Below are 53674 nucleotides of genomic sequence, written 5' to 3'. Positions count from 1 at the left end.
TCGCGACCCAGCGGCCGTCGGTGGACGTGATCACGGGTCTGATCAAGGCCAACATCCCGACGCGGATGGCGTTCCAGGTATCGAGCAAGATCGACTCCCGAACCATCATCGACCAGGGCGGCGCCGAACAATTGCTTGGTCACGGTGACATGCTCTACATGCCGCCGGGCACCAGTCTGCCGATCCGGGTTCATGGCGCATTCGTGTCCGACGATGAAGTTCACCGGGTGGTAGAAGCCTGGAAACTGCGCGGCGCACCGGAATACAACGACGACATCCTCAACGGTGTCGAGGAGGCGGGCAGTGGTTTCGAAGGCAGCAGCGGCGGCGGAGACGGCGACGATCCGGAAGCCGACGCGCTGTACGACGAAGCCGTGCAGTTCGTACTGGAAAGTCGCCGCGCCTCCATCTCCGCTGTGCAGCGCAAGCTGAAGATCGGTTACAACCGTGCCGCGCGCATGATCGAAGCCATGGAAATGGCCGGGGTCGTGACGTCCATGAACACCAACGGTTCCCGCGAAGTTCTGGCCCCTGGCCCGGTACGCGACTGATTCGATACCCTGATCCAAATGCAATGGACGGTGCATGAAGCGCCGTCCACTTTCCCACGAGTATTCAAGAGGACTCCCATGCGTCTTATCCGCATGTTGCTGCCGGTACTGGCTCTGACCACCCTCACGGCTCACGCCGATGACAAGGATGTGGCTCGCCTGACCCAATTGCTCGAAACATCCAAGACTCTGACTGCCAACTTTTCCCAACTGACCCTCGACGGCAGTGGCACCCAGTTGCAGGAAACCACCGGCGACATGACCCTGCAGCGTCCGGGCCTGTTCTACTGGCACACCAATGCGCCAGCCGAGCAGACCATGGTGTCCGACGGCAAGAAAGTCACCCTGTGGGACCCGGATCTGGAACAGGCCACCATCAAGAAGCTCGATGAGCGCCTGACTCAGACTCCAGCCCTGTTGCTGTCCGGCGACGTATCGAAGATCAGCCAGAGCTTCGACATCACCGCCAAAGAGGCCGGTGGCGTGATCGACTTCACCCTGAAGCCGAAAACCAAGGACACCCTGTTCGACAGCCTGCGCCTGTCGTTCCGCAACGGTCTGGTCAATGACATGCAACTGATCGACAGCGTCGGCCAGCGCACCAACATCCTGTTTACCGGTGTGAAGGCCAACGAAGCGGTCCCGGCATCGAAGTTCAAGTTCGACATCCCGAAGGGTGCCGATGTGATCCAGGAATAAACACAGAGGTTTCAACGGTTCGTGATGGATCTGTTTCGCAGTGCACCGATTGCCCAGCCACTGGCCGCCCGTTTGCGGGCGACCAATCTGGATGAGTACGTCGGTCAGGAACACGTGCTCGCTCGCGGCAAGCCTTTGCGCGAAGCACTGGAGCAGGGTGCCCTGCATTCGATGATCTTCTGGGGCCCGCCAGGCGTGGGCAAAACCACGCTGGCGCGGTTGCTGGCGGAAGTCTCGGATGCGCACTTCGAAACGGTCTCGGCAGTTCTGGCCGGGGTCAAGGAGATCCGTCAGGCGGTGGAAATTGCCAAGCAGCAGGCCGGCCAGTACGGCAAGCGCACGATTCTGTTTGTCGATGAAGTGCACCGCTTCAACAAGTCTCAACAGGACGCCTTCCTGCCGTACGTTGAAGACGGCACGCTGATCTTCATTGGCGCCACCACCGAAAACCCTTCTTTCGAACTGAACAATGCATTGCTGTCGCGGGCGCGGGTCTACGTGCTCAAGAGCCTCGACGAAGCGGCGTTGCGCAAACTGGTGCATCGCGCGCTGACCGAAGAGCGTGGTCTGGGCAAGCGTCATCTGACCCTCAGCGATGAAGGCTTCCAGATGTTGCTGTCCGCCGCCGATGGCGATGGCCGGCGCCTGCTGAACCTGCTGGAAAATGCCTCGGACCTGGCCGAAGACCACAGCGAAATGGGTACCGAGTTGCTGCAGAGCCTGCTCGGCGACACTCGCCGGCGTTTCGACAAGGGCGGCGAAGCGTTCTACGACCAGATTTCCGCGCTGCACAAGTCAGTGCGCGGTTCCAATCCTGACGGCGCGTTGTACTGGTTTGCGCGAATGATCGATGGCGGCTGCGATCCGCTTTACCTGGCCCGGCGCGTAGTGCGCATGGCCAGTGAAGATATCGGCAACGCCGATCCTCGCGCCCTGAGCCTGTGCCTGGCCGCGTGGGAAGTGCAGGAACGTCTTGGCAGCCCGGAAGGTGAGTTGGCCGTGGCCCAGGCCATCACCTATCTGGCGTGTGCGCCGAAAAGCAACGCGGTGTACATGGGCTTCAAGACCGCGCTGCGCGCCGCCGCCGAGCATGGTTCACTGGAAGTGCCGCTGCACCTGCGCAATGCGCCGACCAAATTGATGAAGCAATTGGGCTACGGCGACGAATATCGTTACGCCCACGACGAACCGGATGCTTACGCGGCCGGCGAAGACTATTTCCCGGAAGAACTCGACCCGATTCCGTTCTACCAACCGGTGCCCCGTGGCCTGGAGTTGAAGATCGGCGAAAAGCTCAATCATCTCGCCCAACTTGATCGTTTAAGCCCCCGGCAGCGGAGAAAATAGTGGTTCCATTGATCGTTGCAGTCTCCGTCGGCGGGATGGCCGGCACCTTGTTGCGCTTCGCCACCGGCAATTGGGTCAACGCCAATTGGCCGCGGCACTTCTATACCGCGACGCTGGCCGTTAATATCGTGGGCTGCCTGCTGATTGGCGTGTTGTACGGCCTGTTTTTGATACGCCCGGAAGTGCCGATCGAGGTACGTGCCGGGTTGCTGGTCGGCTTCCTCGGGGGGCTGACGACTTTTTCATCCTTTTCACTGGATACGGTGCGCCTGCTGGAAAGCGGGCAGGTGCCGCTGGCCCTGGGCTATGCGGCCATCAGCGTATTCGGCGGGCTGCTCGCGACCTGGGCCGGCCTGTCCCTGACCAAACTTTGATAACGAGAAACCGACATGCTCGATCCCAAACTGTTACGTAGCAACCTTCAGGACGTAGCGGACCGCCTGGCTTCCCGTGGCTTTGCCCTGGATGTCGCGCGCATCGAAGCGCTGGAAGAACAGCGCAAGACTGTCCAGACCCGCACCGAAGCACTGCAGGCTGAGCGTAACGCGCGTTCCAAATCCATCGGTCAGGCCAAGCAGCGCGGCGAAGACATTGCGCCGCTGATGGCGGACGTCGAGCGCATGGCGGGCGAACTGAGCGCCGGCAAAGTCGAACTGGACGCGATCCAGACCGAACTGGATTCGATCCTGCTGGGCATCCCGAACCTGCCGCACGAATCGGTACCGGTCGGCGAGGACGAAGACGGCAACGTCGAAGTCCGTCGCTGGGGCACTCCGACCGCTTTCGATTTCCCGGTTCAGGACCACGTGGCCCTGGGCGAGAAGTTCGGCTGGCTCGACTTCGAAACCGCCGCCAAGCTGTCTGGCGCCCGTTTCGCCCTGCTGCGCGGCCCGATTGCCCGTCTGCATCGCGCGCTGGCGCAGTTCATGATCAACCTGCACGTCACCGAGCACGGCTATGAAGAGGCCTACACGCCTTATCTGGTTCAGGCCCCGGCGCTGCAAGGTACCGGTCAACTGCCGAAGTTCGAAGAGGACCTGTTCAAGATCGGTCGTGAAGGCGAAGCCGATCTGTATCTGATCCCGACCGCCGAAGTGTCTCTGACCAACATCGTCGCCGGTGAAATCGTCGATTCGAAACAGCTGCCGATCAAATTCGTCGCCCACACTCCGTGCTTCCGCAGCGAAGCCGGCGCGTCGGGTCGTGACACCCGCGGCATGATCCGTCAGCACCAGTTCGACAAGGTCGAGATGGTCCAGATCGTCGAGCCGTCGAAGTCGATGGAAGCGCTGGAAGGCCTGACCGCCAACGCCGAGAAGGTCTTGCAACTGCTGGGTCTGCCATACCGTACCCTGGCGCTGTGCACCGGCGACATGGGCTTCAGCGCGGTCAAGACTTACGACCTGGAAGTGTGGATTCCGAGCCAGGACAAATACCGCGAAATCTCGTCGTGCTCCAACTGCGGCGACTTCCAGGCCCGCCGCATGCAGGCGCGTTTCCGCAACCCGGAAACCGGCAAGCCTGAGCTGGTGCACACCCTGAACGGTTCCGGCCTGGCGGTCGGTCGTACTCTGGTGGCCGTGCTGGAAAACTACCAGCAGGCCGACGGTTCGATCCGTGTGCCGGACGTGCTGAAGCCGTACATGGGTGGCCTTGAGGTCATCGGCTAAATGAAATATCTGCCGCTGTTTCACAACCTGCGCGGCAGTCGTGTGTTGGTTGTCGGTGGGGGGGAGATTGCCTTGCGCAAGTCCCGCCTGCTGGCCGATGCCGGTGCGCTGCTGCGGGTGGTTGCACCTGAAATCGAAGCGCAACTGCGCGAACTGGTTGCCGCCAGCGGTGGCGAATGCCTGCTGCGTGGCTACGCCGAAACGGATCTGGACGGTTGCGGGCTGATCATTGCCTCCACCGATGACGAAGCGTTGAACGCGCAGGTCTCCGCCGATGCTCATCGGCGTTGCGTACCGGTCAATGTGGTGGATGCGCCAGCGTTGTGCAGCGTGATCTTCCCGGCAATTGTCGATCGTTCGCCGCTGATCATCGCGGTCTCCAGTGGCGGCGATGCGCCGGTGCTGGCCCGGTTGATCCGCGCCAAGATCGAAACCTGGATTCCTTCGACCTACGGCCATCTGGCCGGTCTGGCCGCACGGTTTCGCGATCAGGTCAAAGGCCTGTTTCCCGATGTGCAGCAACGTCGCGGTTTTTGGGAGGACGTGTTCCAGGGGCCGATTGCCGATCGCCAGCTGGCTGGGCAGGGCGCCGAGGCCGAGCGTCTGTTGCAGGCGAAAATCGACGGCGAAGCGAGCGTAACCACCGGCGAGGTTTATCTGGTGGGCGCAGGGCCGGGCGATCCGGATCTGCTGACCTTCCGCGCCTTGCGTCTGATGCAGCAAGCCGATGTGGTGCTGTACGACCGCTTGGTGGCTCCGGCGATTCTTGAGCTTTGCCGCCGCGATGCCGAGCGGGTCTACGTCGGCAAGCGACGCGCCGATCACGCCGTGCCGCAGGATCAGATCAACCAGCAACTGGTGAATCTGGCCAAGGCCGGCAAGCGCGTGGTGCGGTTGAAGGGCGGGGATCCGTTCATCTTCGGCCGTGGCGGCGAAGAGATCGAGGAACTGGCGGCCCATGGCATCCCGTTCCAGGTGGTGCCGGGCATCACGGCGGCCAGCGGTTGCGCGGCGTATGCCGGGATTCCTCTGACTCATCGCGATTACGCGCAGTCGGTGCGTTTCGTCACCGGCCACCTGAAGGACGGTTCCAGCGATCTGCCATGGGCCGACCTCGTCGCGCCGGCGCAGACGCTGGTGTTCTACATGGGCCTGGTGGGGTTGCCGATCATTTGCGAGCAGTTGATCAAGCATGGTCGTGCAGCCGAAACGCCGGCCGCGCTGATCCAGCAGGGCACCACGGTCAATCAGCGGGTCTTCACCGGCACGTTGGCCGACCTGCCGCGTCTGGTGGCGGAGCATGAAGTGCATGCGCCGACGCTGGTGATCGTCGGCGAAGTGGTGCAACTGCGCGAGAAACTGGCCTGGTTCGAGGGCGCTCAGGGTCAAATCTGACGACTCTGAAGGGATTGTTCCCACGCTGTGGGAACAATCCTGCTTTCAACCTCTGCGCCAGATCCCTTTCCCGCTCAACCGGTTCCGGTCATGGGCAACAGTGAAATCCTGCTTCGGCCCCTTCGGCACAACTCCGGTCGGGTTGATGGTCTTGTGGCTGCCGTAGTAGTGATTCTTGATGTGCTGGAAATCCACGGTCTCGGCAATGCCCGGCCACTGGTACATCTCCCGCAGCCAGTTCGACAGGTTCGGATAATCGCTGATCCGCCGCAGATTGCATTTGAAGTGCCCGTGGTACACCGCGTCGAAACGAATCACCGTGGTGAACAGACGCACGTCCGCCTCAGTCAGGTATTCGCCCGTCAGATAACGGTTGGCGCCCAGAACCTGCTCCAGATGATCCAGTTCGGCAAACACATCGTCGAACGCCTCTTCATAGGCTTTTTGCGAGGTGGCGAACCCGGCGCGATACACGCCGTTGTTCACGGCAGGGTAGATCCGCTCGTTCAGCGCATCGATCTCGCCGCGCAATGGCGCCGGATAGAAGTCCAGATCGTTGCCGGTCAAGTCATCGAAGGCACTGTTGAACATGCGGATGATCTCCGCCGATTCGTTGCTGACGATACGTTTCAGTTTCTTGTCCCATAGCACCGGTACGGTGACGCGGCCGGTGTAGTCGGCGGTGTCGGCGGTGTAGCGCTGATGCATGAAATCGAAGTGGTCGAGTTTGTCGCCGGTCGAACCGAGGTTCTGGTCGAAGGTCCAGCCGTTTTCCAGCATCAGCCAGCTGACGACTGACACGTCGATCAGGCTTTCCAGGCCCTTGAGCTTGCGCAGGATCAGCGTGCGATGAGCCCATGGACACGCCAGGGAGACGTAAAGGTGATAACGCCCGGCTTCGGCGGCAAAACCGCCTTCACCGCTCGGGCCCGGCTCGCCGTTGCGAGTGACCCAATTGCGGCGTTGCGCCTGTTCACGCTGGAACGCGCCGTCCTTGCTGCTTTCGTACCACTTGTCCTGCCAGCGGCCGTCGACGAGTAAACCCATGATCAAGACTCCATAAACCAATATTCGTTGGAGCCGAGTCTATTCCGATGAGTTCGAACAAAAAGCGCAAAGATCGGGCGTTAATGATCGGTTAAATCGATTTGTCCCGCGCAGCCCAGTATTTCTCGGCGGTTTCGAAAGCCTGTTCACGGGAGTGGCCAAGGCCACGAAGTGCCAGCGCCATGGTCGAAATCAGCGCCATTTGCGGGTAGCTGTCGACCACATCGCCGCGCCAGACCGCCTTCAGATGCTCGACATCCAGCGACGCCGGTTTGACATGACGCTGCGTCGACAGTTGCGGCCATTCCTCGTCCCAGCTCTCGCCGCCGGTGGTGCCGTACAAGTGACTGTCGGCATCCGGGTTGATCTCGATTTCGCCGCCGTCACCCTTGATCACGATCGCCGTGTCACCGAGCAGGCCGCAGGCATCGCGATGCACCGCTTGGTAGCCGGGGTGGAAAATACTCTGCAGGCCGCAACGCGCGCCCAGTGGATTGAGGATTCGCGCCAGCGAATGGATCGGCGAGCGCAGACCCAGGGTATTGCGCAGGTCGATCATCCTTTGCAGCTGCGGCGCCCAGTCCACCAGTGGCATGAACGCCAGGCCACCGTTATCCAGCGCCGCACCGACTTGCTGCCAGTTGCGGCACAGCGGAATGTTCAGCTCACCGAGCAACTGTTCGGAATACAAACGCCCGGCGGTGTGGGCGCCACCCCCGTGCATGAAGATGCGCACGCCGTTCTGCGCCAGGCACTTGGCAGCCAGCAGATACCACGGCAGGTGACGCTTCTTGCCTGCGTAGGTCGGCCAGTCCAGATCGACGTCCAGTGCCGGTGCCTGCAAGCGTTCACGCAGAGCTTCGGTGAAGCCGGCCATTTCCTCGGCGCTTTCTTCCTTGTGCCGCAGCAACATCAGGAACGCGCCGAGCTGGGTTTCCTCGACCGCTTCATCGAGCACCATGCCCATGGCTTGCCGGGCTTCCTCGCGGGTCAGGTCTCGGGCGCCGCGCTTGCCCTTGCCGAGGATACGCACGAACTGGGCGAACGGATGCTCGGCGGGCGTTTCGAGGGTCAGCGCTGGATAGTCGGTCATAGGCAATTCGTCGGTTTGGGCAGGCCCGCCAGTTTCGCGGCGAGTTTGGCAGGGGTGCCTTTGAACAGTCGGTTCAGGTGCAGGCTGTTGCCTTTCTCCGCGCCGAGTTTGAGCGCGGTGTACTTGATCAGCGGCCGGGTGGCCGGGGAGAGCTGGAATTCGGCATAGAAGCTGCGCAGCAGCTCGAGGACTTCCCAGTGTTCCGGGCTCAGTTCGATGTCTTCGGCAGCGGCGAGGGCGCTGGCGACTTCGGCCGACCAGTCGTTGAGGTCGACCAGAAAGCCGTCCTTGTCCAGTTCAATGGCGCGAGCGCCGACGGTCAGCGCACTCATAGCCAGCTGTTGACCTTGGCGTGGTGGATCGACAGCTCGACGAAGGCCGGGTAATCGATGGCTTCGGCCCAGTCCGGAACCTGCACGGCGCGGGCTTGCGCATCTTCGGCCAGCACGAACAATTTCACCTTGCGGAATTCCAGCGCACTGAACGGCGCAGTGCCGGGTTGTAGCGCATAAGCGGCATCGCCACACAGCAACAACGCATCGCTGGCACCCAGCAGACGCAGGCAACTGGTCAGGCGTTCGTCGCCGAACGGGGAATGGGACAACACATGCAGAGTCGACATCAGAGGGTGATCACCTGGTCGTAACGGTCAATGAGGGCGGTGATTTGCTCGGCGGCCAAAGGCTGCGCCTCGTCCAGCGAACGATTGACGAGGCCGCGAGCACTGGCGCTGTCGGCGCAGTAGAACAGCTCTTCGACACCGAACATCGGCAATGCTTGCAGGTTGGCGCTCAGGTCTTTCTGTTGCAGGGCCTTGGCATTCTGCCCGGCGGCGAGTTGCAACACACCGTCGTCGAGAAACAGCAGGCCGATCGGCAGATCGAACGCGCCACCGGCCAGCACGATGTCCAGCGCTTCGCGGGCGCCGGGGCCGGACCACGGCGATTGACGGCTGATAATCAGAAGGGACTTGGCCATGTCATGCGCCTCCGAAACAGATCAGGCGGTCGGCATCCTGCACCGCGTCATGCAACTGACCGAGGCCGGACAATTCCCACGGTGCGCTGACTGCCACGGCATCACGCTGATAACGTCCGGCTTCCTCGGCATTCAACACGCCACGGCGCAGGGCCGCGGCGATGCACACCACGCCGTCGAGGTTTTGTTCGGTGATGAAGGTTCGCCACTGCTTGGGCAGGTCCAGTTCGTCCTGCGGCGTGACTACGGCGTCGGACGCGTTGTGGACCCCGTCCTGATAGAAAAACAGCCGGACAATCTCATGCCCGCCGGCCAGCGCAGCCTGGGCGAACAGCAGGGCGCGGCGCGAGGACGGCGCATGGGCGGCGGAAAACAGCGCAATGGCGAACTTCATGACGGACTCGATCAGCAAAACTGCGGCCATGATAAAGCTTTCTCGGCGGGGCGGCGAAGTCGATGTTTCCCGCGCCCGTCTCGATGCGAACAGGAGGTTGTCAGCGCGGCATGTAGCCCAACTGCCAGCGCCGCGGAATTTTCAGGGTCAGCAGCCCCAGAACGCCAGCAAACAGTGCGCTGACCAACATCGCCTTGAGCCCCAGATGATGTTCCAGCACCGCCCCCAGAATGGCCCCGACCAGCATCCCGCTCCACGGCACCAGTTGCACCCGCCAGCCACTTCGCCGTTCGCCTAGCACCCACCGCCCCAATCCCCGGCCGAATCGTGACAGTGCGCCGGTGACATACGTCAGCCCGACCGGCAGACCGTTCACTTCTTCCACCGCCGCGTTGAGCATGCCCATCGCAATAATCGCCGCCAGCAGGGCCGGCAGTTGCGTGTCAAAGGGCCAGGCTGCCAAACAGAGCAGAGCGGCGATGGACAGCAGCAATGGCAGCGCCCGTCGTCCACCCAGTCGGCTGACCACGACACCCAGGGCATTGCCGACAATGAACGTCGCCACCAGCAGGATCAGCCTCAATGTCAGTCCGCTGTCACCCTCGCTGATCGCCACTGCCAGTCGCGTTGTGTTGCCGCTCATGAAGGAAACGAAATCGCCGCTGGCCATGAAGCCGATGGCGTCGGTCATGCCGGCCAATACCGACAGACAGGCAACCAGCGCCAGGCCAACACGGCCGCGCCATTTCTGTATGTGAAGGTGTCCGGGGCTGGCGCGGTGGGTCGAGGTGGAAGGCAGCATCGAGGCAGCATCCTTGTGCAGGGGTTACGGTTCTATGCCATACAGATCGCAATATTCCAGCCAGTCCATCCCGGCCATTTCCGCCACTTCGCGATGCACTTCCAGGCGTTGCGCCTGATACTCCTCGGGCGTCGCGGCGGTGAGCTGCAACGTCAGTTCCCAGGCAAACAACCCTTGGCTTTCGGCCTCGGCTTCGAAAGCTTCGTGCAGCCGTTCTTCGCGGTACTGCGCCTGGGTTTCGCCCTTGGCCTGGGCCAGTAGCGGGTTGAGGTGGTCGAGGGTTTCGCGCAGTTCCGCATGCGCATCGAGAAACAGTTTCAGGGCCTGTTCGTGTCGCTGTTCAGTAGGCGCCATGGGCTTTCCTTGTAAGGCTGATGACCGTTAATGTGCCGCAGCGGCCGGCATGTGTCGCGCTCTAAATGCAGTAAAGCAGAACGTTTTTTGGCGTTGCGGTGATACAGTCCGCTTTTTTCCGAATGAGCGAATGCAATGCGAATGCTGATGGTGGCGCTGGCGGCAACCCTGCTGGCCGGTTGCGCGGGTTCGGCGATGGAAGACGCCCGCACGCAAACCCCTTACAAGACCCTGAATTCGGACAAGCCCGAAAAAGACGTGGCGCGGTGCGTTCAGTTCGCCTGGCAGGACGAAGCGGTGTTCGGCGTGGACGCGGCGGCGTATCTGCAACCGGGCAAGAAGGGCGGTTCGACGGTCTATACGCGCTCGGCGGAGTCGTTTGTCGACTTGACCACGGAGGCGTCCGGCACCGTGCTGAATTACTACGCGCAGAAGGATGATTTTGTGGCCAAGCGCCGCTTGGCGGCACTGGCAACCTGTCTGTAACGAGGCAGCTGGATGCGTTGACGCTACGCGCCCCGCGCCAGCCTGCGGGCGAGGGGCGCTGAATTCAATCAATCAAGCGCTTCTGGAAGAAATGCCGCTTGTGCCCCAGCGGGTAATCCGCAATCTCGCCACACTCGATATACCCCAGTTTTTTGTAGAACCCGGGCGCCTGAAAATCAAAGGTATCGAGCCAGATCCCTACGCAGTCTTTTTCCCGGGCGAATTCCTCGACCATCTGCATCAGCTTCGAGCCGATCCCCTGTCCCCGACCCTCTTCCGGCACCGCCAGCAACTCGATAAACAGCCACCGATAGAACGTGTGCCCATAAAGGCCACCGAGGATCGCGTCATTATCATCGCGCACCAGCAGAGCAACCGGTTCGTACAGCGAAGGCCCGGCCTTGGCGATGTTATGGGAACGCAGGGGCGCCAGGATGGCTGCGCGCTGTTCTTCGGTGGGGTCTTGTGACAGCTCGATCCGCAACGTCATGTTGTCTTCCTTGTAGTAATGAATCGGCAGCCTATCGCGCCGCAGCCGATTCAGGCAAACGCTTGGAACCGTCGCTGTTGTGCCGGGGTCTAGCCCTTTAGGGCGTCCATCCGGAACGCGTTTGCCTGGGAGATTCCATGAACATTTTCGAAGCCCTTCGTGAAAGCCACGACCGTCAGCGGACCTACGCGAAATCGTTGATCGAGACCAGCGGTGACACCCCGGAAAGGGTCGAGGCCTACAAGCGGTTGAAGGCTGAGTTGCAGGCCCACGAAACGGCCGAAGAGCGCCACTTCTATATCCCGCTGATGGAGTTCGACAACGGTGTCGACCTCAGCCGCCATGCCATTGCCGAACACCATGAAATGGACGAGATGATGGAAGAACTCGACGAGATCGAGATGTCCAGTCCGGCCTGGCTGGCCACGGCGAAAAAGCTTTCGGAGAAAGTCCATCACCACCTGCAGGAAGAAGAGCAGAAGTTCTTCCAGATGGCCGGCAAGCTGCTCGACGACAAGCAAAAGGAACAGCTCGCCGGGCAATATGAAAAGGAGTTCAAGGCACAGCTTTCCTGAACCGCTGAATGCAGGTTTTTGCAATAACGCGGTGTAGTCCTTTTGCCATGCGTTGAGTGAGCCTCATCGCAATGCACTGTGTTTATATACAGTGTTTTCGGCGTTTTTCGAATTTCGTCGAGGCAGACTGCGACAAAACCGCCGATGGACAAAAAATCCTCCTCCGTTAGCTTGAAGGCCTCTCCTTGGACAGGAGAGTTCTTAAATCAACGGAGTGAAAAACATGAATCAACCACAAGCTCAAACTCAACTGCGACACGGTCGCGTCATTTCCCCTGCAAGCCGCGGTGCGGTGGCCATCGAGCAAGGATTGCTCGGCGGCTGGCAGGTCAATGAAATGGAAGGCGGCAAGAACTTCCCGGCACTCGCGGCCGGCCCGTTTCCCGCGCCATTCGAAAGCGACAATCCGAGCGTCGTGCCGCCCGCTGACGGCTATATTCTCAGTGGCGGCAAAAACGACGCACGTGATTGCGTGAACTTCACCGCAGAAGAAATGAGCAAGAAACTCGGACGTCCGTTCTCCTGGCCGCTGCTCAATGTCACCCCCGGCCAGACCCTTGAGGTCAAGTGGGAGTACACCGCGCCGCACACCACCCGCGGTTACCGCTGGCTGATCACCAAGGATGGCTGGGACCCGAAACAACGCATCACGCGAGCGCAACTGGAGGCGCAGCCGTTCGCCGAGGATTTCTATCCGCAAGTGCCTTATTACAGTCACTCGGCGGAATTGAAAGCCAAGGTCAACCACGCCGTGAAACTTCCCGGCAACAAGCAGGGGCATCACGTCATTGTCCTGATGTGGATCGTCGCCAACACCGGCAACGCCTTCTATCAGGCCTTCGATGTGGACTTCAAATAAGCCCGCAACATCAAACCCGCAGGTTCTGAAGGATTAGAACATGTCAAACATCGACTTCACCCTATTGAAAAACCAGGCCAGCGACGCGGCGTCGCTGATGCCGACACTTGCCGGCAAGAAGATCCTCATGGGCTTCTGGCACAACTGGCCAGCCGGACCGAGCGATGGTTACCAGCGCGGCCAGTTCGCCAACATCGCTCTGGAAAACGTGCCGAAGGAATACAACGTGGTCGCGGTGGCCTTCATGAAGGGCAGCGGGATTCCGACCTTCAAGCCGTTCAACGTCTCCGATGCCGAGTTCCGCCGTCAGGTTGGCGTGCTCAACAGTCAGGGGCGGGCCGTGCTGATTTCCCTGGGCGGTGCCGATGCGCACATCGACTTGCGCGCCGGCCAGGAGCAACCGCTGGCCAATGAAATCATCCGTCTGGTGGAAACCTACGGCTTCGACGGCCTGGACATCGATCTTGAACAGAGCGCGATTGATTTCGCTGCCAACAAGGCCGTCCTGCCCGCCGCACTGAAACTGGTCAAGGATCACTACGCCGGCCAAGGCAAGCATTTCATCATCAGCATGGCGCCGGAGTTTCCGTACCTGACCACCTCCGGCAAATACGTCGGTTACTTGCAGGCGCTGGAAGGTTATTACGACTTCATCGCTCCGCAGTTCTATAACCAGGGTGGCGACGGGGTCTGGGTGCCGGAAGCCAATAACGGCAATGGAGCGTGGATCGCCCAGAACAACGATGCGATGAAAGAGGACTTCCTCTATTACCTGACCGAAAGCCTGGTGACCGGCACTCGCGGTTTCACGAAGATCCCGGCGGACAAATTCGTCATCGGCCTGCCGGCCAACGTCGATGCCGCTGCCACCGGTTACGTGATCGACAAGACCGTGGTTGGTAACGCGATGAAACGCCTGGCGGTCAAAGGGCATCCGATCAAGGGGCTGATGGCCTGGTCGGTGAACTGGGATAACGGCACCAGCAAGGATCGCGTGTCGTACAACTGGGAGTTCAGTCGGCGTTATGGACCGCTGATTCACGGGGCGCCGTCTGCGGCGCAGGGCACTGATGCAGCAACCATGAACGTGGCTCATCAGTAGTCAATGAAGTAAAAGCCCGGTAGCGCTGCCGGGCTTTTTTTCGTCGGCGGTTCGCATCATTTCACCTACCATGGCCATCTTCCGAATGACAAAAAGGATCAGGCGTCATGTCCAACACAACCGAGCGGGTCAACATCGTCGATACCCAGGTGTTGTCCCACGACTGGTATCTGCTGAAGAAAATCACCTTCGACTATCGCCGCAACAACGGTGACTGGCAGCGTCAGACGCGCGAGGTCTACGACCGTGGCAATGGCGCGGCGATTCTGCTGTTCAACCGCGAGCAACGCACCGTGGTGCTGACCCGACAATTCCGCCTGCCGGTGTTCGTCAACGGTCACGACGGTTTGCTGATTGAAGTGGCGGCCGGGTTGCTTGAAGGTGCGGCGCCTGAGCAGCGCATCCGTGACGAAGCCGAGGAAGAAACCGGCTACCGCGTGCATGACGTGAAGAAGGTGTTCGAGGCCTACATGAGTCCCGGCTCGGTGACCGAGAAGTTGCACTTTTTCATCGCCGAGTACGATGCCTCGTCAAAGGTCAGTGAAGGGGGCGGTCTGGAAGAGGAGACCGAAGAACTTGAAGTGCTGGAGTGGCGTTTCGACGACGCGCTGGCGGCGTTCCAGCGTGGTGAGATCTGCGATGCCAAGACCATCATGCTGCTGCAATATGCGGCGATGAATAACCTGTTTGGCGGTTAAAACAGATCACCGGTTTTGCCAATGTCCGACCACTGGCCACCCTCAAGGGTCAGCAAGCGCTCCTTGGCTTCCAGGCCTCCGGCAAACCCGGTCAGTTTTCCTGATGCGCCGATGACTCGATGGCACGGCGCGATGATCGAAATCGGATTGCGCCCGTTTGCCGCGCCGACCGCACGCACCGCGCTCGGATGGCCGATCTGTTCGGCGATCTGGCGGTAGGTGCGGGTTTCGCCAAACGGAATGGTCAGTAGTGCGGCCCAGACTTTTTTCTGGAACTCGGTGCCGGCAAAGTCCAGCTCCAGATCGAACGCGTTTCGCGTGCCTGCAAAATATTCTTCCAGCTGTCGCGCGGTTTTCATCAACACCGGGTTGTCCGGTGCCTCGCTCATCGGTCCGAGGCGCACCCGGTTCGGTTTGTCGTTTTCCCAGAGGATGGCGGCCAGACGTGAACCGTTCGCGACCAGCTTCAACTCACCGACGGGCGAGGGCAGGGTGATGAACGTGTAGGCCATGGAAAAAACTCCGGTACGGGGGCGAAAACTGCGCCCAGCATACTGCCGGATCGGGGAGGCGCAAACCGTAAACGCGACCATACTGGCTGATGCTCTTGAAGCGCTTTCCTACCTTATAAAAAGAAGAGACCGACTCATGAAGTACGAACCTTTTGCCAAATCGCTGATTGCGACCTCATTGGCGCTGAGCTGCCTGATGGCCCACGCCGCTTCGGTTGCCCCGGTTGCCGCCGAAAACGGCATGGTGGTCACCGCCCAGCACCTGGCCACTCACGTGGGCGTCGACGTCTTGAAAAGTGGTGGCAACGCGGTGGATGCGGCGGTCGCCGTGGGTTATGCACTGGCGGTGGTTTACCCGGCGGCGGGTAACCTCGGTGGCGGTGGTTTCATGACCATTCAACTGGCGGACGGACGCAAGACCTTCCTCGACTTCCGGGAAAAAGCCCCGCTGGCCGCAACGGCCAACATGTACCTGGACAAGGACGGCAACGTCATTCCGGACCTGAGTACCCGTGGCCACCTCGCGGTGGGCGTTCCGGGCACCGTGTCCGGCATGGAGCTGGCGCTGAGCAAGTACGGCACCAAACCGCGCAAGGACATGATTGCCCCGGCGATCAAGCTGGCGGAAGAAGGTTTCGAGCTGCAACAGGGCGACGTCGAACTGCTGGAGTACGCTACCGACGTGTTCAAGAAGGACATCAAGGATTCCGGCGCGATCTTCCTGAGCAACGGCGAGCCGATGCAGGTCGGGCAGAAACTGGTGCAGAAGGATCTGGGCAAAACCCTGCGCACCATTTCCGAAAAAGGCGCCGATGGCTTCTACAAAGGCTGGGTGGCCGACGCCATCGTGACGTCCAGCCAGGCCAACAAGGGCATCATCACCCAGGCCGACCTCGACAAATACAAGACCCGCGAACTGGCCCCGGTGGAGTGCGACTATCGTGGCTACCACGTTGTGTCGGCACCACCACCGAGCTCCGGCGGGGTGGTGATCTGCCAGATCATGAACATTCTCGAAGGCTACCCGATGAAGGATCTGGGCTTCCATTCGGCCCAGGGCATGCACTACCAGATCGAGGCGATGCGCCACGCGTACGTGGATCGCAACAGCTACCTGGGCGACCCGGACTTTGTGAAAAACCCGATCGAGCACCTGCTGGACAAGAACTACGCAACCAAACTGCGTAACGCGATCCAGCCGCAGAAGGCCGGCGTGTCGGCGGAGCTCAAACCCGGTGTCGCACCTCATGAAGGCAGCAACACCACGCACTACTCAATCGTCGACAAATGGGGCAACGCAGTCTCGGTCACCTACACCCTCAACGACTGGTTCGGCGCGGGCGTGATGGCGAGCAAGACCGGGGTGATCCTCAACGATGAAATGGACGACTTCACTTCCAAGGTCGGCGTGCCGAACATGTACGGCCTGGTGCAGGGTGAAGCCAACGCTATCGCCCCGGGCAAGGCGCCGCTGTCATCGATGAGCCCGACCATCGTCACCAAGGACGGCAAGGTGGTGATGGTGGTCGGTACGCCGGGCGGCAGTCGCATCATCACCGCGACGTTGCTGACCATGCTCAACGTCATCGACTACGGCATGGGCCTGCAGGAGGCGGTCGACGCGCCGCGCTTCCACCAGCAGTGGATGCCGGAGGAAACCAACCTCGAAGACTTCGCCGCCAGCCCCGACACGAAGAAGATCCTCGAGAGCTGGGGCCACAAGTTCGCCGGGCCGCAGGACGCCAACCATATCGCCGCGATTCTGGTCGGTGCACCGTCGCTGGGTGGCAAACCGGTCGGCAAGAACCGCTTCTACGGCGCCAACGATCCACGGCGCAACACCGGGTTGTCATTGGGTTACTGAGCGGAGTAAAAAGGGGCGGGCACACGTCCGCCCCTGTCTCAAGGACCGATCAAGGAAGGCTCACCATGACCACCGCATTGCTGATCATCGATGTCCAGCGCGCCCTGTGCGCAGGCGAGTACGAGTGCCACGACGCCAAGCGGGTAATCGACACCATCAACGGCCTCAGCGCCCGCGCCCGCAAGTCGGGCATTCCAGTGGTGCTGATCCAGCACAGCGAAAAGGACAGCCCGTTCGCTCACGGTGCCGAAGGCTGGCAACTGGCTGAAGGACTGGAAACCGCGCCCGGCGATTTGCGCGTCGACAAGACTGCCAACGACTCGTTCTACCAGACCAACCTGCAGAAACTGATCCCCCGGGAGGACTTCGACCGCCTGGTGATCTGCGGTATGCAAACCGATTACTGCGTCAACGCCACCGTGCGTCAGGCCCATCAGCTGGGGTACGACGTGGAACTGGCGGCCGACGCCCATACGACGGTCGACAACGGCAACATGAGCGCCGAAGACATCATCGCCGAGTACAACAAGGATTGGGCGCATCTGAGCGGTTCCGTGGCGCGGATCGATGTGAAGCCGGCGGCCCAGATTACGTTCTGATGGGTTATCACAGTCATTGTGGGAGCGAGCTTGCTCGCGATGGCATTCGTTCAGTCACCGATGATGTTGAATGTGCTGCCCTTATCGCGAGCAAGCTCGCTCCCACACTGACGCGTGTGAATCACGCCATTTGCAACCGCCGCACCACGGCCTGAAACCGCTCCGACGCTACCCACTGGGGATCCGCATCCTCCACAAGCAACATGATCCCCAGGTAATGCTCCAGGTGCAGGGTAATCACCTGACCATCGACCGCCAGGTCCCAGTAACACTGATCCAGACCGCTGGCCTGGGTTGTCCAGGTTCCGCTCAGCGTCTGCTGGAGCTCATCGGCGATACGCTTGAAGGATTCTGTGTCCGAACTGCCCGACAAGTGAATATCTGACTCGGCCATGTGTTGCTCCTTGAATGACGTCGGGAATAAGCGAAGGCATACTGCGACCGCCTGAAATCAAGTCGCAAACATCAACCTGCGAACATCGCTCACCGGCTCGGACACCGCACCGCTCAGCACCAACCGCGTAATCGTCTCCGCCGCCAACGCATAGTCCTCATCCTGCGGCACTTCCCGCCCGGTGATGCGCCCCATCTGCCAGCCAATATTGGTGTAGGTGCGCGTCGCCGACCAGATGAAGAGCATTAAATGCTCGGGATCGACCGGCGCCAGCAGCCCACGGTCGATCCAGCTGCGCAGGCATTCGACATTGCGCCGGGCTTCGCCGTGCAGCAGGTCGCGGCATTCGTCGGGCAGTTGGCGACCGCCGAGCAGCAACTCGCCGCTGAACACTTTGGCAATTGCCGGATATTCGCGGGCGATGCGTATGCGGGCGGCGACGTAGGCGCGCAGGCCGATCAGCGGATCGTCACTTTCGCGCAGTACCGCCGAGGCTTCCAGCAACGGTTCGATAAAGCCGAGCAGCACTTTGCCGTAGAGGTTTTCTTTGCTCTGGAAGTAGTAATACAGGTTGGCTTTGGGTACACCGGCGCGAGCGGCGATGTCGCGGGTCTGGGTCGCGTCGAAGCCGTTGGCGGCGAATTCCTCGCTGGCGGCGGCCAGGATCAGTTGCTGGTTGCGTTCGCGGATGCTGCTCATGGACGGCATGAAGGTTCTGGCCATTGCGGGTTCGCAATATACAAAACTATATAGCGATTGGACCAGCGAACTTGTTCTTCAGCGCTATGCTGGTATCAGTTTCGGTAACCTCAGGAAAATGACAATGCCCCTTCAGGCACTGCGCGCCACGACGAGTCACCTCGACGCGGTGGCGAAGCTGTTCGACGCCTATCGTGGTTTTTATGGCCAGCCGTCAAATCTCGAGCAATCGCGGGCCTTCATCGCCGAGCGCATGACCGGCAATGAATCGGCGATTTTTCTGGTTGAGGATGAAAGCGGTGAGGCGCTGGGATTCGTCCAGCTATACCCGACGTTCTCTTCGATAGACGCCCACCGAACCTGGCTGCTCAGCGACCTGTTCACCACGCCGGCCTCTCGGGGCCGTGGAGTCGGGCGGCTATTGATGAACACCGCCCGCGACTTTGCCGTCAATACCGGCGCCAAAGGGCTGGTGCTGGAAACCGCCACCGACAATTTCACCGCCCAGGGTTTGTACGAATCACTTGGCTGGGTGCGTGATACGGCCTATTACACGTACACCCTCGATTTGCGTTAAAGCTGAATCGGCTTTTTCAGGTTTTTCCCGAATCAGGTCTTTCCCCGAACGTAGACCATCACTAGAATCCGCCCCCGGCGCTCCGCAATGGAGGCTCTTTGATATCATTTTAGGGACGACATCATGCAATTCGGGAAAATCCTTGCGCTGGGTCTGGTGCTCGCGCTGGGTGGCTGTGCCAGTTTCACCAAGGACGAAGTGGCCCCGGTCACGCTGCCATCGATGGCCAGCTATGCCAACAAGCCAAATGTCTATGTGGATTTCGACTTCTACCAGGGCGAGCCGAAAAGCGCTTCCGCCGTGGAAATGCCGCAAGCTCGGGAGATGCTCAAACCGCAATTGCAAACCGTCCTGAAGGATTCCGGTTTGTTCGGTCGTGTCACCTTCGACCAGTTCGAGAAGCAGCCAGGTGATTACAGTCTGCGTCTGAAGATGTACAACCATCCACCGAATGGCGGTCAGATGGTGCTGGCGTTCATCAGTGGCCTGAGCATGACGATCATTCCGGCCTACGCCACCGACCAATACACCATGAGCCTGGAAACTCTCGATCAGCAAGGCCAGCCGTTGTCCACCGCCAGCAACCATGACGCGGTCGGCACCTGGATGGGCATCTGGTTCCTTCCGCTGGCGTTCAATACGCCAAAAGCGGCGGTGACCGATACGTTCACTCGGCAGGTCAATGCGTTGCTCAAGGAGTGGGCCGACAGCAACCGTCCGAAATATTCGGGTATCTGACGCACGCCAGCAGCAAAAAAAAGAGCCGCAATCGCGGCTCTTTTTTTGCCCTTACTTCAGGGCCTGGATGAACTGTGGATCGCTGTACAGATTCTTCAGCAAGTCCTGCAGCATCGGGTTGTAGGCGTTGGTCGCGTTGGGGATCGCGATAAAGCCGAAAAAGCTGCTGTTCCACTGATGGCTGACATCTTTGGTGGCGTCGTACACCACATCGTTGCCATTGCGCAGGGTGAAGCGCGCAGCGATGGTGCCGTCACCTGTGCCCATGCCGGCGTTCAACTGGTTTTTCACCACCAGCACTTGCAGATGACGCGTCGCCTGCGGATCAAGCAGACCGGCCTTGCGCAGTTCTTCGGTGATTGCGTCCTGGATATGCGCCGGGATGCTGCCTGTCGGCGACTTGATCGGGTTGGCGCGGACCATCAACGAGCCTTCGCCCGATTCGGCGGTGACCTGCGGATTGCTGATCGCGTGCAGCGGCGGGGTTTGCTTGAGCTTTTGAACGTTGTCGAAGCTTGGCTCGTAGCGGGTCATGGTCATGCCACAGCCTTGCAGGAGCAGAGCAAACAGCGGGACCAACAGCAGCGATTTTTTCACGGCAGTTCCTTGCGCGTAGAAGAGGGGGGCGAATTATGGGCAGAGTGCCATCATTGGGCAACTGTCTTCGCCGCCTCATTCACGTTGCCGCAACAAGCCCTCGATCTGCGCCAGTTCCCAGGTACTTAACAGGCTCACCGGATCGGTGCCGAAACGCTGCCGGGTGTCGAGGGTCCATTGGCGGCCGTCCGGGCAAAAACAATCAGCGCAGTGATGCAGGCGCTGGCCGTCGAAGTCCAGCTGCAAACGCCAGCCTTCGATTTCGACCGACACCCGATCCGCTCGCGCGCTCGTCACCCGCAAGGTACACACGCCCAACGCGGCATCGCGCAATCGCTGGCAAACTTCGCGGCTGGTCAATTCGGTCGGCATCCTGGGCTCCATAGCCTGAAACAGCGCGTCAGCATAGAGCGCACGCCAGCGGATGTCAGCGATCACTGGCCCACGCCGGTGCATTTGCGTAACATCCGCAACCCTCTTTTTCCGCGGCGCTCTTGTGCGCAAATGCATGCGGCCGCGCCCGTCGACCGCTCTGTCAGGTAAGCCATGAAACCGATTCGTCTGCGCGCCGATGTCCTGGCCGGACTCACCACCTCGTTTGCCCTGTTGCCCGAATGCATTGCGTTTGCGCTGGTGGCTCATCTCAATCCGCTGATGGGCCTGTACGGCGCCTTCATCATTTGCACGTTGACCGCGTTGTTCGGTGGCCGGCCGGGCATGGTTTCCGGGGCCGCCGGTTCGATGGCGGTGGTGATCGTCGCGCTGGTGGTGCAGCACGGTGTGCAGTATCTGCTGGCGACGGTATTGCTCGGCGGTTTGATCATGATGGCGTTCGGTCTGTTGCGACTGGGCAAACTGGTGCGCATGGTGCCGCACCCGGTGATGCTCGGGTTCGTCAACGGTCTGGCGATCATCATTGCGCTGGCGCAACTGGAGCATTTCAAGAGCGGTGAGCAGTGGCTCAGCGGCACGCCGTTGTACCTGATGACCGGGCTGGTGCTGCTGACCATGGCCATCGTCTATGTATTGCCGCGCCTGACCCGGGCTGTGCCGCCAGCGCTGGTGGCGATCCTCGGTGTCGGTTTGCTGGTTTATGTGCTCGGTCTGCCGACCCGTACCCTCGGCGACATGGCGCACATCGCCGGCGGCTTGCCGACGTTCGCCTTGCCGGACATTCCGTGGACACTGGACACCCTGCGCATCATCGCGCCTTACGCGATTCTGATGGCGCTGGTCGGCCTGCTGGAAACCCTGCTGACCCTCAACCTCACCGACGAAATCACCGAAACCCGTGGCTACCCGGATCGCGAGTGCGTGGCGCTGGGTGCGGCAAACGTAGTCTCCGGCGCGTTCGGCGGCATGGGTGGTTGCGCAATGATTGGCCAGACTGTGATCAACCTCAGCTCCGGCGGACGCGGACGCTTGTCCGGCGTAGTGGCGGGTGTGTTGATTCTGCTGTTCATCCTGTTTCTGTCACCGCTGATCGAGCGGATTCCGCTGGCGGCGCTGGTGGGGGTGATGTTCGTGGTGTCGCAACAGACTTTCGCCTGGGCGTCATTGAGGGTGCTGAACAAAGTGCCGCTCAACGATGTGCTGGTGATCATCGCGGTAACGACCATCACCGTGTTCACCGACCTGGCCACGGCGGTCTTGTGCGGGATCATTATCGCGGCGCTGAATTTTGCCTGGCAGCAAGCGCGCGAGCTGTACGCCGACGAACATCTGGAAGCGGACGGCAGCAAACTCTATCGCCTGCACGGCACGCTGTTCTTTGCCTCGACCACGCCGTTCCTCAATCAGTTCGACCCGGCCAACGACCCGCAGCGGGTGACGCTGGATTGCCGGCACCTGAGCTTCGTCGATTACTCGGCCATCGCGGCGCTGAAAACCCTGCGTGAACGCTACGCCAAGGCCGGCAAGCAGTTGCAGGTGTTTCACCTGTCCGAGCGCTGCAAGAAGTTGCTGAAACGCGCCGGGGTCGATCACGACTGACGCGTCCTACGCAGTACAAAATTCAATGTGGGAGCGAGCTTGCTCGCGATAGCGGAGTATCAATCGACAAAGATGCCGACTGATCCACCGCCATCGCGAGCAAGCTCGCTCCCACAGTTTTTTGCATTACGCTGGATTTTCAATGGCGGGGAAGTCGATGTCGGTCAGCGCCACGTTGTTCAGGTAGTTGGTGAGGGTCTGCGCGGAGACGATGGCGATCACTTCGATGATCTTCTTGTCGTCGATGCCGGCAGCGCGGGCGGCGGCGATCTGTTCATCGCTCAGATGACCACGGGTTTCGGTCAGTTGATGGGCGAGGGTGGCAAAAGCATTCAATCGACCGTGACGTGCTTCGATGATTTCCTCTGCTGCCAGCCCGGCCTTGCTGGCGAACAGGGTGTGCGCCGCCAGGCAATAATCGCAACCGTTGACTTGCGAGGTGGCCAGATACACCGCCTCTTTTTCCTTGGCGCTCAGGGACGTTTTGCCCAAGGTTGCCGAGATTTGTACGTAGGCATCCAGCGCAACGGGCGCGGTGGCCAGGGTCTTGAACATATTGGGCAGGAAGCCGATTTTTTTCTGCACGCCTTCAAGTGTCGGGCGAGTGGCGTCGGTGGCGGTTTCGAGGCTGAGAGGGGCGATGCGGCTCATGGTGATTCTCCAAAAGTCCGGTGCGAAGTGCGCCGGGGATGGAGTGAATGCTACGGAACGCGGCTGGTGCTTTGGGTGCAAATCGTCGAGGATATGCGACAGATCGTCCAAACCTGTCGTTGCGAGAATCAGTCATGGATCGCCTTTCTACGTTACTCAGCCATTTCGGCGTCAATGCCGGCACCTTTCACAGCGGCACGTTTTGCGGGGTGAGCGCCTACGGCGGCGATCAGGTGTGCGGGCATGTGCATCTGTTGCAGGCGGGGGAGCTGCTGCTCAAACCGGGCAATGATCCTGAAATCTCGCTCAATGAACCGACCCTGATCTTTTTCCCCCGCCCCATGGCCCATCGCTTGTTCGCCAACGAAGCCATGGGCACGCAATTGGTGTGCGCATCGCTGACGTTCGACGGCGGCGCGGGTAATGCCCTCGCGGCAGCGCTGCCGGATTATCTGGTGCTGAAACTCGCCGACCTTCCCGAAATGGCCAACACTCTGGAGTGGCTGTTCAAGGAAGCGTTCGATGGCCATTGCGGGCGCGAAGCGGTGATGGATCGGCTGTTCGAATTACTGGTGATTCTGTTGTTGCGCCACCTCATCAGCAGTCGCCACCAGCAGCCGGGCATGATGGCGGGACTGGCGGATCCGAAGATTTCCCGAGCCTTGAACCTGATGCACGACCAACCGGCCAAGGCCTGGAGCGTCGCTGAACTGGCGAGTGCCGCCAACCTGTCTCGCGCCGGTTTCGCCGAACACTTCCGGCGGGTAGTGGGGCAGACGCCGGTGGATTATCTGGTGAACTGGCGGATCAGCCTCGCGCAGAAACGCCTGCGCGAGGGACGACCGATTGCCCTGATCGCCGAAGAGGTCGGTTATGAAAGTCCCTCGGCGCTGGCCCGGGCGTTTCGGCGCAAGACCGGGCTCAGCCCGCGGGAATGGAAATCCGGCGCAAGCTGAAAACTATCTGGCGAATTTCTTTGCCCCGGCCACGCACAGGATCACCCCCAGCGTGACCACCAGCATGCCCGCGCTGACGTGCTCATGGAGCAAGGTCGCGGCCAGTGCCAGGCCAAAAAACGGCTGCAGCAATTGCAGCTGTCCGACCGCCGCAATCCCGCCCTGCGCCAGCCCGCGATACCAGAACACAAAACCGATCAGCATGCTGAACAGCGAAACGTAGGCCAGGCTCACCCACGCCGACAGGCTGATACCGCTGAGCGAGGCGGGCGCCAGCCACACACTCAGCATGGCCATCACCGGCAACGACAGCACCAGCGCCCAACAGATCACCTGCCAGCCGCCGAGGGTGCGCGACAGTTTGGCGCCTTCGGCGTAACCGAGGCCGCAGGCGAGAATCGCCGCCAGCATCAGCAGATCGCCGGTGGGCGAGGCGGTCAGTCCTTGCGAGATCGCAAAACCCGTCACCAGCGAACTGCCCAATACCGAAAAAATCCAGAACACCGGACGCGGTCGTTCACCGCCGCGCAGTACGCCGAAAATTGCCGTCGCCAGCGGCAGCAATCCTACAAACACAATGGAATGCGCCGACGTTACGTATTGCAGCGCCAGGGCCGTCAACAACGGGAAACCCACGACCACGCCCAGCGCGACAATCAGCAATGACAACCACTGGTCCCGCGCCGGGTACCGTTCGCGAAACAGCCACAGCAGACCTAACGCCAGGACGCCGGCGATGGTTGCGCGGATGACCGTGAGAAACACCGGGTCGAATTCCAGCACTGCCAGCCGCGTGGCCGGCAACGACCCGCTGAAGATCACAACGCCGATGAAGCCGTTGATCCAGCCGCTGGTTTTTTCCAGCGCCGGGGTGCCGAATTGGGTGGTTCGTTCCATACGCGTTGCGCTCAGAGGTGGGTTGCGTTGCAACAATCCTAGGGTCGAGAATCAGCACAATCAAAGAATTGTCATGGATACAGCCCGACATGCCGCGCTCCCGTTACAAAACCCTCGTCGACACCTATGCGGCTGACATTCGCGCCGGTCGCCTGCTGCCCGGCACGCGTTTGCCGACTCACCGACAACTGGCGGCCAGCGAAGGACTGGCGCTGGTTACCGCGTCGCGGGTGTATGCCGAGCTTGAGGCCATGGGTCTGGTCAGCGGCGAAGCCGGGCGCGGCACCTTCGTGCGGGAAACCTCGTTGTTGCCGGGGCAGGGCATCGACCAGAAGGACGTCGCGGTCGGCATGATCGACCTGAACTTCAACTACCCGTCATTGCCGGGGCAGGCCGAATTGTTGCGCACCGCGTTGCGGCAACTGGCGTTGTCCGGCGACCTCGAAGCGCTGCTGCGCTATCAGCCTCACGCCGGTCGCCAGCATGAGCGGGCCTCGGTGGCACGACACCTGCAAACACGGGACTTGAATGTCGAGGCCGAGCAGGTGCTGATCGTCAACGGTGCCCAGCAAGGGCTGGCGGTGACGCTGATGGCCTTGCTCAAACCCGGTGATGTGATCGCCGCTGACGCCTTGACCTATTCCGGATTCAAAGTGTTGGCCGAAGCGCTGCACCTTGAAGTGGTGGCGATTCCCGTCAATGAGCAGGGCCCCGATCTGGCGGCCCTCGACAAGCTCTGCCGCCAGCGCCCGCTGCGTGCGGTGTACAGCATGCCGACCCTGCACAACCCACTGGGCTGGGTGATGCCTCTGGAGCAACGTGAGGACTTGATCGCGATTGCCCGCCGGCATGATCTGACGATCATCGAAGACGCGGCCTACGCCTTTCTTGTCGATACCCCACCGCCCCCGTTGGCGGTTCTGGCACCGGAGCGCACGGTCTACGTTTCAGGCCTGTCGAAAAACATCGCCACCGGCCTGCGCGTAGGCTTCATCGCCGCGCCGGTCGCGCGGGTGGCGGCACTGGAGCGGATCATCCGCGCCACCACCTGGAACACGCCTGGCGTGATGACCGCCATCGCCTGCGGCTGGCTGGACGACGGCACCGTCACCTTGCTCGAAGCACAAAAGCGTAGCGACGCTCGGGCCCGGCAAACCCTGGCCGCGCAGATCCTCGACGGCCTGCCGACCGTGGGCCATCCCTCTTCGTATTTTCTTTGGCTGCCGCTGCCGGAAGATGTCCGGGCCGACCATATCGTGGTCGAGTTGATGCACGAACAGGTTTCCGTCACCACCGCAGAACCCTTCACTGTGTCCGCCCATGTGCCCCACGCAATTCGTCTGGCGCTGGGGTCGGTGGACATGCTTGTCCTGCGTCAAGCCTTGCTCAAAGTCCGTCAGGTGGTGGGTGCCTACCTGTAGCGCAACTTGCCGCGCCCGATTACCCTTGGCGCCGCCGACGATCTGGAAAACCCCTGATGAAAAACGCTGCATTCACTCTCGCCCTGATCCTCAACGCAGGCCTGTTCAGCACGCCGACACTGGCAGCCGGTGACGCCGAGGCCGGCGCAAAAATCTTCCCGCGCCTGTGCGGCGGTTGCCATCAGGTCGGCGAATCCGCCCGCCCGGGCTTCGGCCCGGAACTCAACGGCATCATCGGCCGCCAAGCGGGGACGTCGGCGAATTACGTGTACTCCGACGCCATGAAAAACTCCGGCCTGACCTGGGATCGTGAAACGTTGACGAAGTATCTGAAAGATCCGAAGGGCGTGGTGCCGGGGACTCGGATGATCTTTTGGGGGCTGAGTGACGAGGAGAAGATTGATAATTTGTTGGCGTATTTGCAGACATTTCAGTCCGAGTAGTCGCGGCTGACCGGTTACAACACCAGAATCTTCGGTGACGTGATCAAACTGAAACGGTGCAGTAAGCACCGGTTGGACGTGAAAAAGCCCGGCTGATCAGGCCGGGCTTTTTGTTTGTTCAGCAGTAGAGCGTCAGATTCAGGCGACGCGACGTTCGATCAGACGATCAGCGCCACCTTCAGCAACGCGACGTTCAATCAGGCGATCAGCGCCACCTTCAGCAACACGGCGTTCGATCAAACGATCAGCGCCACCTTCAGCCACACGACGTTCAATCAGGCGATCAGCGCCACCTTCAGCCACACGACGTTCGATCAGACGATCAGCGCCACCTTCAGCAACACGGCGTTCGATCAGACGATCAGCGCCACCTTCAGCCACACGACGTTCGATCAGTCGATCAGCACCACCTTCAGCCACACGGCGTTCGATCAAACGATCCGAACCACCCTCAGCCACACGACTTTCAATCAACCGGTCCGAACCGCCTTCGGCGATCATGGTGTGGGCGGGTTTGGCTGCAAAAGCGTTGACTGCAAGAACCGAGAAAGCGATGCCGAGAAGGATTTGGCGTTTCATGATCGTGTGCTCCAGGGGTGTTGTTTGTTGGGTATGGAGCGGATGTTACGCCGCGGATTTTTTATGAGAACTTCATTGACGTGATGGTGACTATCGACGCCAGCAATGAATGCCAGGACCCTTGTTCTAGGGCGCCAGCGGCCGAATGCACAGCTCTCCGGTGGCGCGGATCAATGCCAGATCATGCAGTGCATCACGACTCAGACCGGTGCGCGCCTTGGCCAGCCACGCCGGACAGTTCGGGTCGTGGCGGTAGGGTGTGAAGTCGGCATATTGCTGCAACAGACGGGTTTGCAACTCATCCAGACGCGGGCGAATCTGCTTGCCCAGATCCGGGCGCGGCGTATCGGGCGCCGCACCGGCCGCTTGCCATTGTGCGAGCAAACCGTACTGCACCAGTTTGTTGGCCTCAATCTGCGCGGCGATCAACTGCGCGACGTCTTCCGGGTCGAGCTGGCGTTCGGTGGCGAGCTTGCGCGCGTTGTCGAGCACCTGCGCTTCACGGGGACTGTCCTGGATCGGCTTGCCGCTGTCCCATTTAGTCAGGGCGACGAGGTCACCGATGTTGAGGCGTTCGTTCAGGGTGTTCATCAATCCTTGCACTACCTCGGGCGAGGGCGCAGGGCTGGCGTGGGCAGTCGACGCCAGTACAGTCAATAAAGTGCAGCTCAGCAGAAACGGGGAACGGCGCATGGGAGGGATTCACTTCCTGTCGTGATGGAAAGACTATGCAGATGGGTCGAGGTGCAGATTACGAAGTTTTAATGCAAACGGGTACGACCTGAACGGCATTGCATACCTTAGACTCTGTCATCAGCTCCTGCCCCGAGATGGATCCTCAATGCAAACCCCTGCTCATTCCCCCCTCTGGAAAACCTACCTGCTGTTCCTGGCCCCAATGGTGCTGTCGAACTTCCTGCAATCGATGTCAGGCACGGTCAACAGCATCTACATCGGCCAGATGCTCGGCACGCAGGCGCTGGCGGCGGTGTCCGGCATGTTTCCGATCATCTTTTTCTTCATCGCGCTGGTCATCGGACTGGGCGCCGGGGCAGGGGTGCTGATCGGTCAGGCGTGGGGGGCGCGTGAGTCGCATATGGTCAAGGCGATTGCCGGGGCGACGCTGTTGCTGGGGGTATTGATCGGGCTGGTGGCGGCGGTGCTGGGCAGTGTGTTTGCGCGCCAGGCCTTGCAGGGGTTGGGGACGCCGACGGATGTGCTGGATGATGCGGTGGCCTATGCCCGGGTGATGATGTGGACCTTGCCGGTTGTGCTGGTGTACGTGCTGTTCACCCAGTTGTTGCGTGGGGTGAGCGACACGCTGTCGCCGATGCTGGCGCTGTTATTGTCGACCATTGTCGGGCTGGCGCTGACCCCGGCGTTCATTCGTGGCTGGTTCGGCCTGCCGCAACTGGGCATTCAGAGCGCGGCGTTCGCAGGCCTGGCCGGAACGCTGGCGGCGATGGCGTGGCTGTCATGGAGCCTGATCCGCAAGGGCCATCCGCTGGCGCCGGATCGCGAGTTTTTCGCGTCGCTGCGACTGGACGGCGCGATTCTCGGCAAAGTGCTGCGTATCGGTCTGCCCACCGGGGTGCAGATGATCGTGCTGTCGCTGTCGGAGCTGGTGATTCTGGCGCTGGTCAACCAGCACGGCTCGCAGGCGACGGCGGCGTACGGTGCGGTCACGCAGATCGTCAACTACGTGCAGTTTCCGGCGCTGTCGATTGCGATCACCGCGTCGATCCTCGGCGCCCAGGCGATCGGTGCCGGACGGCTGGAGCGGATGGGCCCGATCCTGCGCACCGGGTTGTGGATCAACGTGTGCCTGACCGGTGGTTTGATCCTGGCGGGCTACCTGTTGTCGCACTGGTTGCTCGGATTGTTCCTGACCGAAGACTCGACCCGGGCGATGGCCGAGCATTTGTTGCACATCATGTTGTGGAGCCTGCTGATCTTCGGTTTCCAGGCGATCATCGGCGGCATCATGCGCGCCAGCGGCACGGTGCTGGTGCCGGTGGGCGTGGCGATCATCTGCGTGCTCGGCGTGCAATTGCCGGCGGCCTACTGGCTGGACGGGCAGTTCGGTCTGCAGGGCGTGTGGATGGCGTTTCCGATCGCGTATCTGGGGATGCTGGTGTTGCAGACGCTGTATTACACGCGGGTTTGGAAGCATCAGAAGATCGAGCGATTGGTGTGATGAAGCGATCCGGGTAGATATTGGCGAGGCTGGCGTAACCGCCGGATGTTTGCTTAAGTCATTCGAGACCCATCGGGCGCCGGAGCATTCCATGTCGATTCGATTGTTGTTGGCGGCCGCGTGTTGCTTGATCGTCGTCCCTGCCGCGCAGGCGGTTGAGTACACCCGGGTCAATACCACCGCCAGCCAGATCAGTTTCACTTACAACCAGATGGGCTCGCGGATGTACGGCACGTTCGGCAAGTTCGACGCGACGCTGGATTTCGACACCGACAACCTCGCCAGTGCCCGCACCACACTGCACATCGACCTCACCAGCATCGACGCCGGCAGTGAAGACGCCAACACCGAACTGGTGAAACCGGCATGGTTCGACACCGAAAAATTCCCGGTGGCAGTGTTCGAATCGACCCGCTTCAGCCCGGCCGGGGACAACCGTTATCTGGTCGACGGCCACCTCACCCTCAAAGGCATCACCCGGGAGGTGCAGGTGCCGGTGCAGCTCAAGCCCGACAGCAGCATCGGCATCTTCGACGGCGAACTGGTGCTCAAGCGCGACGAGTTCGGCCTCGGCGCGGGGGAGTGGGCCGATACCGTGGTGTCGAAGGATATCGACATCAAGTTCAAGGTCGTTACCCCCGCGCAGTGACCGGCCTCAATACGCCCGCCAGTGCCCCGGCATCCAGCGCCATTGGTTGCCGGCCCAGCGGTAATGCCCGGCGACCCAGTGATAGCCCGGCGCAGGCATTGCCGGAACCACTTCGACGATCGGGGGTGGCCGATGCGGGCGAGCCGGTTCGACGACACAGCCTGACAAAGCGATTGCCACCAGCGTGGCAGCGAGCAAGGGTTTCATGGTTTTCGGGGAACGCGGAACGTTCATGACAGCTCCTCAAGGCCTGCGTCGGGAAATCAAAGCAGCTGAAAATTGGACGCCAAATCGGCGAAAAGTCCGTTCTCGGGCAGATGAAATTTTTGTCAGGCTTGCACAAGGTATGATGTCGCGGTTCGCCGGTCGCTAAAGCTGCGCGGCAACTTGTGTTTTACCGTTGGAGTCCGCCCGCCATGCCCCGCATCACCCACTACAAATCCCCATGCCCCGAAGGTGTCAACAGCCAGATCCTGCAGATGGTGGTCGATAACCTGACCGACATCAGTGCCATCGGCCTCGGCCCGAGCAACCTGCTGTACAACGTCTATCAGTACGCGGTGGGCTACGAGGTGCATCTGTATCTGGAGGCATTGAACGGCGAGAAGGGCACAGAAGTGGAACTGCTGGTGGCCACCGACGACGATGATCCGGAGCAGGTGACCGGCTTCCTGTTGTACCTGCCGGTGCAGGGCGATTGGGAGGCGTGCAACGTGGCCTATCTGGCGGTGCGCGAGGGGCATCGGCGTCAGGGCGTGGGCCGTTCGTTGATCGCGGACATGGTGGCGCGTTACCCCCATGCCGAGTTGACCTGCAGCGTCGGCAAGGTGCCGTATTTCGAGGCGCTGGGCTTTGAAGTGCTGGGTCGATTGGAGACGCAGGTGCTGATGAGCACCCGGCATTACCGCAGCAACGGGCTGCGCGGTTTCATCGACACCACACCGATCTACCGCTCACTGGAAGTGCAGCAAATCCACACCTACCTGCTGCAAAAACACGGCAAACGGGCAATGCTCGATGCGGAGAAACAGCGCGACCGGCATCTGGATCAGGTCACTCGGCGCACTGAAGAATTTGTCCGCCAGCGCCTGACCGTTCACTGATTCTCTTCGAAACGGCAAAAGCCCTTGTTGCGATCAGCGCAGCAAGGGCTTTTTTGTGCCGGTGATATCAGGACAGTTTCACGTTCATGGTGATGCGCGCCGTAAACACTTTCTTGCCCTCGGCATCATGGACATCCACCGGCACGATCTTGTCGCCTTCGGTCTGCCAGTCCAGCCCGTCGCCATTGGCCACGGCGGTCACGTCGGTCTTGGCCTTGGCCAGGTATTCGACGGTCATGCCTTTGGGAATCCAGCGCGCGCCGGCGGGAATCGACACGTCGGTCATCATCCCGGCCGCCAGTTCGGCGGCATTGCACAGGGCGATGGCATGCACGGTGCCGAGGTGGTTGGTGATCTCGCGGCGAAACGGCACTTGTACTTGCGCCGAACCGGCGCGCAATTCAGTCACCAGCGGGTTGATGGTGCTGAAGTACGGCGCGACCTGGCAGGCCATCTGGCTGAACGCCTGGGAACCGACGCTGTTGAACATGCTGAGAAACTGACTCATGGAAGAAGCCTCGCGGTTAGAAATTTACAGAATGATGTTCCGTTACAGAATAATGTTCTGTAACGGAACGGTATTCTGTCCGCGGGAAATCTGTCAACCTGTGCGCGTTTCGATGACCGGCACCGATGTGCCCTTTACCCGGATTTTCAACGCCCATGGACACCGCAGATCTACTCGAACGCAGCTACCCCGGCCGCCGCGCCGAACTCAAGCGCGACATCTTTCGCAAGGCCTTGCGCCTGTTCAACGAGCAAGGCATCGAGGCCACCACCATCGAAATGATCCGTGCCGAGTGCGACACCAGCGTCGGGGCGATCTACCACCATTTCGGCAACAAGGAAGGACTGGTGGCCGCGCTGTTCTTCACCGCGCTGGAGGATCAGGCGCGCCTGCGTGACGCCTATCTGGCGGAGGCGGCGACCACCGAAGAGGGCGTGCAGGCGCTGGTCTACAGCTACGTGGATTGGGTCGAGAACCAGCCTGAATGGGCGCGGTTCCAGTATCACGCGCGTTATGCCGTGACCCGGGGCCCGCACAAGGATGAACTGGCCGAGCGCAACAAGACCCGCAACCTGGGCCTGCGCAACTGGCTGGCCGAGTCCGGACGCGCCGCTGAACTCAACGAGTGCCCGGCCGAACTGTTGCCGTCGCTGATCGTCGGTCAGGCCGACAGCTATTGCCGGGCGTGGCTGTCCGGGCGAGTGCAGGGCAGCCCGAAGGCGTATCGCGAATTGCTGGCCCAGGCCGCATGGCGTTCGATCCGTCGCGAACCCGAACGCTGATTTTCAGAGACAAAAAAAGAGCCTCAAGACTCTTTGATGGGGAGGAAGTAGAGCCCGCGAGGCTCAAGATGCGCATGAAGCCAGGTGCGGGCTTGATTGGGGTTCAGAGCACCCGCACCTACGCAGCAGCCTGGTGGCCCAGGCGATTGCGTAACTCCATCGTAGGAAGGTGAGGTTATGCACTCAAGTACCGTCAGTCACCTGCATTTGAGGCGCGGGCGGCTCCCTCCACCCCAGGGGCATCAGCGTGTCAGCGAGCGCCCGGCCAGCCGGCTTTTCCGAGGGCTGCGAGCAGGGTGGCAGCATCCAGCCCCGGCACCGAATGCCCGTTGCCTTCGGTACTGTCGCTGGCCAGCAACGCGTTGATGATCGCTTCTTCCACCGCCTCGGTCGCCGCCAGAAAGAGCTCGCTGATGTGGTCGTTGTTGACCATGCGCAGGCCGTCGCAGGTCGGTGCACCTTTGCCTTCATAGGCGGCGGGCGGGACATGATCGTTGCCGGTGGCGAAGGCGATGAAAATGTCGCCGCTGTGATCCTCGTTGCCGCCGCCGGTGCGCGCCAGACCGAGGCTCGCCCGTTGCGCCAGCCGCGTGCATTGATGTGGCAGCAACGGCGCATCGGTGGCCAGGCACACGACGATCGAGCCCATGCCCGGATGCGGCAACGAAGCGCGCAGGAACGGCGAATCCACCTGTTCCATGTAACGCCCGACCGGGTAGCCGTCGACCCGCAACTCGCTGCGAATCCCGTGGTTGGCCTGGACGATGGCGCCCACCGTCCAGCCACCCTGAGCCTTGCTCAATCGGCGTGATGCGGTGCCGATCCCGCCCTTGAATTCATGGCAGATCATGCCGCTGCCACCGCCCACCGCGCCTTCCTGCACAGGGCCGTAAACGGCATTGTTCAGCGCTTCGGCCACATGTCTGGGCTGCACATGAAAGCCGTTGATGTCGTTGAGCAGACCATCGAAGGTTTCCAGCACCACCGGCATGTTCCAGTAGAGCCGACCGTCGTCCGGTTGCTGCTCGCGATCCAGTTCGATCAAGGCATCGCGCACCACACCCAGGCTGTGGGTGTTGGTGAAGGCGATCGGACTGGTCAGCAGGCCGGCCTCACGAATCCATTCCAGCCCTGTGGCATCGCCGTTGCCGTTGAGTACATGAACGCCAGCGAAACACGGTTGCGCGTTGGTCGAACCGACGCGGGGTTCGATCAGGGTGACGCCGGTGCAAATGTCACGACCGCTGGCGCTGCGGCCGCGCACGTTGCTGTGGCCGACCCGTACGCCGGGTACGTCGGTGATGGCGTTGAGCGGGCCAGGCTGCAATTGGCCGATGCGGATATGGAGATCGCGGGCACGTGGTTTCATTGATGTTCTCTCTATTGGAAGGCAGTGATTTGAACAGTTGTTACTGGCCATTCTTGATCTTGCTCCAGACCCGCGTGCGCACTCGCTCGGTGGCTTTGGGCAATGGCTCGAGGGTGTACAACGTGGCCATCGCCGTGGCGGACGGGTATACCGCCGGGTTGTCCCGAGTGGTCCGGGCAACCAGTGCCGTGGCGGCGCGATTGCCATTGGGGTAGGAAAGGTGATCGCTGACCGGCGCAATCACTTCGGGCCGCAGCAAATAGTCAATGAACGCGAGACCTTGAGCCGGATGCGGCGCGTCCTTGAGCAACACCAGCGTGTCGAACCACACCGGCGCGCCTTCCTTCGGCAGGCTGTACTGAATTTTCACGCCGTTGCCGGCCTGCTCGGCGTTGGTCTTGGCTTCAAGCATCGCGCCGGACCAGCCCACTGCCACGCAAATGTTGCCGTTGGACAGATCGCTGATGAATTTCGAGGAATTGAAGTAGGCGATGTGCGGGCGCAGTTTCAGCAGCAGCGCTTCGGCTTTCTGATAGTCCGCGGCGTTGGTGCTGTTCGGCGGCAGGCCGAGGTAGTGCAGCGCGACCGGGAGCATTTCCGAGGGCGAATCAAGCATCGCCACGCCGCATTCGCCGAGCCTGGCCAGGTTTTCTTCCTTGAACACCAGATCCCAGGAATCCACTGGCGCCTTGTCGCCCAGCACGGCACGTACCTTGTCGACGTTGTAGCCGATGCCGTTGGTGCCCCACAGATACGGCACGGCGTACTGGTTGCCGGGGTCGTTGTTGGCCAGTTTGCCGAGCAGATCGTTGTCAAGGTTCTTCCAGCCCGGCAGTTGTTCGCGGGGCAACGGGGCGAGGGCGCCGGCCTTGATCAGGGTCGGCAGGCTGAAGTTGCTCGCCACCACCACGTCGTAGCCGCTGCGGCTGGTCATCAGTTTGCCTTCCAGCACCTCGGCGCTGTCGAAGGTGTCGTAGACCGGTTCGATACCGCTGTCACGCTTGAAGTCATGCAGGGTGTTCGGGCCGATGTAGTCGTACCAGTTGTAGACATGCACGCTCGGCGCATCGGCCGCCTGCGCACTCAGCGCTGCGGACAAAACGCCCATCAGCCCCAGGTTGATATACCCACGATGACCACGCATGATGCGGCACTCCTGGCCTGTTGGCAGGCCGGTGATGAACAGGAGTGGTCAGCCTATCGGGCGGGCCGCACCGCACCCATTCCCATCATGGGTTACTCAAAAGGGGTAGTGCGTGGACGCGTTGCTGCAGGAATTGCCGGTGCATCAGAGCCTGTCGCGGGTGTTCGCAACGGTCGGTCAGGACGGTTTCTGGCGGGCGCTGGTGGATACGCTGCGGTTGCTGGTGCCGCTGGACAATGCGCTGGTGGCGGTGATGCAGGCGGGGCGGCCGCCGCAATTGCTGATCGACTTCGACAGCCAGGGGCGCGCCGACGAGCAGGAAGAACTGGCCGGTTACTGTGCCGGCATGTACCTGCTTGATCCGTTCTATCAGGCCGCCGTCGCCGGGATCGCCGACGGTCTACACAGTCTCGCGTCCGTGGCGCCGGACCAGTTTCTGCACAGCGAGTACTACCAGAGCTACTTCCGTTCGGTGGTCGGCGCGGATGAGCTGCAATTTCTGGTCAATCTCGATGACGGCGTGCTGGGCTTGTCGATGGGCCGCTCGACGGCGTTCAGTTTGCAGGAGCAGGGGCGCCTGCTCTGCGTGCGGGACTGGGTGCTGTCAGCGATGCGCCGGCATGTGCAGTTGATGCCGCCGCAAGGCGCAGCGGTCGAGGCGCCGGTCGGTGATATTGCGGCGCTGCTCGACCGCTTCGACGCCCGCCTGACTGTGCGCGAAATCGACACGGCGCGCCTGATTCTCCAAGGCTTTTCCAGCAAGGCCATCGCCCAGCACATGAACATTTCGCCGGAGACCGTGAAGGTGCACCGGCGCAATCTCTATCACAAGCTCAACGTCACCGGGCATGGCGAGTTGTTTGCGCTGGTATTGCGCCCGCGCTGACGGGGTCAGCCGATCTGCTTGAACAGCAGCGCCTTCAGGCCGCTTTCAGGATCGACATCGGGAAACTCCGGCGGATTCTCCAACCTTTGCTCGAAGCGCAGGCTTGGCGCTTCCTGGGTTACGCCGTCGATCAGGAAGTCCGAACCGAACGAAGGATCGTTCATGCACGCCAGCACCGTGCCTTGCGCGGTGAGCAGTTCCGGCAGACGACGCAGCACACGCCGGTAATCCTTGGTCAGCAGAAAACTGCCTTTCTGGAACGACGGCGGGTCGATGATCACCAAATCGTACGGGCCGCTGTTGATGACCTTGCCCCAGGATTTGAACAGGTCATGGCCCAGGAAACTCACCTTGCTCAGGTCATGCCCGTTCAACCGGTGATTGTCGCGGCCCCGGCTCAGGGCGGCGCGGGACATGTCGAGGTTGACTACATGGCTGGCGCCGCCCTCGATGGCCGCCACCGAGAAGCCGCAGGTGTAGGCGAACAGGTTCAGCACCCGTTTGCCCGCCGCTTGTTCGCGCACCCAGTTGCGGCCATAACGCATGTCGAGGAACAGCCCGGCGTTCTGCTTGCGGCCCAGGTCCACGCGGTATTTCAACCCGCCCTCGGCGATGGTCATTTCGTCGATCTCGTCCCCCAGCAGCCATTCGGCGGTGCTTTGCGGCAAGTAACGGTGCTGGATCAACAAAGTATGGGCGCCGGATTGCTGCCATTGCTCTGAACCGGTGATCTCCAGCAACAGACGTTTAAGGTCTTCCAGCTGCGAAGCCTCGGGCTCCTTGAACAGCGACACCAGCACCACGCCCTGCAGCCAGTCCACGGTGACTTGCTCCAGCCCCGGCCAGCAACGTCCGCGCCCATGGAACAGGCGCCGGGTTTCGGTCGGTGCCGACGTCAGCGCCGTGAGCAGATGGGTGTGAAGAGTGGCGAGGGCTTGAGGGTTCATCAATCGGAATCGGCCAGCAAAAGGGTGGGCATTTTAACCACAAACAGGCCGTGACGAGGGCTTGCCGACCGACGTTATCGAAAAGACCTGTATCTAAAATGAATTTCTGTACAAGGTGTCGCTCATACCAGATAAGCAGCGGGTTCAATCCGCTGAAAATGTTCATGTTGTTCAGGGAGTGCCAGTTCATGTGTCCAGTTCCGTCGTCGAGCGCGCACCTTCCTGACGGGTTGATTCTGGTAGTGGAAGACGATCCGTTGATTCTGGAGTTTCTGTGCGAAATTCTTCAGGAGGAAGGTTTCAAGGTGGAGCCGCAGACCAGCGCCGATGCGGCGTCGCAATACCTGGAGGAGCACGCGCCGGAAGTCGCGCTGTTGCTGACCGATATCACTATGCCCGGCACGCTTAACGGCGCCGACCTGGCCAATCTGGTCGGTGATCGCTGGCCGGACAAACCGGTGATGGTCATGTCCGGCTATGAAACACCGGAAACCTCGGGCGTGAAGCATCCGGTGGCGTTCATCAAAAAGCCCTGGGCCATCGGGCAGTTGCTCGATTGCGTCGACGGTGCGTTCAAATCCAAGGCGCCGCGGCTGCACTGAAGCGTCTCGCAGGTGCTACATTGCCGGGCATCGTTGCCCGGCCCCTTGCGAGGAAGTGATCTTTTGTCTGCTCACGATGCTGTTTTCAATCGCGCGTTCGGCGCGTTCCTGTTCGACATGGACGGCACCGTCCTCAACTCCATTGCCGCTGCCGAGCGAATCTGGTCCGCCTGGGCCGTGCGCCACGGGGTGGACGTCGACACGTTCTTGCCGACTATCCACGGAGCGCGCGCCATCGACACCATCACGCGTTTGAACCTGCCGGGCGTGGACGCCGAGGCGCAAGCGGCGTTCATCACCGAGGCGGAAATCGAAGACGTCGAAGGCATTGTCGAAATCCCCGGTGCGGCGGCGTTTCTCAAGTCGTTGCCGGCGGATCGCTGGGCCATGGTGACGTCGGCGCCTCGGGAACTGGCGTTGCGGCGGATGGCGGCGGCAGGGATTCCTGAGCCGACGGTGATGATCACCGCCGAGGACGTGACCGCTGGCAAACCTGATCCGGCCGGTTATCGGCTGGCGGCCGAGCGTATGGGCCTGGAACCGGCGGACTGCCTGATCTTCGAAGACGCCACCGTCGGTATTCAAGCCGCTGAAGCCGCCGGTGCGCTGTTGATGATCATCACCACGACTCACCAGCATCCGCTTGAAACCGCCCACGCGACCATCGCCAGCTACCGCGACCTCACGCTGAACATCGACAGCGACGGCCAGTTGCGCCTGCAACCTCAATAAACACCGGGCACCAAGCGCCAGCTGCGCGCGCAATAGGCGTCGTATTCGGCGCCGAACTGCGTGCGCAGCAAGGCCTCTTCGGAGTGGATGCGGGCGATCAGCGGGATCAGCGTCAGCGCAGCCAGCAACAGGCCGACAACCGAGCGAAACGCCAGCGCCCAGCCGATCGCATTGATCACCAGCCCCAGATAACTGGGGTTGCGCAGGTGCCGATAAATGCCCTCGGTCACCAGCCGATGCCCCGGCTGAATCGCCACCAGCCCGCTGAACCGATGGCCGAGTACAAACACCGGCCACAAGCGCAACACGCCACCGACAATGAACAGCAACGCTCCCAACCAGCGGGTGCCTTCGCGGCCGATGGTCCAGAAACCGATGCGGTCGCAGTAAGCCGGCAGAACGGCACTGACCAGACCGATCACGGCGAACGCCGGAATCACCCAGCGATTGGCCCGATCCTCGCGTTCGCCGGTGCTCAGGTTCACTTCCGTGAACAGCGACGCCACCACCATGGCCAGCGTGGCCAGCGCCACCACGACCAGCGCCCCGTGAGAAAAAAACACCGCCACGCCACCGATGCCCCACATAGCCAGGCCCAGATAGGCGAGGGTGGCGAGCACTGCGACCACGGTCATTTGCGCTGACATTTTCATAGGCACCTCACAGCTGTTCCGTTCAGTGTAGATCCCGGCACGATCCCCGGCGTTTAACCGCTGGCAGGGCCGTGGACCAAACTCCAGGCTGAGACCTTCCGATCATCCGATTCGCCGCTTCGGGAGTCCGCCATGCTGTACATCCGCACGCCGCTGATCGTCCATCCAAGTCTGTCGACCGCATCCCGGCGCATCTGGCTGAAGTTGGGAAACCAGCAAACGTGCGGCTCGGGGGTGAGTATCAGTGCGCAACGGTTGGGGGAGTGGGCGCGGATGGGGATTTGAGCGCTCAGGGATTGCACGTTGACCGCCGGCTCCGTCCAGCTCCACCGCCCACTTCAATTCCCCACACTCGAAATCCACATCGCCGCAATCCATGGCGTCGATATCAAGGCGACTGCACTACAATTCTCGCTGGCCGGTCCGGCCGGTTTCTGGCAGGCCATGCGTGAAGCGAAACGGGTGTCCTGACGTGCACCATTACCCATTGATGAGGTGAAAGCATGAAGATCGATCTGAGCGGAAAACTGGCGATTGTCAGCGGCAGCACGGCGGGCATCGGTTTGGGCATCAGCCAGTCGCTGGCCGAGGCAGGCGCTACGGTGGTGGTGATCGGTCGCGACGCGGCCAAGGTCGAGCAGGCGCTGGCAAGCATTCGCGACAAGGTGCCGGGCGCGCAACTGCGCGGTCTGACGGCGGATCTGGGCACGGCCGAAGGCGCGCAGAAACTGTTCGCCGCCGAACCGAAAGCCGACATCCTGGTGAACAATCTCGGGATTTACAACGCCGTGGATTTTTTCGACGCGCCGGACGATGAGTGGACGCGCTTTTATGAAATCAACGTGATCTCCGGCGTGCGCCTGTCGCGGCATTACGTACCGGCGATGGTCGAGCAGGGCTGGGGCCGGGTGATTTTCCTGTCTTCGGAATCCGGCGTGGCTACCCCGGCCGACATGATCAACTACGGCGTGACCAAAAGCGCCAACCTCGCGGTGTCCCATGGCCTGGCCAAACGCCTGGCGGGCACCGGGGTGACGGTCAACGCGATCCTGCCCGGGCCGACCTTGACCGACGGAGTCGAGGAAATGCTCAAGGATGCCGCCGCCGAGTCCGGCCGCAGCCTGCGGGACGAGGCAGACGCGTTTGTTCGAAGGGCCCGTCCGAGCTCGATCATCCAGCGTGTGGCGGATGTCGAAGAGGTCGCGCACCTGGTCACCTACATCGCTTCACCGCTGTCCTCGGCCACCACCGGCGCCGCGTTGCGGGTCGACGGCGGCGTGGTCGACAGCCTGACTATCTGAATTCATTGAGAGAGACTTTTCATTTATGGCAACAGCATCGGCAACGATCGACATCCCGGCTTCGGCCGATCAGGTCTGGCAATTGATTGGCGGCTTCAACACCTTGCCGGACTGGCTGCCGTTCATTCTCAACAGCGAACTGAGCGAAGGCGGGCGCGTGCGCACTTTGCAAACTGCTGACGGCGCGGTGGTGGTCGAGCGTCTGGAGACGTTCGATAACGCGGGCAAAACCTACAGCTATTCGATTCTGCAGGCACCGTTTCCGGCCACCGATTATCTGGCGACGATTCGTGTTGAAGCACAGGGGCAGGGCGCGCGGGTGACGTGGTCGGGGCGCTTCACGGCCAAGGGCGTGAGCGATGAGGAAGTGGTGGCGTTGTTCAGCGGCGTCTATCAGGGCGGGCTCGAAGCGCTGCGCGCCAACTACCCAACATAACCCGTGATGATCGTTCCCACGCTCTGCGTGGGAATGCCTCAAGGGACGCTCCGCGTTCCAGCTCTGGAAGGGACGCGGAGCGTCCCGGGCTGCATTCCCACGCAGAGCGTGGGAACGATCTATGAAGGTCAAGCCTGTGAAATCAGACTTTGCCGACAATCCAGCACCAGCTTCGCCCCGCCCAGATCGCTGCGTCCCACCTCAAGGCTGAACCCGTGCAGGTTGACGATCGCCGCGACGATCGACAGCCCCAGGCCAAAACCATTTTGCAGTTGCCCGCCCTCGGCGCGGTAGAAACGCTGGAACACCGCTTCCCGCTCGGATTCGGGAATGCCGGGGCCGGAGTCATGCACTTCGATCCGCGTATGCCCCGCATCATTGACCCCGCGCAACACCACCGTACCACCGGCCGGGGTGAACTTGATCGAGTTGCTCAACAGGTTCGCCAGGGCTTCAAACAGCAACGCCCGGTCACCGTTCAGCATGGGCAGGGTTTCTGGCATGTTCAGTTCGAAACGCAGCTCGTCGTCTTCGGCCAGCGGCAGATAGAATTCGTGCAGTTCCTGCAACAACAACACCGGATCAAGCTCGACAAACCCCGAGCGCCGCTGACGATCCTCAAGTTCCGAAATTCTCAGCAACCCGCGAAACCGTGCCATCAGCGTATCGGCCTCGGCCAGCACCAGATCCAGTTGCGCCGCTTCCGGCGAGCCTTCGCCGGCCTGTTGCTGCATGCGATACAACTGCGCCCGCAAACGGGTCAGCGGGGTGCGCAGGTCATGGGCGATGTTGTCGCACACGCCTTTGACTTCATTCATCAGGCGCTCGATGCGATCGAGCATGGCGTTGACGATGGCGGCGAGCATGTCCAGCTCATCGCGGCGATTGGACAGCGGCAAACGATGAGTCAGGTCGCCGGCGACAATCGACTGGGCGCTGGCCTGGATCGCCCGAATCCGCCGCAGCGGCCGCCGACGCAGCAAATGCCAGCCGATGATCCCCGGCACAATCGTCAGCGATACGCCCCAGAACAACGCATGCAGAATGATTTTCGTCACCGCGAACAGCGAACCGTTGTCCCGCAGCAGCACCAGCCAGCGGCCGTCGCGGGTCGGGGTGGCGACCGCGTCGCAACTGTCATTGGGCAGGGTCGGATCGTCGGAGTCGGCGCATTCGCTGAGCATGTGGATCTTGCCGTCCAGCGGCAGCCCCTCGGGGATCTTCTGCAACGCGCCGCCGAGGTAGCGGTGCTGGGCGTCAAACAGGCCATAGGCGTCGATGCCGCGAATGTCGAAGGTCATGCTGGCGGCGAGCGCGTCTTCCAGTTGATCGCCGCGAAAGTGCGAAAACAGATGCTGACGTTGCATCAGCGAATGCTTGGCGAGGTTGTCGAGATAACCGGAAACCTCGAAGTACATGACCCCCATCAGGATCGCACTCCACGCCACGAACAACGAACTGTACAGCGCCAGCAAGCGGCTGCTGGAGGAGCGCCAACCGTCAGACGGGTTCGGCAATGACATAACCCGAGCCTCGCACTGTGCGGATCAGCGGGACATTGCCCGGCGGGTCGATCTTCTTGCGCAGGCGGCCGATGTGCACGTCGATCAGGTTGGTGCCGGGATCGAAGTGATAGCCCCAGACTTCCTCGAAAATCATCATCCGCGACAGGATCTGGCCGCTGTTGCGCATCAGAAACTCCAGCAGTTTGTACTCGGTCGGCAGCAGCGTCAGCACCTGTTCGGCGCGACGGGCTTCGTGGCTGATCAGGTCGAGTTGCAGATCCGCCACCTGCAAGGTGGTCGGTTGGGCGCCGTTGCTGTTCTGCCGGCGCAGCAACACTTCAACCCGGGCGGCCATTTCATCGGTGGCGAACGGTTTGGTCAGGTAGTCATCGCCACCGGCGCGCAAGCCGCGCACGCGCTCGTCGACGTCGGAGAGGGCGCTGATCATCAGGATCGGTGTGGCCACGCCCATGGTGCGCAGGGTGGTGACGATGGCCAGGCCATCGAGTTCCGGCAGCATGCGGTCAAGGGTGATCAGGTCGTAGTTGCCGCTGACGGCGCGGTCCAGGCCTTCACGGCCGTTGTCGACCCAGTCCACGTCGAGGCCGTGGCTGCTCAGTTCGGCGACAATTTCCCGGGCGGTCACGGCGTCGTCTTCGATGGTCAGGATGCGAGTCATGGTGGGCCTGCTGGTCTGTTCAAACGCAATGGCAGCATTTTGCCAAGATTTTGCGCTGGCGCTTTAAATTAACTTTCATGTTTTAGCGGATAGAAACGCGATGGCGCGGCTTTTGTGCCAATGCATAAAACCCGCTGATATCGACCCGTTGTTGCAAATTGCATGGTCCTGGGAAGTTCATAATTTTTAACTGATTGAATTAAAACGAATTATTTAATGTTGGCGACTGGCACGGTCACTGCAATTCCTCTGATGACGAGTTGTAACACCATTTTTCATGCCTGGAGCACTACAACAATGAATAGATCCTCTGATGGGTTTTATCCTGCCTACGAAGGAGAGTCGAGCAACGTCTCAGGGGTGTCCTGGGGCGCGATTTTCGCAGGGGCTGCCGCTGCAGCGGCACTGTCGCTGATTCTGGTGCTGTTGGGTTTCGGTCTGGGCTTCTCCGCCGTTTCACCCTGGGCCGGTGAGGGCGTCAGTGCCAAGGGCCTGGGCATTTCAACCATCATCTGGCTGGCCGCCACACAAATCATCGCTTCGGGACTGGGTGGCTACATCGCCGGTCGCCTGCGGGTGAAATGGGCCAACATGCACGGTGACGAAGTGTACTTTCGCGACACCGCCCATGGCTTCCTCGCCTGGTGCGTAGCAACGCTGGTTACCGCGACGCTGGTGGTCGGTTCGGTCAGCAGCATCGTCAGCGGCGGTGTGCAGGCCGGTGCAAGCGTTGCCGGTGGCGCAGCCAGTGCGATGACCCAAGCAGCCGGCACCGCAGCGTCCAACACTGACAGCGATCAGTACGGCTACTTCGTCGACAGCCTGTTCCGCGACGATCGTCCCGCCGCCGTCAGCGATGACGCCGCCCGTGGCACCGTGACCCGGATCTTCGCCCAGAGCCTGGCCAACGGTCAGCTCAGCGCCGAAGACCGTAGCTACCTCGCCCAACTGGTCGCCCAGCGTACCAACCTGACCCAGGCCGACGCCGAACGTCGGGTCGATGAAATCTACGCCCGCACCCAGAAGGCAATCGCCGACGCCAAGGTTAAAGCGCAACAAGCTGCCGACACCGCCGCCAAAGTCGCTGCCTGGACTTCGTTGTGGATGTTCATCGCGCTGCTGGCCGGTGCGTTCTTCGCCAGTCTCTCGGCCACCTTCGGCGGTCGCCGCCGGGATGCGGTCGAGTACGTCGAAGTCGAAACCTACACCACGACCACGCTGCCGCCAGTCCGTTAATCAAGGAGAACCACCATGCGCTCACTACTGCTGTTTTTCCTCGGCGTTCCAATCCCGATCATCATCCTGATCGCCCTGTTCGTGCACTGATTACTTGAGGCATATGCCTTGGCCGCTTCCACCTTCGGGTTGAAGCGGCTTTTTGCTGTCTGCGCGGGCCGAAGGCGCAGAACCGACCAGTCATTTCCATGGCGTGGATCAATATTCGTCGGCGCAATATCCCCTACCGTGAAATTTCCAGGCCCTTGCCGCTGGATCGACTACATTGCTTGCGCGCACTTTGCTGCGCGAGCAGGAATAACCTGCCGGCCCGATAGAGAGCGATAACCCCCACGAGCCGGCGAGGTGTAGTGCAGCAAGGAGCTGTTTCAACCTCACCTGAACCTTTTCACGGATGATCATTGCAATGCACTGCCTAGAAAGAACCTTCGATATCCAGCCTTTGACGCAGGCGGATATGACTGTCCACATCAACGGCCAGCCGGTCACCGCCGCCATTGGCGAAACCGTGCTCAGCGTCATTCAGTCCCTCGGCGTGCGCCAGGTCGCGCGCAACGATCACAACCAGATCAGCGGTGCCTATTGCGGCATGGGCGTGTGCCAGTGCTGCCTGGTGAGAATCAATGGCCGGCACAAGCGCCGCGCCTGCCAGACCGTGGTGCGCGAGGGCATGCTGATCGAAACCCAGGCCAACCGTATTCACGGGCAGGAGGTGCTATGAGCCTGCATCCGGTGATCGTCGGCGGTGGTCCGGCGGGAATGGCTGCGGCCATCGAACTGGCCCTGCACGGGGTGCGCTGCACCTTGCTTGAAGAAGCTTCGCGTCTTGGCGGCGTGGTCTATCGCGGGCCGCTGCGTGACGGGGTGCAGCTCGATTATCTGGGGCCGCGTTATTCCGAGGCGCTGGGCAAATTGCACGGTGATTTTCAGGAGCAGTCCGGGCTGATCGACGTGCGTCTCAACCACCGCGTGGTCGGCGCCGAAGGCACGCGCTCGCTGGTGGTGCTGGACGGCGACGAGCGTTTGCACGAAATCCAATACCCGCAGTTGCTGCTGGCCGCCGGTTGCCACGAGCGCAGCGTGCCGTTTCCTGGCTGGACCTTGCCCGGTGTGATCATGCTCGGCGGTCTGCAATTGCAGATCAAAAGCGGCGTGGTCAAACCGCAGGGGCCGGTGGTGATTGCCGGCACCGGGCCGCTGTTGCCACTGGTGGCGACCCAGTTGCATGCGTCGGGCGTGAGTGTGGCGGGTGTCTACGAGGCCTGCGCATTCGGCAAGATCGCCAAGGAAAGTCTGGCACTGCTGAACAAGCCGCAGCTGTTCCTCGATGGCTTGAGCATGCTCGCTTATCTGAAACTGCACGGCATCCCGATGAACTACGGCTGGGGCGTGGTCCAAGCGCACGGCGAAGGCGAACTGAAAAGCGTCAGCGTGGCGCCGTACTCGGCAACGTGGGAGCCGGACATGAGCCGCGTCGAACGCTTCGAAGCGAAGACGCTGGCGGTCGGCTACGGCTTCATTCCGCGTACGCAGCTGAGTCAGCAGATGGGCCTGGATCACGGCTTCAGCGACGACGGCTACCTGCGCGCCAATGCCAACATCTGGCAGCAAAGCAGCGAGCCCCATGTGCATCTGGCCGGTGACATGGGCGGTATTCGCGGCGGCGAAGCGGCGATGCTGGCCGGCAAGATCGCGGCAACCTCGATCCTGCTGCAACGCGGTGTGCTGGAGGAGGAACTGGCGCGAGTCCGTCGCGACCGTTATCTGGGCAAACTCAAAGCCATCGTGCGTTTCCGCGCGGCGGTGGATCGCTACACCGAACGCGGTGTCGGGCAGACCGCATTGCCGGCCGCCGACACGGTGATCTGCCGCTGCGAACATGCGACCCGCGCCGACATCGACCGCGCCCTGGAGCAGGGCGTACAAGACATCGCCAGCCTGAAAATGCGCACCCGCGTGAGCATGGGCGATTGTCAGGGGCGGATGTGCGTCGGTTATTGCAGCGACCGCTTGCGTCAGGCCACCGGGCGCAAGGATGTCGGCTGGCTGCGACCGCGTTTCCCGATCGATCCGATTCCTTTTTCCGCGTTCCAGTCCCTCGGCACGGAGGCCGTTTCCCATGAGTAAGTTCTATGACGTGGTCATCGCCGGCGGCGGTGTGATCGGCGCGTCCATCGCCTATCAGTTGTCCAAGCGCAAAGACCTCAAGGTCGCGTTGATCGACGCCAAGCGTCCGGGCAACGCGACCCGCGCTTCGGCCGGCGGCCTGTGGGCGATTGGCGAGTCGGTGGGGCTGGGCTGCGGGGTGATTTTCTTCCGCATGATGTCGGCCAACCGCAAGCGCGAAACCCAGGGCGCGGCGGTGGCGGTGGACTCCAGCACGCCGCACATCCTGCCGCCGTCGTTCTTCGATTTTGCCTTGCAGTCCAACGCGCTGTACCCGGCGCTGCACCGTGAGCTGAAAGACAATCACGGAATGGATTTCAAGTTCGAAAAGACCGGGCTCAAATTCGTCATTTATGACGATGAAGACCGGTTGTACGCCGAGCACATCGTCGGCTGCATCCCGCATCTGGCCGATCAGGTGCGCTGGCTCGATCAGGCTGCATTGCGCGAGTCCGAGCCGAGTGTCAGCCATGAAGCGCGCGGTGCGCTGGAGTTTCTCTGCGACCATCAGGTCAGCCCGTTCCGCCTGGCCGACGCCTACACCGAAGGCGCCCGGCAGAATGGCGTGGCCATGTTCGTCAACACCAACATCACCGGCGTGCTGCACCACGGTCGGCGGGTGACTGGCGTACAGACGGCCGAAGCCGGGGTGTTCCACTGCAAGACCCTGATCAACGCCGCGGGTGCCTGGGCTGCAGACTTGAGCGAATGGGCGACCGGCATCCGCATTCCGGTGAAACCGGTGAAAGGTCAGATCCTGCTGACCGAACGCCTGCCGAAAATCCTCAACGGTTGCCTGACCACCAGCGATTGCTACATGGCGCAGAAGGACAACGGCGAAATCCTCATCGGCAGTACCACCGAGGACAAGGGCTTTGACGTCACCACGACCTGGCCGGAAATCGCCGGGCTGGTGCAGGGCGCGGTGCGTTGTCTGCCGGAACTGGCGGACATCAACCTCAAGCGCACCTGGGCCGGGCTGCGGCCGAGCTCGCCGGACGAGTTGCCGATTCTCGGGCCGATGGCCGGAGTGGAGGGTTATCTCAATGCCTGCGGGCATTTCCGCACCGGCGTGCTGACGTCGGCGATTACCGGAGTGTTGCTGGACAAACTGGTCAACGATGAACCGCTGCCGCTGGACATCACGCCGTTTCTGGCGGATCGGTTTGAAGTGGCGCCGGCCAAAGAAGAGAGGGAGCTGGAGATGGCCTGAACCTGTGGGAGTTTCCCACCTGATCGTTCCCACGCTCTGCGTGGGAATGCCTCAAGGGACGCTCCGCGTTCCAGCTCCGGAACGGACGCGGAGCGTCCCGGGCTGCATTCCCACGCGGAGCGTGGGAACGATCAACTCTGAAAACGTCAGGGCTTGCCCGATTGTTCTTCCAGTTGATCCGACTCGAACAACCGGGCCAGTTCCGCCCGCGCTTCCTGGGCGGTCTGCAGGACTTTGGCCGCGTCGTCGTACACCGCGTGTTGAGCCTCGAGCACCTGTTCGTCATGGTGCTTGAAGCGCTTGATCCGTGCATCGGCCTGGGCTTGAGTCAAGCCAAGGCCAACCAACGTGCGGCGGCTCATTTCCAGACTCGAGTAATAAGTCTCCCGGATCGGATCGGCACCGACATCCACCAACCGATGAACATGCTGCCGGTTACGCGCCCGGGCGATGATTTTCATGTGCGGGTAGAGCTTGCGCACGATTTCGGCAGTCTTGATGTTGGTTTCCGGATCGTCCGTGGCAATCACGAAATATTCCGCCTCACCAACCTTGGCCGCGTTGAGGATTTCCGGGCGCATCGGGTCACCGTAGAACACCGGCACACCACCGAAACTGCGGGACAGTTCGATGGTTTCCACCGACGTATCCAACGCCACGAACTTGATGTTCTGCGCCCGCAGGATCCGCGCCACGATCTGACCCATCCGGCCCATGCCGGCGATCACGACACGTGGGGTTTCGGTTTCGATCTGGCGGAATTTCTCCGGCACTTCTACCGGCTGCACTTTCGGGCTGACCAACCGTGCGCAGACCAGCAGCAACAACGGTGTGACCGCCATCGACAGGGTGATGGTCAGCACCAGCAGGTCGTACAGACGCGGTTCGAACAGGCCCTGATCGCGACCGATCTTGAACACCACAAAGGCGAATTCACCGCCCGCCGCCAGCACGATGCCGAGGCGAATCGCGCTGACCTTGTTCAACCCACCGGCCAGACGCCCGACCACAAACAGCAACGGCAACTTCAAGGCGATCAGCAGCAGCGTCAGCCCCAGCACCGTGATCGGCGCGCTGAGCAGCAGACCGAGGTTGGCGCCCATGCCGACGCTGATGAAAAACAGCCCCAGCAGCAGGCCCTTGAACGGCTCGATCTGCGCTTCCAGCTCATGGCGATATTCCGAATCCGCCAGCAGCAATCCGGCAAGAAACGCGCCCAACGCCATCGACACGCCGACCATGTCCATCAGCCACGCGGTGCCGATCACCACCAGCAACGCAGTGGCGGTGGAGACTTCCGGCAGACCGGATTTCGCCACCACGCGAAACACCGGACGCAACAGATAACGCCCGCCGATCACCACCACGGCGATGCTGCCGAGCACCTGCAAACTGTGGCGCACATCGTCGGCAGTGCTGGTGTGGTGATCGACGCCCGCAAGCATCGGCACCAGCGCGATCAGCGGGATCGCGGCGATGTCCTGGAACAGCAGAATCGCAAACGCCAGCCGTCCGTGCGGGCTGGTCAGTTCCTTGCGCTCCGCCAGGCTTTGCAAGCCGAACGCGGTGGACGACAGCGCCAGACCCAGGCCCAAGACAATCGCGCTGTTCAGCGGCTGGCCGAACACCAGCAACGCCAGCACACCAATCACCGAACCGGTCAGCAGCACCTGCGCCAGACCCACGCCGAATACCGATTTGCGCATCACCCACAAACGTCGCGGCGACAGCTCCAGACCGATGATGAACAACAGCAAAACCACGCCCAGTTCCGAGATATGGCTGACGCTTTGCGGATTGCCGATCAGGCCCAGCACCGACGGGCCGATGATCACCCCGGCAAACAGATAGCCGAGCACTGCGCCTAGTTGCAGGCGCTTGGCCAGGGGAACGGTAAGCACGGCGGCCAGCAGAAAAACGACGGCGGCTTGTAACAGATTGCCTTCATGGGGCATGAGCGGAACTCCAGTAACGCGGTACGGCGGGGGCGACAAGGATAAAGGTTGCAACAATGGCAGATCTACCGCATGCCCGGCTTGAGCAGATGTGCTTGTGTAATAATTTGCATCAATTGGTTACATTTATAGCCTCAGCGAATCAATCCTCCAGAGTTTTCCATGGCCATCAACTTCGACCTCAACGACCTGCAAGCCTTTCGCGCGGTGGTCGAGCAGGGCAGTTTCCGCAAGGCCGCCGACACCGTGCGCCTGTCGCAACCGGCCCTGAGCCGACGCATCGAAAAGCTCGAAGACGCCCTCGGCGTGAAGCTGTTCGAACGCACCACGCGCAAGGTCAGCCTGACCCAGGCCGGACGCGGTTTCATGCCCAGCGTCGAACGTTTGCTCGACGATCTGGACGTCGCGTTGCTCGGCATCAGTGAAGTCGCCTCGAACCGGCAGGGCCACGTGACTGTCGCCTGCGTGCCGTCGGCGGCGTATTACTTCATGCCGAGCGTGGTCGCCCGCTATCACCGGCAGTTCCCGCGCATCAAAGTCAAAGTCCTCGATTCCAGCGCCCACGACGTGCTGAGCGCGGTGGTCAATGGCGAGGCGGATTTCGGTCTGAGTTTCATGGGCACTCAGGAGGCGGGCGTGGATTTCGAGCCGCTGGTGCAGGAGAGCTACGTGGTCGCCTGTCGCCGCGATCATCCGCTGGCCGGGCGCAGCAGCGTGACCTGGGACGAGTTCTACCGGCAGGATTACATCTCGCTCGACAAGACCTCGGGCAACCGTTTTCTGCTGGATCAGGCTTTGGCCAAAGTGGTGCCGCAACGCCCGAGCATCTGCGAGACGCGGCATGTGACGACCATGATCGGTCTGGTGGAAGCGGGGCTGGGCGTGGCGGCGGTGCCGTTGATGGCGATGCCGGCGGCGGATCATCCGATCCTGACGCGGGTGCCGCTGACCGAACCACAAGTGATGCGCAGCGTCGGCATCATCAAACGCCGGGGCCGTACGCTGACCCCGGCGGCATTGGAACTGGAGCGGCTGGTGGTGGAAATGAAAGTCCAGCCGCCGACGGTCAGCGCTTGACCGAGTCCAGCCCGGTGGCCTGAACGTCAGGCTGGGCGGCAGGCGCGGCCAGATAAGCGAGCAAGGCTTTCGCTTCCTCTGGATGCTGCGCACCCACCGGAATCCCTGCTGCAAATCGTGTTACCGACTGCACCGACTCCGGAATCTTCGCCACAAAACTCACCCCTGGCACCGGCAGCAACTCACTGACCTGCTGGAAGCCCAGTTGATAGTCGCCCGTGGCGACCACCGAGCCCACAGGGATTTTCGGGATCATCTTCGCCTTCGGTTTCAGCTGATCTTCGATACCGAGTTTCTTGAACAACTGCTGCTCGATGTACACGCCGCTGGCGCTGTCGGAGTAGGCCACCGATTTTGCATCCAGCAGGGTTTTCTTCAGGGCATCGACATTGCTGATGTCCGGTTTTGGCGCACCTTCGCGCACCACCAGGCCGATTCGCGAATCTGCCAGTTCTACCCGCGACGCCGGGTCGACCTTGCCTTGCTTGATCAGATCATCGAGGGCGTAGCCGACCATGATCACCACGTCGGCCTTTTCGCCACGGGCAAGGCGATTGGGGATTGCCTCCGGTGCCTTGCCCATCGACGGGCCGAGTTGGGTGTCCAGGGTGTTGCCGGTGGCAGCGGCGAATTTCGGCCCGAGGATCTTGTAGGCAGCGGTAAAACCGCCGGAGGTCATGACCCGCAACTCTTCGGCCTGGGCCGCAACGTTGAACGCAAGACCGGCGAGCAGGGCTGTAACGGTAAACAGTTTTTTCATGGTGATGTTCTCAGGCAGTAGCAGGTTGCAGACGACCGCCGGCGCGGCGATACAGATACAGCGTCGCACCCAGTGCGCAGAGCGCGCCGATGCTCATCCAGTAACCCGGAGCGGCTTTGTCGCCGGTGTACTGGATCAGGAAGGTCGACATCGCTGGCGTGAATCCGCCGAACACGGCGGTGGCGAGGCTATAGGCCAGGGAGAAACCGGCCACGCGCACTTCTACCGGCATGATTTCGGTCAGGGCCGGAATCATCGCGCCGTTGTACAGGCCGTAGATAAACGACAGCCACAACAGCGACAGCAGCATATGGCTGAAGCTTGGCGCCTGCACCAGATACGACAGCGCCGGATACGTGGTGGCCAGGGCCAGCAACGCCATGGCGATCAGCACCGGACGGCGCCCGACACGATCGGACAACGCGCCGCCAATCGGCAGCCAGAAAAAGTTGGAAACGCCCACCAGCAGTGTCACCAGCAACGCATCGGAGGTGCTCAGGTGCAGCACGGTTTTACCGAAGGTCGGTGCGTACACGGTGATCAGGTAAAACGCGGTGGTGGTCAGGGCAACCATCAGCATCCCGCCCAGCACTACGCCCCAGTTCTGACCGAGGGTGCGGAACACTTCCTTCATGCTCGGACGATGTTTACGAGCGGCGAACTCTTCGGTTTCCGCCAGATTGCGTCGCAGAAAGAAGATGAACGGGACGATCATGCAGCCGACGAAAAACGGAATCCGCCAGCCCCAATCGGCGACCGCTTGCGGTGCCATCCACTGGTTCAAGCCATAACCCAGCGCAGCGGCGACGACGATGGCCACCTGCTGACTGGCCGACTGCCAGGCGGTGAAAAAGCCTTTGCGACCGGGCGTGGCGATCTCCGAGAGATACACCGAAACCCCGCCCAGTTCCGCACCCGCGGAGAAGCCTTGCAACAGCCGCCCGATCAACACCAGCGCCGGGGCAAACAGGCCGATGGTTTCATATCCGGGCACCAGCACAATCAGGATCGTGCCGCTGGCCATGATCGACAGGGTGACGATCAGACCTTTGCGCCGACCGACGTCATCGATGTACGCGCCGAGCACGATAGCCCCCAGCGGACGCATCAAAAAGCCTGCGCCGAACACTGCAAAAGTCATCATCAGAGAGGCGAACTCACTGCTCGCCGGGAAGAACACCGCCGCGATCTGCGTGGCGTAGAAGCCGAACAGAAAGAAGTCGAACTGTTCGAGGAAGTTACCCGAGGTCACCCGGAAAATGGCGCCGGCCCGCGAGCCGCCGTGTGGGATTGAGGCTGTCATAGAAAAGTACTCCACCGCTTTTATGACGTGCGCGACGGGGAGGCGGCGCACGGTTTTTATTGGGGCGGATAGTGGCGCGCAGGGATCGATTTGTTAATTGCATAGTTGGCATGGATTGATGTGCGGAGCGGATCAATGCAGTTGTTCCTATTTAGCGACTGTTCCTACGAAGACTGACGAAGCGCCTTACATAAAATCACTGCCTTCCCTTGATAGCGTGCCCGCCAATTCTCGCGAGCACGAACCACGGACGGTTTGGACATCGCGCTCTTTTCCTCTTTGCTTAAGGATAAGCGTATGTTCCGGTCGGCCAATGCGGCGCATTTCGTGTTGCAGATTCCTGCGATCCGCCACGACTTCAAGGTCCTGGCCTTCAGCGGCACCGAAGCGATCAGCACCCTCTACGGCATTCACATTGAACTGGTCAGCGAACACCCGGATTTCGATCTGGAAAGCTTGCTTGCCCGGCCCGCGTTTCTGCAGTTTGGCCACAACGGCGAAGGCATTCACGGGCATATCGAGGATGTGTTGGCGGGTGAGTCGGGCAAGCGTCTGACCCGCTACCACCTGACACTGGTGCCGGCGCTGCACTACTTGCAGTTCAGTCGTGATCAGCGGATTTTCCAGCAGCGTACGGTGCCGCAGATCATCGCGCAGGTGCTCAAGGGGCATGGCATTCAAGCGGATGCCTTCAGCTTTCATGTCGCGGCGAATCCGCCCCGTGATTACTGCACCCAGTACGGCGAATCCGATCTGGAGTTCATCCAGCGACTGTGCGCCGAGGACGGTATCGCCTGGCATCACCAGCACTCGGCGGACGGGCATCTGCTGGTCTTCACCGATGACCAGGTGTTTTTACCCAAGCTTGGCGCCACGCCCTATCGGCAGGACTCCGGCATGGTGGCCGAGCATCCGGTGGTCAGCCGTTTCAGCATTCGTACCGGCACCCGCACCAGCACGGTCGTGCGCCGCGACTATGACCTCAAGCGCCCGAGCCTGCTGGTCGAGAGTC

62 protein-coding genes and 3 pseudogenes (1 of these 65 cut by a window edge) are annotated in these 53674 nt (G+C 61.3%); 36 read left to right on the top strand and 29 right to left on the bottom strand.

All coding sequences use genetic code 11. The features are described 5' to 3' along the window. The 6 genes from CAF73_RS16070 to cysG form a co-directional block, all read left to right on the top strand. Window positions 1-551 carry the end of a DNA translocase FtsK gene (locus CAF73_RS16070; protein ID WP_085687381.1) on the top strand. The gene continues 1858 nt to the left of window position 1, outside the view, so only the last 551 of its 2409 coding nucleotides appear in the window; its start codon lies beyond the left edge, outside the window; its stop codon occupies window positions 549-551. Between the two features lie 78 nt (window positions 552-629). Continuing rightward, complete coding sequence (gene lolA / locus CAF73_RS16065) at window positions 630-1250, top strand: outer membrane lipoprotein chaperone LolA (RefSeq protein ID WP_011334944.1); 621 nt, start codon at window positions 630-632, stop codon at window positions 1248-1250. Window positions 1251-1274: 24 nt separating this feature from the next. Continuing rightward, window positions 1275-2597 (top strand): replication-associated recombination protein A, encoded by a 1323-nt coding sequence (locus tag CAF73_RS16060; protein ID WP_064597723.1) that lies wholly within the window; start codon window positions 1275-1277, stop codon window positions 2595-2597. After that, the gene (crcB, locus tag CAF73_RS16055) at window positions 2597-2971 is read left to right on the top strand and encodes a fluoride efflux transporter CrcB (protein WP_085699148.1); all 375 of its coding nucleotides are present in this window, start codon (window positions 2597-2599) and stop codon (window positions 2969-2971) included. Before CAF73_RS16060 ends, crcB begins: the two co-directional genes overlap by 1 nt. A gap of 15 nt (window positions 2972-2986) precedes the next feature. Next, a complete protein-coding gene (gene serS / locus CAF73_RS16050; protein WP_085703231.1) occupies window positions 2987-4267 on the top strand; it encodes a serine--tRNA ligase in 1281 nt (426 codons plus the stop codon). Beyond that, a complete protein-coding gene (gene cysG / locus CAF73_RS16045) occupies window positions 4268-5662 on the top strand; it encodes a siroheme synthase CysG (protein WP_085703230.1) in 1395 nt (464 codons plus the stop codon). 45 nt (window positions 5663-5707) lie between these two features. Here cysG and CAF73_RS16040 read toward each other — a convergent pair whose 3' ends face one another. The 8 genes from CAF73_RS16040 to CAF73_RS16005 all read right to left on the bottom strand — a co-directional run bounded on the left by CAF73_RS16040 (window position 5708) and on the right by CAF73_RS16005 (window position 10330). Continuing rightward, a complete protein-coding gene (locus CAF73_RS16040; protein ID WP_085699155.1) occupies window positions 5708-6709 on the bottom strand; it encodes a glutathione S-transferase family protein in 1002 nt (333 codons plus the stop codon). A 91-nt stretch (window positions 6710-6800) separates the two neighbouring features. Continuing rightward, window positions 6801-7802 (bottom strand): glycosyl transferase family protein, encoded by a 1002-nt coding sequence (locus CAF73_RS16035; RefSeq protein WP_085703229.1) that lies wholly within the window; start codon window positions 7800-7802, stop codon window positions 6801-6803. Next, complete coding sequence (locus CAF73_RS16030; protein ID WP_085699159.1) at window positions 7799-8134, bottom strand: TusE/DsrC/DsvC family sulfur relay protein; 336 nt, start codon at window positions 8132-8134, stop codon at window positions 7799-7801. Before CAF73_RS16030 ends, CAF73_RS16035 begins: the two co-directional genes overlap by 4 nt. Beyond that, a complete protein-coding gene (tusB, locus tag CAF73_RS16025; protein ID WP_085699161.1) occupies window positions 8131-8424 on the bottom strand; it encodes a sulfurtransferase complex subunit TusB in 294 nt (97 codons plus the stop codon). The genes CAF73_RS16030 and tusB overlap by 4 nt, the downstream gene beginning before the upstream one ends. Continuing rightward, on the bottom strand, window positions 8424-8780 hold the full coding sequence (tusC, locus tag CAF73_RS16020; protein WP_085703228.1) for a sulfurtransferase complex subunit TusC: 357 nt from the start codon (window positions 8778-8780) through the stop codon (window positions 8424-8426). The genes tusB and tusC overlap by 1 nt, the downstream gene beginning before the upstream one ends. 1 nt (window position 8781) lies before the next feature. After that, window positions 8782-9174 (bottom strand): sulfurtransferase complex subunit TusD, encoded by a 393-nt coding sequence (gene tusD / locus CAF73_RS16015; RefSeq protein WP_085699276.1) that lies wholly within the window; start codon window positions 9172-9174, stop codon window positions 8782-8784. Between the two features lie 100 nt (window positions 9175-9274). Further along, window positions 9275-9976: a YoaK family protein gene (locus tag CAF73_RS16010; RefSeq protein WP_085703227.1), complete on the bottom strand. Its 702-nt coding sequence runs from the start codon at window positions 9974-9976 to the stop codon at window positions 9275-9277. A 24-nt stretch (window positions 9977-10000) separates the two neighbouring features. Beyond that, entirely contained in the window at window positions 10001-10330 is a 330-nt protein-coding gene (locus CAF73_RS16005) for a DUF6388 family protein (RefSeq protein ID WP_085703226.1), read from the bottom strand. A gap of 135 nt (window positions 10331-10465) precedes the next feature. Here CAF73_RS16005 and CAF73_RS16000 point away from each other — a divergent pair, with 135 nt between their 5' ends. Then, complete coding sequence (locus CAF73_RS16000; protein ID WP_085699169.1) at window positions 10466-10816, top strand: hypothetical protein; 351 nt, start codon at window positions 10466-10468, stop codon at window positions 10814-10816. Window positions 10817-10880: 64 nt separating this feature from the next. Here the strand turns inward: CAF73_RS16000 and CAF73_RS15995 are convergent, their stop codons facing one another. Continuing rightward, window positions 10881-11306, bottom strand: a complete 426-nt coding sequence (locus CAF73_RS15995; protein WP_085703225.1) for an N-acetyltransferase — start codon at window positions 11304-11306, stop codon at window positions 10881-10883. A 137-nt stretch (window positions 11307-11443) separates the two neighbouring features. Here CAF73_RS15995 and CAF73_RS15990 point away from each other — a divergent pair, with 137 nt between their 5' ends. The 4 genes and pseudogenes from CAF73_RS15990 to CAF73_RS15975 all read left to right on the top strand — a co-directional run bounded on the left by CAF73_RS15990 (window position 11444) and on the right by CAF73_RS15975 (window position 14540). Further along, on the top strand, window positions 11444-11881 hold the full coding sequence (locus CAF73_RS15990) for a hemerythrin domain-containing protein (RefSeq protein ID WP_085703224.1): 438 nt from the start codon (window positions 11444-11446) through the stop codon (window positions 11879-11881). Window positions 11882-12104: 223 nt separating this feature from the next. Then, a complete protein-coding gene (locus CAF73_RS15985; RefSeq protein WP_007958235.1) occupies window positions 12105-12740 on the top strand; it encodes a lytic polysaccharide monooxygenase auxiliary activity family 9 protein in 636 nt (211 codons plus the stop codon). A gap of 40 nt (window positions 12741-12780) precedes the next feature. Further along, window positions 12781-13806: pseudogene (locus tag CAF73_RS15980) on the top strand (chitinase); the annotation flags it as partial. Between the two features lie 143 nt (window positions 13807-13949). Further along, complete coding sequence (locus CAF73_RS15975; protein WP_085703222.1) at window positions 13950-14540, top strand: NUDIX domain-containing protein; 591 nt, start codon at window positions 13950-13952, stop codon at window positions 14538-14540. Here CAF73_RS15975 and CAF73_RS15970 read toward each other — a convergent pair. Beyond that, on the bottom strand, window positions 14537-15052 hold the full coding sequence (locus CAF73_RS15970; protein WP_085699179.1) for a methylated-DNA--[protein]-cysteine S-methyltransferase: 516 nt from the start codon (window positions 15050-15052) through the stop codon (window positions 14537-14539). The genes CAF73_RS15975 and CAF73_RS15970 overlap by 4 nt on opposite strands. A gap of 136 nt (window positions 15053-15188) precedes the next feature. On the opposite strand from CAF73_RS15970, the gene ggt reads away from it, so the two are divergent. Together ggt and CAF73_RS15960 are read left to right on the top strand one after the other, a co-directional pair. Then, the gene (gene ggt, locus CAF73_RS15965; RefSeq protein WP_085703221.1) at window positions 15189-16916 is read left to right on the top strand and encodes a gamma-glutamyltransferase; all 1728 of its coding nucleotides are present in this window, start codon (window positions 15189-15191) and stop codon (window positions 16914-16916) included. Window positions 16917-16981: 65 nt separating this feature from the next. Then, window positions 16982-17515: a cysteine hydrolase family protein gene (locus tag CAF73_RS15960; protein ID WP_085703220.1), complete on the top strand. Its 534-nt coding sequence runs from the start codon at window positions 16982-16984 to the stop codon at window positions 17513-17515. A gap of 121 nt (window positions 17516-17636) precedes the next feature. On the opposite strand, the gene CAF73_RS15955 is transcribed toward CAF73_RS15960, so the two are convergent. Beyond that, window positions 17637-17909, bottom strand: a complete 273-nt coding sequence (locus CAF73_RS15955) for a DUF3630 family protein (protein WP_085703219.1) — start codon at window positions 17907-17909, stop codon at window positions 17637-17639. Window positions 17910-17966: 57 nt separating this feature from the next. Then, window positions 17967-18608: a TetR/AcrR family transcriptional regulator gene (locus CAF73_RS15950; protein ID WP_085703310.1), complete on the bottom strand. Its 642-nt coding sequence runs from the start codon at window positions 18606-18608 to the stop codon at window positions 17967-17969. 124 nt (window positions 18609-18732) lie between these two features. On the opposite strand from CAF73_RS15950, the gene CAF73_RS15945 reads away from it, so the two are divergent. Next, on the top strand, window positions 18733-19185 hold the full coding sequence (locus tag CAF73_RS15945) for a GNAT family N-acetyltransferase (RefSeq protein ID WP_085703218.1): 453 nt from the start codon (window positions 18733-18735) through the stop codon (window positions 19183-19185). Window positions 19186-19308: 123 nt separating this feature from the next. Beyond that, window positions 19309-19923, top strand: coding sequence for a hypothetical protein (locus CAF73_RS15940; protein WP_085699189.1), 615 nt, complete (start codon window positions 19309-19311; stop codon window positions 19921-19923). A gap of 51 nt (window positions 19924-19974) precedes the next feature. Here CAF73_RS15940 and CAF73_RS15935 read toward each other — a convergent pair whose 3' ends face one another. After that, window positions 19975-20520 carry a hypothetical protein gene (locus tag CAF73_RS15935; RefSeq protein WP_085703217.1) on the bottom strand — a complete coding sequence of 182 codons (546 nt, stop codon included), beginning with the start codon at window positions 20518-20520 and terminating at the stop codon, window positions 19975-19977. A gap of 75 nt (window positions 20521-20595) precedes the next feature. Next, on the bottom strand, window positions 20596-20892 hold the full coding sequence (locus CAF73_RS15930) for a hypothetical protein (protein ID WP_085699193.1): 297 nt from the start codon (window positions 20890-20892) through the stop codon (window positions 20596-20598). Between the two features lie 174 nt (window positions 20893-21066). On the opposite strand from CAF73_RS15930, the gene CAF73_RS15925 reads away from it, so the two are divergent. After that, a complete protein-coding gene (locus CAF73_RS15925; RefSeq protein ID WP_085699195.1) occupies window positions 21067-22512 on the top strand; it encodes a SulP family inorganic anion transporter in 1446 nt (481 codons plus the stop codon). Between the two features lie 126 nt (window positions 22513-22638). On the opposite strand, the gene CAF73_RS15920 is transcribed toward CAF73_RS15925, so the two are convergent. Continuing rightward, window positions 22639-23163 (bottom strand): carboxymuconolactone decarboxylase family protein, encoded by a 525-nt coding sequence (locus CAF73_RS15920; RefSeq protein ID WP_085703216.1) that lies wholly within the window; start codon window positions 23161-23163, stop codon window positions 22639-22641. Between the two features lie 134 nt (window positions 23164-23297). Here CAF73_RS15920 and CAF73_RS15915 point away from each other — a divergent pair, with 134 nt between their 5' ends. Then, window positions 23298-24119, top strand: a complete 822-nt coding sequence (locus CAF73_RS15915) for an AraC family transcriptional regulator (RefSeq protein ID WP_085699199.1) — start codon at window positions 23298-23300, stop codon at window positions 24117-24119. A gap of 3 nt (window positions 24120-24122) precedes the next feature. Here CAF73_RS15915 and CAF73_RS15910 read toward each other — a convergent pair whose 3' ends face one another. Next, window positions 24123-25016, bottom strand: a complete 894-nt coding sequence (locus CAF73_RS15910) for a DMT family transporter (RefSeq protein ID WP_085703215.1) — start codon at window positions 25014-25016, stop codon at window positions 24123-24125. Window positions 25017-25105: 89 nt separating this feature from the next. Here CAF73_RS15910 and CAF73_RS15905 point away from each other — a divergent pair, with 89 nt between their 5' ends. Both CAF73_RS15905 and CAF73_RS15900 read left to right on the top strand, forming a co-directional pair. Continuing rightward, entirely contained in the window at window positions 25106-26437 is a 1332-nt protein-coding gene (locus tag CAF73_RS15905; protein WP_085703214.1) for a PLP-dependent aminotransferase family protein, read from the top strand. 56 nt (window positions 26438-26493) lie between these two features. After that, window positions 26494-26880 carry a cytochrome c family protein gene (locus CAF73_RS15900; RefSeq protein ID WP_085703213.1) on the top strand — a complete coding sequence of 129 codons (387 nt, stop codon included), beginning with the start codon at window positions 26494-26496 and terminating at the stop codon, window positions 26878-26880. A 138-nt stretch (window positions 26881-27018) separates the two neighbouring features. Here the strand turns inward: CAF73_RS15900 and CAF73_RS15895 are convergent, their stop codons facing one another. Together CAF73_RS15895 and CAF73_RS15890 are read right to left on the bottom strand one after the other, a co-directional pair. Then, complete coding sequence (locus CAF73_RS15895) at window positions 27019-27459, bottom strand: phage infection protein (RefSeq protein ID WP_085703212.1); 441 nt, start codon at window positions 27457-27459, stop codon at window positions 27019-27021. A 126-nt stretch (window positions 27460-27585) separates the two neighbouring features. Then, window positions 27586-28152, bottom strand: coding sequence for a chorismate mutase (locus tag CAF73_RS15890; RefSeq protein ID WP_085703211.1), 567 nt, complete (start codon window positions 28150-28152; stop codon window positions 27586-27588). Window positions 28153-28300: 148 nt separating this feature from the next. On the opposite strand from CAF73_RS15890, the gene CAF73_RS15885 reads away from it, so the two are divergent. Both CAF73_RS15885 and CAF73_RS15880 read left to right on the top strand, forming a co-directional pair. Next, window positions 28301-29656 carry an MATE family efflux transporter gene (locus CAF73_RS15885; RefSeq protein WP_085703210.1) on the top strand — a complete coding sequence of 452 codons (1356 nt, stop codon included), beginning with the start codon at window positions 28301-28303 and terminating at the stop codon, window positions 29654-29656. 91 nt (window positions 29657-29747) lie between these two features. Next, window positions 29748-30305: a YceI family protein gene (locus CAF73_RS15880; protein WP_085699223.1), complete on the top strand. Its 558-nt coding sequence runs from the start codon at window positions 29748-29750 to the stop codon at window positions 30303-30305. A 6-nt stretch (window positions 30306-30311) separates the two neighbouring features. Here CAF73_RS15880 and CAF73_RS15875 read toward each other — a convergent pair whose 3' ends face one another. Continuing rightward, the gene (locus CAF73_RS15875) at window positions 30312-30539 is read right to left on the bottom strand and encodes a YXWGXW repeat-containing protein (protein WP_085699224.1); all 228 of its coding nucleotides are present in this window, start codon (window positions 30537-30539) and stop codon (window positions 30312-30314) included. 182 nt (window positions 30540-30721) lie between these two features. Here CAF73_RS15875 and CAF73_RS15870 point away from each other — a divergent pair, with 182 nt between their 5' ends. After that, on the top strand, window positions 30722-31408 hold the full coding sequence (locus CAF73_RS15870) for a GNAT family N-acetyltransferase (protein ID WP_085699225.1): 687 nt from the start codon (window positions 30722-30724) through the stop codon (window positions 31406-31408). Between the two features lie 67 nt (window positions 31409-31475). Here the strand turns inward: CAF73_RS15870 and CAF73_RS15865 are convergent, their stop codons facing one another. Then, window positions 31476-31916, bottom strand: a complete 441-nt coding sequence (locus CAF73_RS15865; protein WP_085699226.1) for a hotdog fold domain-containing protein — start codon at window positions 31914-31916, stop codon at window positions 31476-31478. A gap of 155 nt (window positions 31917-32071) precedes the next feature. Here CAF73_RS15865 and CAF73_RS15860 point away from each other — a divergent pair, with 155 nt between their 5' ends. Next, entirely contained in the window at window positions 32072-32698 is a 627-nt protein-coding gene (locus CAF73_RS15860) for a TetR/AcrR family transcriptional regulator (RefSeq protein WP_085703209.1), read from the top strand. A 250-nt stretch (window positions 32699-32948) separates the two neighbouring features. Here CAF73_RS15860 and CAF73_RS15855 read toward each other — a convergent pair whose 3' ends face one another. After that, window positions 32949-34067 carry a P1 family peptidase gene (locus CAF73_RS15855; protein ID WP_085703208.1) on the bottom strand — a complete coding sequence of 373 codons (1119 nt, stop codon included), beginning with the start codon at window positions 34065-34067 and terminating at the stop codon, window positions 32949-32951. Between the two features lie 40 nt (window positions 34068-34107). Further along, window positions 34108-35211, bottom strand: a complete 1104-nt coding sequence (locus tag CAF73_RS15850) for a polyamine ABC transporter substrate-binding protein (protein WP_085699229.1) — start codon at window positions 35209-35211, stop codon at window positions 34108-34110. A gap of 112 nt (window positions 35212-35323) precedes the next feature. Between CAF73_RS15850 and CAF73_RS15845 the strand changes: the two genes are divergently transcribed. After that, a complete protein-coding gene (locus CAF73_RS15845; RefSeq protein WP_085703207.1) occupies window positions 35324-36097 on the top strand; it encodes a helix-turn-helix transcriptional regulator in 774 nt (257 codons plus the stop codon). A gap of 5 nt (window positions 36098-36102) precedes the next feature. Here CAF73_RS15845 and CAF73_RS15840 read toward each other — a convergent pair whose 3' ends face one another. After that, window positions 36103-37044 (bottom strand): class I SAM-dependent methyltransferase, encoded by a 942-nt coding sequence (locus tag CAF73_RS15840; protein ID WP_085703206.1) that lies wholly within the window; start codon window positions 37042-37044, stop codon window positions 36103-36105. Window positions 37045-37232: 188 nt separating this feature from the next. Between CAF73_RS15840 and CAF73_RS15835 the strand changes: the two genes are divergently transcribed. Next, a complete protein-coding gene (locus tag CAF73_RS15835) occupies window positions 37233-37646 on the top strand; it encodes a response regulator (protein ID WP_085699232.1) in 414 nt (137 codons plus the stop codon). A gap of 63 nt (window positions 37647-37709) precedes the next feature. Beyond that, the gene (locus CAF73_RS15830) at window positions 37710-38378 is read left to right on the top strand and encodes an HAD family hydrolase (protein WP_085703205.1); all 669 of its coding nucleotides are present in this window, start codon (window positions 37710-37712) and stop codon (window positions 38376-38378) included. Here the strand turns inward: CAF73_RS15830 and CAF73_RS15825 are convergent. After that, window positions 38372-39031 carry an isoprenylcysteine carboxylmethyltransferase family protein gene (locus CAF73_RS15825; protein ID WP_085703204.1) on the bottom strand — a complete coding sequence of 220 codons (660 nt, stop codon included), beginning with the start codon at window positions 39029-39031 and terminating at the stop codon, window positions 38372-38374. The two genes, CAF73_RS15830 and CAF73_RS15825, sit on opposite strands and share 7 nt — an antisense overlap. A gap of 132 nt (window positions 39032-39163) precedes the next feature. Between CAF73_RS15825 and CAF73_RS29855 the strand changes: the two are divergent. The 4 genes and pseudogenes from CAF73_RS29855 to CAF73_RS15815 all read left to right on the top strand — a co-directional run. After that, window positions 39164-39262 (top strand): annotated as a pseudogene (locus CAF73_RS29855) (pyridoxal-5'-phosphate-dependent protein subunit beta); the annotation flags it as partial. A 132-nt stretch (window positions 39263-39394) separates the two neighbouring features. Then, a pseudogene (locus CAF73_RS29850) lies at window positions 39395-39502 on the top strand (aldo/keto reductase); the annotation flags it as partial. Between the two features lie 32 nt (window positions 39503-39534). Beyond that, window positions 39535-40332, top strand: coding sequence for an SDR family NAD(P)-dependent oxidoreductase (locus CAF73_RS15820; RefSeq protein ID WP_085703203.1), 798 nt, complete (start codon window positions 39535-39537; stop codon window positions 40330-40332). 25 nt (window positions 40333-40357) lie between these two features. Then, window positions 40358-40768 (top strand): SRPBCC family protein, encoded by a 411-nt coding sequence (locus CAF73_RS15815; RefSeq protein ID WP_085703202.1) that lies wholly within the window; start codon window positions 40358-40360, stop codon window positions 40766-40768. Between the two features lie 128 nt (window positions 40769-40896). Here the strand turns inward: CAF73_RS15815 and CAF73_RS15810 are convergent, their stop codons facing one another. Together CAF73_RS15810 and CAF73_RS15805 are read right to left on the bottom strand one after the other, a co-directional pair. Further along, window positions 40897-42291, bottom strand: a complete 1395-nt coding sequence (locus CAF73_RS15810) for a HAMP domain-containing sensor histidine kinase (RefSeq protein ID WP_085699238.1) — start codon at window positions 42289-42291, stop codon at window positions 40897-40899. Then, window positions 42269-42952, bottom strand: coding sequence for a response regulator transcription factor (locus CAF73_RS15805; RefSeq protein ID WP_007952956.1), 684 nt, complete (start codon window positions 42950-42952; stop codon window positions 42269-42271). The genes CAF73_RS15810 and CAF73_RS15805 overlap by 23 nt, the downstream gene beginning before the upstream one ends. A 297-nt stretch (window positions 42953-43249) precedes the next feature. Here CAF73_RS15805 and CAF73_RS15800 point away from each other — a divergent pair, with 297 nt between their 5' ends. The 4 genes from CAF73_RS15800 to hcnC all read left to right on the top strand — a co-directional run bounded on the left by CAF73_RS15800 (window position 43250) and on the right by hcnC (window position 47567). Next, window positions 43250-44188, top strand: coding sequence for a hypothetical protein (locus CAF73_RS15800; RefSeq protein WP_085703201.1), 939 nt, complete (start codon window positions 43250-43252; stop codon window positions 44186-44188). Between the two features lie 406 nt (window positions 44189-44594). Next, entirely contained in the window at window positions 44595-44909 is a 315-nt protein-coding gene (gene hcnA / locus CAF73_RS15795) for a cyanide-forming glycine dehydrogenase subunit HcnA (RefSeq protein WP_085703309.1), read from the top strand. Continuing rightward, window positions 44906-46315, top strand: a complete 1410-nt coding sequence (gene hcnB / locus CAF73_RS15790) for a cyanide-forming glycine dehydrogenase subunit HcnB (RefSeq protein WP_085703200.1) — start codon at window positions 44906-44908, stop codon at window positions 46313-46315. The genes hcnA and hcnB overlap by 4 nt, the downstream gene beginning before the upstream one ends. Continuing rightward, window positions 46308-47567 carry a cyanide-forming glycine dehydrogenase subunit HcnC gene (gene hcnC, locus CAF73_RS15785; RefSeq protein WP_085703199.1) on the top strand — a complete coding sequence of 420 codons (1260 nt, stop codon included), beginning with the start codon at window positions 46308-46310 and terminating at the stop codon, window positions 47565-47567. Before hcnB ends, hcnC begins: the two co-directional genes overlap by 8 nt. 146 nt (window positions 47568-47713) lie before the next feature. Here hcnC and CAF73_RS15780 read toward each other — a convergent pair whose 3' ends face one another. Next, the gene (locus CAF73_RS15780) at window positions 47714-49522 is read right to left on the bottom strand and encodes a monovalent cation:proton antiporter-2 (CPA2) family protein (RefSeq protein ID WP_085703198.1); all 1809 of its coding nucleotides are present in this window, start codon (window positions 49520-49522) and stop codon (window positions 47714-47716) included. A gap of 162 nt (window positions 49523-49684) precedes the next feature. On the opposite strand from CAF73_RS15780, the gene CAF73_RS15775 reads away from it, so the two are divergent. Next, window positions 49685-50599, top strand: coding sequence for a LysR family transcriptional regulator (locus tag CAF73_RS15775; RefSeq protein ID WP_064597602.1), 915 nt, complete (start codon window positions 49685-49687; stop codon window positions 50597-50599). Here the strand turns inward: CAF73_RS15775 and CAF73_RS15770 are convergent. Continuing rightward, the gene (locus CAF73_RS15770) at window positions 50589-51359 is read right to left on the bottom strand and encodes a substrate-binding domain-containing protein (RefSeq protein ID WP_085687497.1); all 771 of its coding nucleotides are present in this window, start codon (window positions 51357-51359) and stop codon (window positions 50589-50591) included. The two genes, CAF73_RS15775 and CAF73_RS15770, sit on opposite strands and share 11 nt — an antisense overlap. Before the next feature lie 10 nt (window positions 51360-51369). After that, window positions 51370-52662: an MFS transporter gene (locus tag CAF73_RS15765; protein WP_085687499.1), complete on the bottom strand. Its 1293-nt coding sequence runs from the start codon at window positions 52660-52662 to the stop codon at window positions 51370-51372. A 297-nt stretch (window positions 52663-52959) separates the two neighbouring features. Between CAF73_RS15765 and tssI the strand changes: the two genes are divergently transcribed. Beyond that, a partial coding sequence (gene tssI / locus CAF73_RS15760) for a type VI secretion system tip protein TssI/VgrG (RefSeq protein WP_139834845.1) occupies window positions 52960-53674 on the top strand: 715 nt, incomplete at its 3' end.

The sequence above is a fragment of the Pseudomonas sp. B15(2017) genome (genome assembly GCF_002113215.1).
Classification (GTDB): Bacteria; Pseudomonadota; Gammaproteobacteria; order Pseudomonadales; family Pseudomonadaceae; genus Aquipseudomonas.
The sequence above is the reverse complement of the archived record's forward strand: the minus strand, read 5'-3'. Positions and strand labels throughout refer to the sequence as shown.

Excerpts from the sequence above, each read along its gene's own strand:
- serS (WP_085703231.1), top strand. The coding sequence starts at position 2,987 with ATGCTCGATCCCAAACTGTTACGTAGCAACCTTCAGGACGTAGCGGAC.
- CAF73_RS15820 (WP_085703203.1), top strand. The coding sequence starts at position 39,535 with ATGAAGATCGATCTGAGCGGAAAACTGGCGATTGTCAGCGGCAGCACG.
- CAF73_RS16010 (WP_085703227.1), bottom strand. The coding sequence starts at position 9,976 with ATGCTGCCTTCCACCTCGACCCACCGCGCCAGCCCCGGACACCTTCAC.
- CAF73_RS15765 (WP_085687499.1), bottom strand. The coding sequence starts at position 52,662 with ATGACAGCCTCAATCCCACACGGCGGCTCGCGGGCCGGCGCCATTTTC.
- CAF73_RS15885 (WP_085703210.1), top strand. The coding sequence starts at position 28,301 with ATGCAAACCCCTGCTCATTCCCCCCTCTGGAAAACCTACCTGCTGTTC.
- CAF73_RS15970 (WP_085699179.1), bottom strand. The coding sequence starts at position 15,052 with ATGGCCTACACGTTCATCACCCTGCCCTCGCCCGTCGGTGAGTTGAAG.
- hcnB (WP_085703200.1), top strand. The coding sequence starts at position 44,906 with ATGAGCCTGCATCCGGTGATCGTCGGCGGTGGTCCGGCGGGAATGGCT.
- CAF73_RS16040 (WP_085699155.1), bottom strand. The coding sequence starts at position 6,709 with ATGGGTTTACTCGTCGACGGCCGCTGGCAGGACAAGTGGTACGAAAGC.
- ggt (WP_085703221.1), top strand. The coding sequence starts at position 15,189 with ATGAAGTACGAACCTTTTGCCAAATCGCTGATTGCGACCTCATTGGCG.
- CAF73_RS15895 (WP_085703212.1), bottom strand. The coding sequence starts at position 27,459 with ATGAAACGCCAAATCCTTCTCGGCATCGCTTTCTCGGTTCTTGCAGTC.
- hcnA (WP_085703309.1), top strand. The coding sequence starts at position 44,595 with ATGCACTGCCTAGAAAGAACCTTCGATATCCAGCCTTTGACGCAGGCG.
- CAF73_RS16005 (WP_085703226.1), bottom strand. The coding sequence starts at position 10,330 with ATGGCGCCTACTGAACAGCGACACGAACAGGCCCTGAAACTGTTTCTC.
- CAF73_RS15985 (WP_007958235.1), top strand. The coding sequence starts at position 12,105 with ATGAATCAACCACAAGCTCAAACTCAACTGCGACACGGTCGCGTCATT.
- CAF73_RS15960 (WP_085703220.1), top strand. The coding sequence starts at position 16,982 with ATGACCACCGCATTGCTGATCATCGATGTCCAGCGCGCCCTGTGCGCA.
- lolA (WP_011334944.1), top strand. The coding sequence starts at position 630 with ATGCGTCTTATCCGCATGTTGCTGCCGGTACTGGCTCTGACCACCCTC.
- CAF73_RS15865 (WP_085699226.1), bottom strand. The coding sequence starts at position 31,916 with ATGAGTCAGTTTCTCAGCATGTTCAACAGCGTCGGTTCCCAGGCGTTC.
- CAF73_RS15815 (WP_085703202.1), top strand. The coding sequence starts at position 40,358 with ATGGCAACAGCATCGGCAACGATCGACATCCCGGCTTCGGCCGATCAG.
- CAF73_RS15775 (WP_064597602.1), top strand. The coding sequence starts at position 49,685 with ATGGCCATCAACTTCGACCTCAACGACCTGCAAGCCTTTCGCGCGGTG.
- CAF73_RS15925 (WP_085699195.1), top strand. The coding sequence starts at position 21,067 with ATGAAACCGATTCGTCTGCGCGCCGATGTCCTGGCCGGACTCACCACC.
- CAF73_RS16030 (WP_085699159.1), bottom strand. The coding sequence starts at position 8,134 with ATGAGTGCGCTGACCGTCGGCGCTCGCGCCATTGAACTGGACAAGGAC.
- CAF73_RS15835 (WP_085699232.1), top strand. The coding sequence starts at position 37,233 with ATGTGTCCAGTTCCGTCGTCGAGCGCGCACCTTCCTGACGGGTTGATT.
- CAF73_RS15840 (WP_085703206.1), bottom strand. The coding sequence starts at position 37,044 with ATGAACCCTCAAGCCCTCGCCACTCTTCACACCCATCTGCTCACGGCG.
- CAF73_RS15860 (WP_085703209.1), top strand. The coding sequence starts at position 32,072 with ATGGACACCGCAGATCTACTCGAACGCAGCTACCCCGGCCGCCGCGCC.
- CAF73_RS15855 (WP_085703208.1), bottom strand. The coding sequence starts at position 34,067 with ATGAAACCACGTGCCCGCGATCTCCATATCCGCATCGGCCAATTGCAG.
- CAF73_RS15825 (WP_085703204.1), bottom strand. The coding sequence starts at position 39,031 with ATGAAAATGTCAGCGCAAATGACCGTGGTCGCAGTGCTCGCCACCCTC.
- cysG (WP_085703230.1), top strand. The coding sequence starts at position 4,268 with ATGAAATATCTGCCGCTGTTTCACAACCTGCGCGGCAGTCGTGTGTTG.
- CAF73_RS15780 (WP_085703198.1), bottom strand. The coding sequence starts at position 49,522 with ATGCCCCATGAAGGCAATCTGTTACAAGCCGCCGTCGTTTTTCTGCTG.
- CAF73_RS16060 (WP_064597723.1), top strand. The coding sequence starts at position 1,275 with ATGGATCTGTTTCGCAGTGCACCGATTGCCCAGCCACTGGCCGCCCGT.
- CAF73_RS15975 (WP_085703222.1), top strand. The coding sequence starts at position 13,950 with ATGTCCAACACAACCGAGCGGGTCAACATCGTCGATACCCAGGTGTTG.
- CAF73_RS15940 (WP_085699189.1), top strand. The coding sequence starts at position 19,309 with ATGCAATTCGGGAAAATCCTTGCGCTGGGTCTGGTGCTCGCGCTGGGT.
- CAF73_RS15890 (WP_085703211.1), bottom strand. The coding sequence starts at position 28,152 with ATGCGCCGTTCCCCGTTTCTGCTGAGCTGCACTTTATTGACTGTACTG.
- CAF73_RS15930 (WP_085699193.1), bottom strand. The coding sequence starts at position 20,892 with ATGCCGACCGAATTGACCAGCCGCGAAGTTTGCCAGCGATTGCGCGAT.
- CAF73_RS15805 (WP_007952956.1), bottom strand. The coding sequence starts at position 42,952 with ATGACTCGCATCCTGACCATCGAAGACGACGCCGTGACCGCCCGGGAA.
- CAF73_RS15945 (WP_085703218.1), top strand. The coding sequence starts at position 18,733 with ATGCCCCTTCAGGCACTGCGCGCCACGACGAGTCACCTCGACGCGGTG.
- CAF73_RS15905 (WP_085703214.1), top strand. The coding sequence starts at position 25,106 with ATGCCGCGCTCCCGTTACAAAACCCTCGTCGACACCTATGCGGCTGAC.
- CAF73_RS15915 (WP_085699199.1), top strand. The coding sequence starts at position 23,298 with ATGGATCGCCTTTCTACGTTACTCAGCCATTTCGGCGTCAATGCCGGC.
- CAF73_RS15800 (WP_085703201.1), top strand. The coding sequence starts at position 43,250 with ATGAATAGATCCTCTGATGGGTTTTATCCTGCCTACGAAGGAGAGTCG.
- CAF73_RS15880 (WP_085699223.1), top strand. The coding sequence starts at position 29,748 with ATGTCGATTCGATTGTTGTTGGCGGCCGCGTGTTGCTTGATCGTCGTC.
- tusD (WP_085699276.1), bottom strand. The coding sequence starts at position 9,174 with ATGAAGTTCGCCATTGCGCTGTTTTCCGCCGCCCATGCGCCGTCCTCG.
- CAF73_RS16000 (WP_085699169.1), top strand. The coding sequence starts at position 10,466 with ATGCGAATGCTGATGGTGGCGCTGGCGGCAACCCTGCTGGCCGGTTGC.
- CAF73_RS15995 (WP_085703225.1), bottom strand. The coding sequence starts at position 11,306 with ATGACGTTGCGGATCGAGCTGTCACAAGACCCCACCGAAGAACAGCGC.
- CAF73_RS15875 (WP_085699224.1), bottom strand. The coding sequence starts at position 30,539 with ATGAACGTTCCGCGTTCCCCGAAAACCATGAAACCCTTGCTCGCTGCC.
- CAF73_RS15920 (WP_085703216.1), bottom strand. The coding sequence starts at position 23,163 with ATGAGCCGCATCGCCCCTCTCAGCCTCGAAACCGCCACCGACGCCACT.
- CAF73_RS15770 (WP_085687497.1), bottom strand. The coding sequence starts at position 51,359 with ATGAAAAAACTGTTTACCGTTACAGCCCTGCTCGCCGGTCTTGCGTTC.
- CAF73_RS15950 (WP_085703310.1), bottom strand. The coding sequence starts at position 18,608 with ATGAGCAGCATCCGCGAACGCAACCAGCAACTGATCCTGGCCGCCGCC.
- CAF73_RS15990 (WP_085703224.1), top strand. The coding sequence starts at position 11,444 with ATGAACATTTTCGAAGCCCTTCGTGAAAGCCACGACCGTCAGCGGACC.
- CAF73_RS15955 (WP_085703219.1), bottom strand. The coding sequence starts at position 17,909 with ATGGCCGAGTCAGATATTCACTTGTCGGGCAGTTCGGACACAGAATCC.
- CAF73_RS15810 (WP_085699238.1), bottom strand. The coding sequence starts at position 42,291 with ATGTCATTGCCGAACCCGTCTGACGGTTGGCGCTCCTCCAGCAGCCGC.
- hcnC (WP_085703199.1), top strand. The coding sequence starts at position 46,308 with ATGAGTAAGTTCTATGACGTGGTCATCGCCGGCGGCGGTGTGATCGGC.
- tusC (WP_085703228.1), bottom strand. The coding sequence starts at position 8,780 with ATGGCCAAGTCCCTTCTGATTATCAGCCGTCAATCGCCGTGGTCCGGC.
- CAF73_RS15910 (WP_085703215.1), bottom strand. The coding sequence starts at position 25,016 with ATGGAACGAACCACCCAATTCGGCACCCCGGCGCTGGAAAAAACCAGC.
- CAF73_RS15870 (WP_085699225.1), top strand. The coding sequence starts at position 30,722 with ATGCCCCGCATCACCCACTACAAATCCCCATGCCCCGAAGGTGTCAAC.
- tusB (WP_085699161.1), bottom strand. The coding sequence starts at position 8,424 with ATGTCGACTCTGCATGTGTTGTCCCATTCCCCGTTCGGCGACGAACGC.
- CAF73_RS16035 (WP_085703229.1), bottom strand. The coding sequence starts at position 7,802 with ATGACCGACTATCCAGCGCTGACCCTCGAAACGCCCGCCGAGCATCCG.
- CAF73_RS15850 (WP_085699229.1), bottom strand. The coding sequence starts at position 35,211 with ATGCGTGGTCATCGTGGGTATATCAACCTGGGGCTGATGGGCGTTTTG.
- CAF73_RS15900 (WP_085703213.1), top strand. The coding sequence starts at position 26,494 with ATGAAAAACGCTGCATTCACTCTCGCCCTGATCCTCAACGCAGGCCTG.